Origin of the sequence: uncultured Winogradskyella sp., from assembly GCF_947496485.1 — a bacterium.
Taxonomy (GTDB): Bacteria; Bacteroidota; Bacteroidia; order Flavobacteriales; family Flavobacteriaceae; genus Winogradskyella.
The window spans coordinates 1-57,671 of the sequence record NZ_CANMCZ010000004.1; the positions used below are offsets into that span (position 1 = coordinate 1).

The window sequence follows — 57,671 nt, forward strand, 5'->3', positions numbered from 1 at the left end:
GTGAAACCGGATTAAGTGTTACCATAGATGCGAGTGCTGTAGATATGAGCACACCAGGCAGTTATAATGTGACCTATGATGTAACTGATACAGCAGGCAATCCAGCGACTCAAGTGATACGAACTGTAACGGTTCAAGATACGACTGGTCCAACTATACCTAATTTACCTGTAATTACAGGTCAATGTAGCGCAACAGTTCCTGTTCCAACAACAACCGATAGTTGTACAGGATTAATTACAGGAACTACATCAGATCCTTTAACTTATAATAGTCAAGGTTCTTTTGCAATAACATGGAATTTTGATGATGGAAATGGGAATTCCATAAACGTTGTTCAAAATGTAGTTATTGATGATACAATAGATCCAGTAGCAGTTTGTCAAGATATTACAATACCGCTAGATAATATAACTGGAACAGCGACTATAACTGGAGCTCAAATAGATAATGGATCAACTGATAATTGTGGTACAGTTAATTTTAACTTATCACAAAGCATGTTTGATTGTTCTAATATAGGTACTAATGTCATAGTTCTTACTGTTGATGATGGTAATGGAAATACAGATACATGTACAGCGACAGTTACAGTTACAAGTCCTACAATTACAGGTGGAACATTGGTTGGGTATTTAAATAATAATCAAACGCCTGCTGATGCTGATGATTTGGTTGAAGTCACTGCTTGCCCAGATGAACCTCAAAATGCAACTTTTACTTTGTCTGGGCATACAGGAAATGTTGCCTATTGGGAATCTTCAAATGACGGAGGTGTGACTTGGACAACTATTGCAAATACAACAACAACATATACCTATACTAATATTCTTGAAACAACTTTGATTAGAGCTGTAGTTCAGATTGGTTCTTGTCAGGCAAACTCATCAATAGTAGTTGTGGCAGTTATTCCACCAGATTTACCTCCTACAATTATTGGACCAGATACATTTACCTCTTGTTTAGGAGATGCTGTTACAGTACAAGTTGAAAGTTCTTTTGCTGTTAATCCAGAATTTAATAACGGAGGGCAATTTGATCAAGCTAACCTGCCTGGTTGGCTAGTAGATGGTCTTGATGGAGTGAGTGGTTGGAGTGCTTCAGGAAGCAATTCGGTTCCAACTGCATGGAGAGGTATAAGTAATGGTAATGCAAATAATTCGAGCAATATCACTGAAGGTGTTCGTTACAAAAACCAAGGATTTGGTAAGTTTGCAATAACTTATGGTAATTTTGGAACTCCAGCCATAACCACCTTAGAAACGGCCGTTTTTAATACTTTAGGATTATCCACTGCTAGTTTAGACTTTCAATCTGCCTATTATTTACAGGCAGGTGCTGTTGGTATGGTAGAGTTATCGGTTGATGGTGGAACAACATATCCAGTCACTTTAATGAGTTTTAGTGGACCTGGAGATTCTGGTGGGTTTGTAAATTTAGGAAATGGAGGCAACAATGTGCCAACCATTAATCTGGCGGATCCTAGTAATGGAGTTTCTCTTGATTTGACAGATTATATAGGCTTAACCAATTTAAGAATTAGATTTACATTTACATCTACAGTAGGAAGTTCATGGGCAATTGATGGAATAACACTTCCTCAAGCACCTGTAGATGAAGTAATCGAATGGACAGATGATAACGGCATAGTTGTTACTACTGGTTCAACAACAACAATAACACCTGTTACTCCTGGTGTACAAATTTATGGTGCTACGTCCTTAATAAACGGCTGTAGAGCTGATGGAGATGAAGGGACAGAATTTGTTACTATAAATTCTAGTCTAGCTTATGCAGGAGAGGATATTTCCCAAATTATTGGTGAATGTGGAGAGGATATTTCTCTCAATGCTTATGATAACAATTTAACTGCTGCTCAAAATATATTAAATGGTGTCAATAATGCGTCCATTTTTACAACAGGAACATATCCAGGTACAAGTGAAGCTGGTGTTTGGTCTGCTAATCAAATTTCAGCTTGTGGAGGTAATTATACGTTTTCTGATTTGGGTAGTCCAACTTCAAAGTTTACTGCAGATCCTGGAACTTATGAATTGACTTGGACCATACCTTCCATTAACTGTTCAGATACCATCTTAGTTACTATTGAAAGTTGTCCAACGATTGATTTTGACGGTAATAATGATTATATAACATTTAAAGATAATTATGATTTTTCTAGTGGATTTAGTTTAGAATTATGGGTAAAACCAGAATCTGTTACTGGAACTCAGACACTAATTTCAAAACGAGATGCTAATAATAGAAATAATGGATACGATTTAAGTTTAGTAGGTTCTACTGTTCAATTCAACTTTAATTCCACAGGAAGCATAACATCTTCTTATCCAATTTCAACTGACAGATGGTATCACATAGCAGTAACTTATGATAATGCTGGTAATAATTATAGGTTATATATTGATGGGATAGAGGTGAGTACTCCGGTTAATGCTATATATCCAGTTGGTAATTCAATGAGTTGTATTGTTGGTGCAATGGATCAAAGTAATAATCCTCCAAATAAACCTGTAAGCTACTTTAACGGTTGGATAGATGAACTTAGAATTTGGGATGTAGCTTTAACAGATGCTCAAATTCGTATGATGATGAATCAAGAAATTGAGAATAATACTGCTATAAGAGGCGCAGTAGTTCCTCTTGATGTTCCTGGTTTAAATTGGGCAGATTTAGATGGCTATTATCGCATGGATGTTAACTGTGGTAAATTATTAGCTAATAAAGGAATAGAAGGTTTAATGAGAAATATGAATTCTGTACAGCAGGAAACGGCACCAATACCATATACATCTCGAGTGGATGGCCAAGAATGGGCTACAGATAACACATGGACTAATTTTAGTGTTTGGGATGCACCTAATAGTAATGGAGTTGACGGTGTTACACCTATAGAATGGAATATCGTACAAGCTTCTCACAATATTGAATCTGGTGACAAAGACATTACTGTTTTAGGTCTTATTTCTGATGTTGCAAATAAAGAATTAACCATTATGGATCCGTTTACTACAAATGATGAATCTAATGATGGACAAATGTTAAGGGTAACTCATTATTTAGATTTAGATGGAGACATTGATTTAGTTGGGGAATCTCAATTACTACAGGATGAAAATAGTATTCTAGATAATGGTAGTGCTGGTAAAATAGAAAGAGACCAACAAGGAACAACCAATATCTATAATTATAATTATTGGAGTTCTCCAGCGACTACGCAAGGCAGTAATAATAACAGTCCATACACAATTAATAGTATATTAAGAGATGGTACGAATACAAACGCTGTGACTTTACCTAATATAAATTGGATAGGTGGTTATGATGCATCGCCTGTTCCATTAAGTATTCCAAGTTACTGGTTATTCTCATATGAAAATTTCCCTTTAGATTCCTACTCAGACTGGAATCCAATAGGACAAACAGGAAATTTAAACGCTGGTTTAGGATTTACAATGAAGGGTAGTGGAGCAGCTACACCTTATCAAAATTATGTGTTTGTTGGCAAGCCAAATAATGGAACTATTTCAAATACTGTGAGCATTGGTAATCAAGTTTTAGTAGGTAACCCTTATCCTTCAGCAATTGACGCAAATGAATTTATAAGAGACAATATACCTGTTGGCGGTAATCCTGGAAGCTCGGGCAGTATTGATGGTACTTTATATTTTTGGGAACATTATACTTCTAATATCACTCATATTTTAGAAGACTATGAAGGCGGTTATGCAACGTATACTTTAACAGGAGGAAACCCAGCAGTATCACCACCATTAATTAGTGGCTTAGGTACATCTGTATTGTTGCCAGAACAGTTTATACCAGTTTCACAAGGTTATTTTGTTACGGCAAGTAGTACTGGAGGTCTTATAACATTTAATAATGATCAACGTGTTTTTGTTAAAGAGACCTCTGGTGATTCACAATTTTTTAGAAGTCCAAATTCACAAACGACGCAGCCTAATGAACAAGATACCCAAATAAAACGTTTGCGTTTTGATTATGAAGGTGCTGATGGTTATCACAGATATCTTTTATTAGGATTTATTGATAATGAATTTGCTACTGATGGATTTGACTATGGCTATGATGCCGAAATTACAGATTTACTACCTAATGATTTAAGTTTTGTGATTGAAGGTAAAAACTGCTCTACTCAGGGAGTAGGTGCTTTTGATGATACAAAACAATATCCATTATCTCTATTTTCTAATATGACAGGTGAAGTAAACTTATCGTTAACCGATATTGAGAATTTTGAGGCAAGTCCATCTGTATATATATATGATTCCTTTTTAAATATCTATACATTATTAAATGAAAATGATTTTCAATTAATGCTTGAAGATGGTGAATATCTAGATCGTTTCTATATTGTATTCAATAATTCGGCTTTATCTTTGGATGATGAATTGAATACTGAGTTCTCTATCTTATATTTATTAGAGGATAATGAACTATTTATTTCTTCTCGAAATATTTCGAATCTTGAAAAAGTTGAGTTATTTAATATTAACGGACAGAAAGTAATATCATTTAAGGATTCAGATTTTATTTATAACGGTTCAGAATTAAATATTAGAATTAAAACACCAAATATCTCAGAAGGGGTTTATATCGTTAAATGCCATATTTCAGATTATTTTTATAATAAAAAAGTAGTAATTAAGCGCTAATATGTAGCTTTTTACGACATATATGTTAACAAAACACGTATTTTGTCGTAAAAATATGCTTTTTATGGATTTTTTTGTTTAGATACAATATATTCGAAAAAATATAGAAGTATCATAAACAACCCAAATCTAATGAGAACTATATCTACACTACTATGCGCTATACTGTTTGTAACATTTTCAAATAGTGTTGAAGCTCAATCAGAGATTCAACGTGTAAGGATTGATTTTGAAAACCCAGAAGGTTTTACAAGACATTTGTTACTTGGTTTTGTTCCTGATAATTCTGCTACTGATGGATTTGATTATGGTTATGATGCTCTAAACCCAGATGATTTACCAGATGATTTAAATTGGATTATAGAAGGTGATCGTTACGTCATTCAAGGTGTTGGTGAGTTTAGTGTAGCTAAGTATTATCCATTAGGAATGTTTTTGACTAATTCTGGTGATATTTCAATTTCCCTAAGGGAATTAGAAAATTTTGAAACTGAAGTCAATGTCTATTTGTACGACTTAGAATACGATAGTTATACATTATTAAATGAAACTGATATGACTCAAAATATATCTGCTGGAAATTATTTGGATAGATTTTTTGTAGCATTTTCTAACGATATTCATTTAGAGGTTAACAGCGATTATAATGTAGAAATAGATAAAGAGTATCAGAAAGATGTAAATATATGGTACTCTAAAGACAATGATGAATTACATATTAATGGTTTGTCATCTGATGAAAATTCAATATTAAATATTTATAGTCTTGAAGGAAAAAAGATATGGGAAGACAATTGTTCTGAAAAGGACTACATTGTAAATACTTCAGAAATTCTAAACGGAATTTATTTTCTTACGATAGAAACTTCTACTTTTTTGCATTCTACTAAAGTTTGTATAACTAATTAAAAAAGTTTAAACGAGTTTAAGAATCCTAGTGGCATTTTTAGTAATTTTATCATTTAAAATTACAGAAAATGTCAGGTCATAAATTAGGATTAAATACCATTTGTACACATATTGGAGAAATAAAAGATGAGCAATTTAAAGGTGCAGTATCACCAATATATCTAAGTTCATCATATGAATTTTTTGATGTAGATGTAAAACGTTATCCACGCTATTTTAATACACCAAATCAGGAATATTTAGCTAAAAAAATTGCGGCCTTGGAGCATACAGAAGCAGCGATGATATTTGGCTCTGGCATGGCAGCCATTAGCACCATGTTTTTAGCTTTTTTAAGGCAAGGGGATCATTTAGTGGTACAAAACACTTTGTATGGTGGAACTGTTAATTTTATAAAAGAAGAATTTCCGAAGTATGGTATAGAATTTACATTTACTAATGGTTATAAAGTTGAAGATTTTGACGCTGCCATTCAATCGAATACAAAACTGATTCATATAGAAACTCCTTCTAATCCGTTGTTAACGATAACCGATATTATGGCAGTTGCTGAACTGGGTAAATCTAAAAACATTCTCACTTCAATTGATAATACATTTGCTTCTCCTGTAAATCAGAATCCAATAGACCTAGGAATCGATATGGTTATGCACTCTGCTACGAAATATTTTGGTGGACACAGTGATATTTGTGCTGGTGCAGTGGCAAGCTCAAATGAGCATATAGAACGGATTTGGAATGTAGGTAAAAATCTTGGAGGAAGTCTAAGTGATATGACGGTTTGGATGCTAGAACGTAGTATGAAGACTTTAGGGCTTCGTGTTAAAGCACAAACTAAAAACGCTATGAAGATGGCAAGGTGGCTAGATAAACATCCTAAAATATCAAGAGTCTATTATCCTGGACTAAAATCGCATCCAGAGTATAAATTAGCGAAGTCTCAAATGAAAGGTTTTGGTGCAATGCTATCTTTTGAGTTGATAGGTGATTTGGACGCGGAACAATTTCAAAAAGAATTAAAACTGATAAAATCTTCCATGAGTTTGGCAGGCATTGAGAGTACATTACTTTCACCTCATTTAACTTCTCACGCATTGCTCACTCAAGAAGAACGAGATAAAATTGGTATTAGTGATCAATTGATTCGTTTTTCTGTTGGTATTGAAAATATTAAAGATTTAAAACACGACATCAGTCAGGCTATAACTGCGTTAAAGTAGTTTTGGGTTTTCTAGAATCGGTTTGAAAGCTTATGCCAATTTGAATTCTGTTGAGGTTGTTTTTTGTAATATGCTGTTTCAAATAACCGACTTGTATCTGTGAATTTTCTAAAATATTAATTCCAATTCCTGTATAAAATCGGTTTTCATGAAATGCTTGGTCTTGAAAGTTTACAAAGGGTTCATCTGACATTACAAAGTAAAACGTTCTATTAAGATTATATTTTAGGCTTAATTTGTATCTAAATCGGTGCTGTGTTTCATTACGAGTTTTAAAATCTAAGAAACGTTGTTCTAATCTTCCTCTATGTGACACTTTAATTTTTCCCCAATTATGTTTATAAACATATTGTTCAAATAATCTATTTTCATGAAGATTTGGTACTTTGTCAAATTCAAAAACAGTATCAATATCCAAATAAGCGTAGCCTATACCAATAGAAGATTTTGAGCTGAAATGATAATTTCCTGCTATAGAGCCAATCACTAAATTATAGTTAGATGATGGTTCATAAAACCTTAGTTCTCCATAAGGCGTTATACTAAAATTTTCACTAATACGATGACTGCTTCCATAAGTATACCATGAACCTAAAAAGTCTTCTGAAGGATTTTGTGAAAACAATAATGTTTGTAATGTGAGTAATATAGATAAGAAGATGATTTTTTTCATTTTAAGATTGAAATAATTAAAAAAGAGCCCATTTCTGGGCTCTTTTCAGTCATGGAATTATTAAACATGATCACCTAAATGATGGTGTTCATCAATTAATGGACCACCTTCTATAATCTGATCAGATGCCTCACTTGCAAATTTTTCAAAGTTTAGATGGAATGAGTGTGCTAATTGAATAGCTTTACTGATATAACCTCCTTTTTGTAACCAAGTATTCATTGGGTCTAATATTTCTGTTGGAACGTTAGGAATATACTTTGGCATATGTAATCCGAAGATTGGATGTTGCTCATAGTCAACTTTATCTAAATCTCCATTAAGGATAGCTGTAATCATTGCTCTTGTATATTTTAATTTAATACGAGAACCAACACCGTAAGGCCCGCCGCTCCAACCTGTGTTTAGTAGCCAAACATTAACACCAGCTTCTTGCATTTTTTTACTTAGCATTTCGGCATATTTTGTTGGATGTAATGGCATAAATGGTTCTCCGAAACAAGCTGAGAATGAAGGGACAGGTTCTGTAATACCAGCTTCTGTACCTGCTACCTTTGCAGTATAACCAGAGATAAAGTGGTATGCAGCTTGTCCTGGTGTCAACTTAGATACTGGAGGTAATACACCAAATGCATCACAGGTTAAGAAGAAAATATTCTTAGGATTATCCGCATAAGAAGGTTGTTGAATATTATCTATATGATAAATAGGGTAGCTTACTCGCGTATTTTGTGTAATGCTACTATCCATATAATCAACTTCACCATTATCTTTAAAAACTACGTTCTCTAAGATTGCGCCTGGTTTAATAGCTCTGTAAATGTCTGGTTCTTTTTCTTCAGTTAAGTCAATAACTTTTGCGTAGCAACCACCTTCAAAATTGAATATTCTGTTTTCAGCGGTCCAACCATGTTCGTCGTCACCAATTAGTTTACGGTTTGGATCCGCAGATAATGTTGTTTTACCAGTACCTGATAATCCAAAGAAAATTGCAGTATCACCATCCTCACCAACATTAGCAGAACAGTGCATAGGTAGTACATTTTTATCTACAGGTAATATCATATTTAGGGCAGAGAAAATACCTTTTTTCATTTCACCAGTATATGCAGATCCACCAACAAGTGCTATTTTTTTAGTAAAATTTAATATTGAAAAATTACCTTGTCTAATACCATATTTTTTTGGTTCAGCACATTCGTAACCTGGTGCACATAATACTAGCCATTCTTCCTCAAAGTTTTCAAGTTCAGATTCATCTGGTCTTAAGAACATATTGTAGATAAACATATTAGACCATGGGTATTCAGTAATGGTTCTAACATTCATTTTGTATTTAGGATCGGCACAAACATAGCCATCTCTGACAAAAATTTCTTTTCCACTTAAATAGTTTTCTATTTCTGATTGTAAATAGTCAAAATTCTCTGGTGAAATACCCTTGTTTGTTTTTCCCCACCAAACTTTATCTTTAGTATAATCATCTTTCACTAAAAATCTATCTTGAGGTGAGCGTCCTGTAAATTTTCCTGTATTAATGGCTAAAGTACCATTATTTGTTTCTTTCCCCATTCCCTTTTCTACGGTAATGGCTTGTAATTTTTCTGGTGATAAGTTCCAATGTGCATTGGTATCTTTTAATCCATACTTTGTAAGGTCTCTTGTTTTCATAATCGGTTGTTTTAATAAATTTTCCATGATTTAATATTTTTTGATTCGACTTTCAATTTAAAATGGCCATATTAATGGCACTAATAGTAATGTTGTGATTAGGAAGAGTAGAAGCAATGGTGCTCCGACTTTTAAATAATCCATAAACTTGTAACCACCTGCTGTCATTACCATGGCGTTTGTTGTAGTACCAACTGGCGTTAAAAATGCAGTTGAAGCACTTATAGCCACTGCAATCATAAATGGCGCTGCAGATAGTTTTAATGTATTTGCGGCAATAATTACAATTGGTGCCATTAAAACTGCTGTCGCAGAGTTATTGATGACTTGACTAAACGTCGTGGTGAGGAGAAATACACCTCCTAGCAAAACAATGGGATGTAGACTTCCTAAAGTATTAACTAGCCCATTGGCAATTAATTCTGCAGTGCCAGTTTTTTGAAGTGCTATTCCCATCGGTATCATCGCTGCAATCATTACAACGCTTATCCAGCTAATCCCTTTATATGCTTTTGCTATTGGAACACATTTTGTAATTAAAACTATTCCAGCACACATTAGTGCAGCAACTGCTCCAGGTACAATTTCAAAAACTAACAAAAAGATCATTAATATAAGCGCAAACAAAGCGATATATGATTTATATGTAATATCGGTTACGGTTTTTGCCATACCTTCTGGACTGCCACAGATAACTAAATTTTCATGGTGTTCTTTTAACTGATCTATATCACTCCATATACCCCTTACCAAAAAGGCATCACCAGCTTTTACTATAATTTCACGTTCTGTAAATGGCTTGTTGTTCCGTGATGCAGCCATTAATTGTACACCGAAACGCTTAAAGAATTTACCTAATCGTATTTTTCGACCTACAAGGACAGACTTGGGGGTTACCAATACTTCTGCCATACCAACTTCTTGATTGATTAAGTTGTTTTTTAATTCATCTTTTATAGGCTCTAACGGAAGTAATCCCAATCTAAACTTTATCATTAATGCATTAATGGCTTCGGTATCTCCTTTGACTGTAATAATATCGTGATATAAAAATTCTGTATCATTCGTTGGAAATTCAATAAATGGGTCATTTCCCTTTAGCACGCTTGGGTGTCTTCGTTTTATTCTTAGAATGGATATGTTATGTTCTTCTTCAAAATTCCAATCTCCGAGTTTTGTGTTTAATAAAGGTGATACAGATCTTACTCTTAGTCTATAATAATCATCATCTACTTTATAGGCTTCAATCCATTTGTGCAGTGTTGTGCTTATATCTACAGGTTTATTATTAGTTTTATTACTTGGTAACAAGCGGTAACCAATAAATCTAAAATAAAGTAGAGCTATTATAAGTAAAGGCAACCCAATTAAAGCAAATTCGAAGAAAGAGAAACCTTCTAATCCGCTTTCTAGCATTGTATTGTTTACAATAATGTTTGGAGGTGTGCCTGTTAAGGTTAACAAACCACCAGTGTTAGATCCAAATGCTACAGGCATTAATAATTTAGAAGGCAAAGTACCAATACTCCAAGCTGAAGAAATTGTAACTGGCATTAAAGTAGCAACTGTGCCAGTATTACTAACAACACCAGACAATAATCCTGAGCCTAATGTTGTAATTAGTAAAAGTTTAGTTGTGCTTTTACCAGCCATCTTAATAAATTTTTTACCTGCTAATGCTGTCCAACCCGTTTGAGATAAGCCTTCACCTATAATGAACAAAGCAGCAATCATAATTACCGTTGGATTGCTAAATCCGCTTAAGGTTTCCTTTAAATCTAATATTCCAAAAAGGAATAGGCTTAGCATTGAAAGTAGAGCAATTATATCTGGTGTATATTTTCCCCAAATGAATAAGGCGATTGTAATAATTAAAATGGTTAGCATTAAGCCCATTGATTCTACTTTTAACTTTACTGTAAAATTACTGGCATTAAGAAGCAATTATTATGACTAATGTCATACTTTCAAAGAATTATGAATTTTTCAAATTTGGTTAATAATTTTGCATTTTAATCGAGGATTTGTAAAGCGAAACCGTTTGCGAAATAAAAAGAAAGCGATAATCTACCTTCTTTTTAATATTTTTGGTATTCAAGAAAAGAGAATTATATATGAAATTAGACATATTAGCTATTGGAGCACATCCAGATGATGTTGAGTTAGGCTGTGGTGCAACCTTAGCAAAGGAAATTGCTAACGGAAAAAAAGTAGGTATTATTGATTTAACTCGTGGAGAATTGGGAACACGTGGTACAGCAGAAACTAGAGATTCTGAATCTTTTAATGCGGCTAAAATTCTTGGAGTCCATACCAGAATAAATATGCGATTTGCTGATGGTTTTTTTGTAAATGACAAAACACATCAAATAGAGATTATTAAAATGATTAGATTCTACAAACCGGAAATTGTGATATGTAATGCTATTGATGATAGACATATAGATCATGGTAAAGGCAGTAAATTAGTCAGTGATTCTTGTTTTTTAAGTGGCTTGCTAAAAATTGAAACTGTGCACAAAGATGAGACTAATATTCAAGAGCCATGGAGACCAAAAGCAGTTTATCACTATATGCAATGGAAAGATTTAGAGCCAAATGTTGTTGTGGATGTATCTGGATTTATGGATAAAAAAATGCAAGCTATCTTAGCTTATAAAACCCAGTTTTTTGATCCTAATAGCGATGAGCCTGAAACACCTATTTCTAGTAAGAATTTTACAGATAGTGTGAAGTACAGGGCTCGTAATTTAGGGCGACTTATTAGCGTAGAATATGCAGAAGGTTTTACAGTGGAGCGTTATCCTGCTGTAAATAGTTTATTTGATTTAAAATAGAAAAACAAAAAAGCCTTTCATTGCTGAAAGGCTTACTAATTTAGGGTGGAAGACCGGGCTCGAACCGGCGACTTTCGGTACCACAAACCGACGCTCTAACCAACTGAGCTACAACCACCATTTTAATTAGGACTGCAAATGTAAATTATTTCCAATTTTCTGCAAAGTCTTTTCTAAACTTATTTTAAAATAAAAAGCCCTTCAATTGATATTTGAAAGGCTTCGAATCTGTTATGATTTTGTCTGTTATTCCGTTGCTTTATCCACAACAACTCTTTCGTCTCTATTTGCCACTTCCCAGGCTGTATGAAATACTAAACGCGTTCTGTTTTCTAATAGATCGTATTCAATTTTATCTGGTGTATCGCTTGGTTGGTGGTAGTCATCATGCGTTCCATTAAAGTAGAATATAACGGGAACATTATTTTTCGCAAAATTATAATGATCCGATCTATAGTAAAAACGGTTAGGATCATTTTCATCATTATAAGTATAATCTAACTCAACATTCGTGTATTTTTTATTGACTTCTTCTGAAATGTTATGTAAATCTGTACTAAGTTTATCACTACCAATTAAATAAACGTAGTTTCTATCTCCTTCGGTACGTTTAGGATCTATTCTGCCAATCATATCTATGTTCAAATCAGCAACTGTATCTTCTAAAGGAAATATAGGATCATTATCAGTGTAATGCCTAGAACCTAAAAGTCCTTTTTCTTCACCTGTAACATGTAAAAAGAGTATAGATCGTTTTGGTCCATTACCATCTTTTTCAGCCATTTTAAAAGCTTCGGCAATTTCAATAATAGCAATAGTACCAGAACCGTCATCGTCTGCACCATTATAAACTTTACCATCTTTAATGCCTTCGTGGTCCAAGTGTGCAGAAATAACTACAATCTCATTAGGTTTTTCTGAACCTTTAATGTAAGCCACAACATTTTCAGAAGTTATTGATTCAGATTTATTTTCAATCGCTAAGTCTATTTTTGTTGGAATAGTTTGAGGTTTGCTATCTTCAGATATTGAAGCGTATATAGCTTTACCTAATTCCTCATTAATCATTAGCATCATCATTCCAGATTCATTACTTTTTAGAGATAAGCGTCCCGATGCACCAGATTCGGCTTGTCTTTGAAAATATGGAGCATATCTTGAAAACAAATCATTATCTACAAAAAGTAAACCTTTAGCTCCATTGTCCTTTGCAGCATCTCTTTTGCTAGATAGTGATTGACGACCATTAGTCCATTTAGTATCTTCTGAAGTACCAGAAGTAATATAGTTACCTTCAACATCTTTCGGTTCACCAGCTTTAGCTAACACTATTTTTCCTTTGACATCTATATCCTTATAGTCAGAATAATTATCTGAATCAATCCCATAACCAACATATACAATTTCATCGATTGACATATTCATACTTTCTGTTGCAGTAATTACAATATGGTTTTTGAAGGCACTAAATTCTTTACCATTAACACTTAGCTTAGCCTCTGTAACTTTTTGTTTTTCTAAAGGAACTTCTTGAAAATAGTCATCTCCACCTAAAGGTGTCGGAATTTCCATGGCTTTGTAATGCTCTTTTAAGTATTCAACTGCTAATTTTTGTCCTTTTTTACCGGTTTCTCTACCTTCAAATTCATCTGAAGCATATTGATAGAGCATTGTTTTTAATTCTTCTGATGTAATGCTTGAAGCATATTCTACAGGGTCTGCTGGAGCCTTTGTTGTTAAAGATGGAGTATTACTTTTTGAAGATGTACCACAGCTTAATATTAAGCTAGAGATACAAAGAGTTAATAACAATTTTTTCATTTAAATATAAGTTGAGTTAATAGGAAAAGTTATATGTTAAAAGTTGACTTTTTAAGCCAACGGATAAAGTTACGAAAATTGAATAGCCTTTAATAGATGTCTAAATTTCTTTTAACAATTTTTAACACTAAATAATTTCAGGAGTTAATCGCTCTGGGGAATTTGCTAAATACCAAGCTGAAGCAAAAATCAATTTTGCACGTTTTTCTAAAAGTGGATAGTTAATTTTATCAGCCGTATCTGTTGGTTTGGTGTAATCTTCATGTTCTCCATTAAAGAAAAACACAACAGGAATACCTTTTAATGCAAAATTGTAATGATCAGACCTATTATAATAGCGATTAGGATCGTTTTCAGAATTATATTTATAGTCTAGATTTAGATTCACAAATTCTGAGTTTGCTTCTTCTACAACATAATGTAATTCTGTACTCAAACGATCTGCTCCAATAACATAAACATAATTTTCGTTGTCTTTATGTCGTTCGTCAACACGACCAATCATGTCTATATTTAAAGTTGCAATTGTGTTTTCTAATGGAAAGATTGGATTTTCGGTATAATATCTAGAACCATGTAATCCGACTTCTTCTGCAGTTACATGTAAAAAAACTATACTTCGTTTTGGTCTGTGCCCATCTTTAACTGCAATGGTAAAGGCTTCGGCCATTTCTAATACAGCTGCGGTACCAGATCCATTGTCGTCAGCTCCGTTATAAATCTCGCCCTTAATGATACCCTCGTGATCTGAGTGGGCAGATATATAGATATATTCGTTTGGATATTCTGAACCTTCAATGTAGGCAATAACATTTTGAGAATCATTTAAACTGTCAGGTAAAATCTCTTTCGGAACTTTTTGATAGTAATTTGAATGGGACTCTGGCGCTTTAATATTTTTAGATTTGTAATAGGTTCTTATGTAGTCACAAACTTGGTTATGTCCTTCTTCTCCTGTCTTCCTTCCGTTGTATTTATCAGAAGACACTTCTTCTAGATGTGCTTTTAATTCTTCAGTTGTAATAGTGTTCAAATATTTCTTAACAACCTTTTCATCTTTATAGGTAATACCATTTTTTAGATTGTCAATTTTTTCACTATGTCTAAGTGTGGCGCAAGAACCAACCAGAATGAGTGCAGAAGCAACTAATATTTTCATTTATAAGTCTGTTGTATTTTATGGTTACATGCTATCGTTATTCATAATCCCCTTAAATTATAAAATGTTGAATCCGCAAGTTTTACCTAATTAATTGATTTTAGCAAAAATAAGACAAATAGGTGATAATTTTTCGTAGGATTGACATGAAAATTTTCAGTTATTGTTGAGTGTAATTATTTGATTATAATACTTTAACGTTTATTCTAATAATATACAAATGCGTATCTATAGACTCTAATTTCTATATTATGAATAAACGAACAGAATTTTAATAAAAAAACCTTTGGCAACACCGAAAAGGATTTTATATTTGCAACCGCTAAAGGAGAAATGGCAGAGTGGTCGAATGCGGCAGTCTTGAAAACTGTTGAGGGTCACACCTCCGGGGGTTCGAATCCCTCTTTCTCCGCTTAAAAACCCATAACACAATGTTATGGGTTTTTTGTTGCTATGTCTTTACTTGCTCAAATATTTCAACATGAGCAATATCATTTCACAGCTATCGCTTTATATATAGATTTATACTATCAAATTTTCAGAGATTAATCATGAAAGTACTAGTATACAGTTCAAAAGATTTTGAAATTCCTTATTTAGAAAAAGCTAATAACAAAAAGCACGAACTCACTTTTATAAAGGATGCTTTGTCTTCTCAAACCGCTATGAAGGCCATTGGTTATGAAGCCATTTCAATTTTTTCTGCAGACGAGGCTTGTTTTATAACTATTGAAAAGCTTAAAGATTTTGGGGTAAAATATATAACATTGCGATCAGCTGGCTATGATAATGTTAATTTAAGAGCTGCATCAAGATTAAATGTAAGTGTAGCTAATGTCCCAGCTTACTCGCCTTATGCCATTGCTGAGCATACTGTGGCTCTACTTTTAGCATTAAATAGAAAATTAGTTGAATCTAATCTAAGAGTAAGTCATTATAATTTTAATTTGAATAATCTCGTTGGTTATGACCTAAATGAAAAGACTGTTGGAATTATTGGTACCGGAAAAATTGGTTCAGTAATGTGTAAGATAATGAATGGTTTTGGCTGTAAATTATTAGGTTATGACATTGAAGAGAATAAGGATTTAGTTAAGTCATATGATTTACATTACAGCTCGCTGCAAGAACTATGCTCTCAATCAGATATTATTTTACTTCATGTACCATTAAATAAAGATACGCATCAACTCATAAATGAGGATATTATTTCTGAAATGAAAGATGGTGTAATTATTATTAATACTGCCAGAGGATCTGTTATTAATACAGAACACATAATTGAAGGTCTTAGAAATGGAAAAATCGGAGCTTTGGGAATTGATGTTTTCGAAAATGAAAAAGGTGTATTCTTTAAAGATAATTCTCAAGAGATACCAAATGATGATTTTTTGATTCAGCTAAATGCGTTTCCTAATGTTTTAATTACTGGTCATCATGCTTTTTTAACCCAAGAAGCATTAACTAATATTGCAGAAACTACAATCTATAATTTAGACTGTTGGAGTAGTGGAAGGGAAACTGAAAATGAACTAATTTTAAAGCATGCCACTTTATAACCTATCTGTTTTTAGTGTCATAGATATCTTTTATAAAAGATGTATTTCCTTTTTTATCAATAATTTTTAAATCATATCTTATACTAATTCTCGTGTTAATTGGAGCATAGTAATATATAACCCAAGCATCTGCCTCCTTGCTTCCTATGCATCCATTAGAATGGGCTTTTTCCAAAGTTTCTGGATTTGTAGTAGGATGAATTAACTGACCATAACGTAACCCATTAATTTCAGTTTCTATAAACGGAATTTGTGGTAACTTAGTTACTTTTCCATCATCTCTTTTAGTCTCATGATATTCATGATTGTTAACTGGGTTGATGTATCTAGGGTTTCTAAAATGATTAACAATTTGACCTTCACCCGTTTTCGTTTTTAAATCCTGAATTCTTCCTGACATTTCAAGATATTTTCTTTCATTTTTACCAACTCTAATCGGAAACTGATAGAGTAGAACTGAATCTTCATAAATCCGAAGTTTAAATTCTGGAATATTGATATCTATTATAGTATTTTGAAATTTATGTAATAGTTTTTTTGCTTGAATTGAATCTGGTATTTGTATTAAATTCCCTCTTGGCAAAGCAATCATTTTTTTTTGATTATACACAAAAGAATCCTTGGCTTTCATTCTGTAATAGTCAGTGTTTTGGAATGTGTCTATTATCCATAAATTACTCCGCACTAGTAAATGTTCGGTTAATTTATATGGAGTTAACGAGTCGTGTTTTTTTACTAATGAGTCCATAAATTGAAAATAATTCTCAATAGTTATGGATTTATTAATAGAAACCAAGTTTACCATCGAGTCTTGATGGTAAACTTGGTTTACAGCTTTTATTTTTTTAGTAACTGATAATACGTTTTTATTATTAATCCATGATTTTACAGGTACTAAACATAGTACTAATATGAACATATGTATTTGTAGCACTAGTCTTTTCAATTAGTAAGTAGTTTTGTCTTTTTCAGAATTTTGTCTAAGACTTCTTCTTTATCCAAATTTTTGGTACAGAAAAACCAATCTTCACATTTTAGTTCATCTACAGAAGCCATTCTTTCTTCTGCCACACCACAAGATCCTGCTGGTGAGACAATAACATCATCTCCTGGATTCCAATCCGCAGGAGTCGCAACAGAGAATTTATCTGATGTTTGCATAGCGATTAAAGCGCGGTAGATTTCATCAAAATTTCTTCCTAAACTTAATGGATAGTAAATAATAGCTCTAATCAAACCTTTTGGATCTATAAAAAATACAGCTCTAACAGCTTGTGTTTTGCTTTCACCAGGTTGAATCATACCATATTTTTTAGCGACTTCCATAGTAATATCTTCAATCAAAGGAAACTTCACTTCAATGTTTTTCATGCCATTGAACTTAATTTTTTCTTTAATAGTTCTTAACCAAGCAATATGACTATATAAACCGTCAATCGATAATCCAACTAGTTTACAATTTGCTTTAGCAAACTTATCTTCAAGATTTGCAAAAGTCATAAACTCACTTGTACATACTGGAGTAAAATCAGCTGGGTGACTAAATAGTATGACCCATTCTCCAGAAAAATCTGCAGGGAAATTAATGTCTCCTTGTGTAGTTACTGCTTTAAACTCTGGTGCTTTGTCACCAATTCTTGGCATTGCAATAATTTGCTCTTGATCTTGTATTGTTTCCATTATATTATTTTTTAATTCTACCAATAGCACAACTTAAGTAGGATTGTGCTTTTGTTGTTAATTTATTTTCTTTTCCAACTATTGGATAACCTATTCTAGATAGTAAATGCTTAGCCGCTTCGAAATCATTATTAGTATGATAGTCAAAAGCAACTGTGCAATCTTTACTATTAACTTCTACATCGCTAATATTTTTAACATTAGATAATCTGTTAACAATAGTCTTTTCGCAGCCACTACATTTTAGATTTTGTATATGAACTGTAATTCTCATAATATGATTTTTAAGTCTTAAAGGTATTTTTAACAACACTAGTATGAAATGATATTCATCAGTGTTTTGATATGATGATTATCATTTTAATTCATTCATTAAACATCTAAATTTGAAATGCTGGAATGTTAAAAATGTTAGTTTATACAAACATAAAAACTAGGTTGAGATCTTTTTTTATAGAAATTGGTGAGCTATCATATTTCACCCTTAGATTTCTTAAAGAAGTTTTTAAAGCACCTATTGAATTTAAGGAGATTATTCGTCAGTGTTTTTATATGGGTAATCGTTCATTACTTCTAGTTGGTATTACAGGTTTTATAATAGGTTTGGTACTAACCTTGCAGACCAGACCAACTTTAATGGAATTCGGAGCCGTTTCCTGGATGCCATCTATGGTTGGTATTTCAATAGTTAGAGAAATCGGTCCAATTATTACTGCTCTGGTTTGTGCTGGTAGAATTGGTTCTGGTATTGGAGCCGAATTAGGATCTATGAGAGTGACCGAGCAAATTGATGCCATGGAAGTTTCTGGTACAAATCCCTTTAAATATTTGGTTGTTACTCGTGTATTAGCGGTAACGTTAATGCTACCATTATTAGTCATCATAGGTGATGCAGTTGCACTATTTGGATCGTTTTTGGTTGAAAGCGTAAAGGGTAATGTTTCTTTCACACTCTTTTTTAATCAGGTATTTAGTTCTTTGGAATTTGGTGATATCATTCCTGCTACTATCAAGTCGTTCTTTTTTGGGTTTGCAATAGGGATTGTAGGTTGTTTTAAAGGGTATTATTGTAGTAAAGGAACTGTTGGTGTAGGTATTGCAGCCAACTCTGCAGTTGTATTTACATCTTTATTATTATTTATTATTGACTTTATTGCTGTTTTCGTAACTGATATTTTTTATGATTTATGACAATTAATAAAAACATATCGACTAAAGAAGTGGTTCTCGAAATCAAAGATTTGTATAAAAGCTTTGGGGACAATCACGTACTTAACGGATTTAGTTTAAAACTGCACCAAGGAGAAAACCTCGTAATAATGGGGAAGTCTGGGTCTGGGAAATCGGTAATGATAAAATGCTTGGTGGGTTTAATGGAAGCAGACAGTGGAACTATCTCAATAATGGATAAAGATATTACCAAATTAACTCAAGAAGCTTTAGATATTTTGAGAGCGGATATTGGTTTTTTATTTCAAGGAAGTGCATTGTATGATTCTATGACAGTACGAGAAAATTTAGAATTTCCTTTAAGAAGACATTCTAAAAAGATGGGTGACCATATAAATACCACAGAATTAGTAGTTGAGGCGTTAGAAAATGTTGGACTAGCAGACGCTATAGATTTAATGCCATCAGAACTTTCTGGTGGGATGAAACGGCGTGTCGCATTAGCAAGAACTCTAATTCTTAAACCGAAAGTGATATTGTACGATGAACCAACAAGCGGATTAGACCCTATAACTTCAAAAGAAATCATAATCCTAATGCAAGAAATTCAGAAAAAATATAGAACAGCGTCGCTTATCATTACACACGATGTTGATTGTGCGCGAGTCATTTCAGACAAAATGATTCTACTTATAGATGGAACAGATTATGCAATAGGAACTTTTAAAGAATTATCTGCATCAAATGATCCCAAAATAAAAGCATTTTTTAAACAAGACTTATGAAAAATACAAGCTCACAAAAATTTAGATTAGGACTCTTTGTCATCATTGGCACTGCGCTTTTTATTACTGGAGTTTATCTTATTGGACAGCGAAAAGAAATGTTTAAAAAAACATTTACCATTAGTGCTTATTTTCAGAATATAAATGGATTGCAAAGAGGAAATAATGTGCGATATGCTGGTATTGATATTGGCACAGTCAAAAATATTTCTATGATTAACGATTCTACCATTAGAATAGATATGAATATTGATGAAAAAATTTCAAACCACATTAAAAAGAACGCCATTGCAACAATTGGTTCGGACGGTTTGGTTGGTAACATGATTGTGAATATTGTTCCTGGTAAAAGTGTTTCTGAAGTTATAGAAAATGATGATATTATAGAATCCTACAGTAAAATTGGAACTGATGATATTTTGAATACACTCAACACAAGTACTGAAAATGCAGCAATATTGACATCAGATTTATTGAAAATTACCAATAGTATAACAAAAGGTAAAGGGACTATTGGTGTATTACTAAACGATACAATTATGGCACAAGATTTAAAGCAATCCGTTACTAATCTTAAAATAGCAAGTCGCGGTGCTTCCAATACTATTAATGAACTAAATGCTATAGTTTCTTCAATAAAAACAAATGATAATACTGTTTTGGGCATGATACTAAATGATTCTATTTCTGGTGAAAAACTAAAGCACATCGTAACAAATCTTGAAACTTCGAGCTTAGAGATCGATACTTTATTAAACAATATAAATAGAATTGTAGATGACTTTAGTTCTGGAGAAGGTGCTTATAAATATGTGGTTAATGATACGGCTTTAGTTAATAGCTTAAAATCTACTCTCAAAAATATTGATGAAGGCACAGATAAGTTTAATCAAAATATGGAAGCCTTAAAACATAATTTTTTAACCAGAAGATATTTTAAAAAATTAGAGCGACAAGAGAAAAAGGAAGCCAAGAAAGGAAGTAATTGATTCTTTATTGAAATATAAATCTCAATTGGGTTTTCACGTTGAATTGTGCTTTTGGATATATAAAATCAACTAATAAAAATATCCCAATTGATATATATCATTGATTTCTGAAGAAATAGTCAAGATATTTATGTATAAAATAAAAACATACATTATGGAAACTGCACAAAACACACATTTTATAGACAAGATAGTAGATGCCTTAAAAAAGGCAGCTGTTGAACTAGAGGAATTTCAAGTAAAAGCAGCACTCGGAAAAGCCGAAGCACAAGATAAGTATGAAGAACTCAAGAAAAAATTCAACCTCTTTATCCACGAAAGCAAAACGAAAGTGAACACTGGTAAAGAAAGAGTTGATGACATCCATAGCAAGTTTGACGAGTTAAGAGTACAATTGGCATTAGGAAAGGCAGAGACTTTAGAAAAGTTTGAAGCTCAAAAAAAGCAATTGTTACTAACATTGCACGAACTTGAGGTAAAGATTAAAACTAATGAAAAATTTAAGCGTATGTACGCTATGGTTTTAATAGAAATTGAAAAGTTTAAGGTTAGCCTAGATATTTTAGAGGAAAAATTTAAGCAAGGTAAGACTGATGTAAAAGTATCCTTTGAAAAGGGGAAAGAGGAATTTAAAAGATTTGTCGATGACTTTAAAGAAAAATATTCTAAAAAGGAAGAGACGAAATGGGAACATTTTCAAAATGAAATTTCTGAAGCTTTTACTCATTTTAAACGAGCATTTGTTACCAAGGCTTAGTTAAGAAGAAAAAGACTGGAATATTATAGAGTCAATAATTGTAATAAGCTGTCAGTCTGAGCGCAGTCAAAATATTGGTATAATAAACTATATGTTTTTTGATTGCGCTCAAAATAACACATGTTTTGCAATCTTTAATACTGATTTATATACATAAGCACGATTAATTATCGTAATCTCCTTTTCTAATATTTAGTAGCATCCCAGAAATAATTATTGCTGCTATTATAATCCCAATAATACCAAACACTGAAGTTCCTTTCCATAAAGGCGTTACACTATTAACAATCAACAAAGTGGAACCCACTACCAAGGCAACAGAAATAAAAGTGCTAACCAGTTGCTTTGTGATGCGCTGTAAGGTATGTACCATTGGGTCAATACCTTTGTGCGTTAAATCTACTTTTACTTGCCCACTATTTATTTTACGAATGGCGTTTTTCAAATCTCCTGGAAAGTCTTCCATATAATTACTCAGCTCATACATAGAATGTAAAACTTTTTCACCCATTTTTAGCGGATTGTAATTTTTGGACACACTTTTTACAAGATATGGTTTAACCATTTTAAACTGCTTTAAATCAGGGTTAAGCTTATCTATTACGCCCTCTATGGTAACCAAAGACCTAGCGAAGAGGTAAAAATAGGTTGGTACTTTTAGACCGTGAGCTACAATTATATCTTTTAGTTCCATTAATATGGTGCTCATTTCATTTTTATGAACGGTTCTCACATAATGTTTCTCTACGAATTCATTAATATCAAATTCTAAGTCCCTCATATTGGGTATAGAAGCATTGGTTGATAATTTTTGTAGCACTTTTATAATCCTATTAACGTCTTTTTTAAGTATGGACATAAACAATTGTCCAAAAATTTCGATATCCCTTGGTAATATGCTGCCCATCATTCCAAAATCTAGATAACAAATTTTGTTATTTGGCATTACTAATAAATTACCTGGATGCGGATCTGCATGGAAAAAACCATATTCAAAAATTTGCTTAAAATAAGTAATGGCCAATCGTTTTCCAATATTCTTGACATCCACACCAGATTCCTCGAGTTTTGTAAGTTCGTTTATTTTAATACCAGACATAAATTCTAATGCCAGTATTTTATCGGTTGTATAATTTTGGTACACTTTGGGTGCACTTGCAAACTGGTCTTTACTCGTATCGTTATGTATATTATTGTAAAACCGTTGTACATTTAGAGACTCATTAATAAAATCAAGTTCCTTTAAAATGGATTCTTCAAAATTTTTAACCAACCCAACCGGATCAAAACTCTTTAATGACGGAATTCTTTTTTCTAATATTGCAGCGATGTGATACATTACTTTTATATCTTCAAAAATAATATCGCGAATACCTGGTCGCTGAATTTTTAAAACAATACGCTCACCGTTGAGCAACGTAACCTTGTGCACTTGTGCCATTGAGGCGGACGCAAAAGGTGTTGGCTCAAACCAGGCGAATAAATTCTCAACCTTATCCTTTAGTTCTGTTTCTACAATCTCCTTTGCCTGTTCTTTAGGAATTGGTGGCACATTATTTTGTAGTTTTTCTAACTCAAAAACCAAATCGAATGGGATTAAATCTGGTCTGTTACTTATAATTTGACCAAATTTTACAAATGTTGGTCCTAGTTCTTCACAAACCAAACGCATTTTTTCCCATTTTGTATGTTGTAAGGCACGTTTTGTAGATGCCTTTGGTATAAATTTCTGAAAGAATCGATAGCGTTTCTCCTTACGCATGTAAAATACCAAGTCATCAAAACCATATTTAACCAATACTTTGATGATTTGATTATATCTAGCAACGGCATTATATCCACTCCCTATTTTACCAAAAACTCCCATATTATTACTTTGCTTCTAACTTGTTTAAACGTGCCTCTAACAATGCAATTTCCCTATCGGCATTTTTTAATTTTTCATTAAGCGCTTTAATTTCATCTAAATGGGCAATGTTCATTTTTTTATAAATCTTAACCGCTTGTTCCTCTATTTTTTGTTCAAGTTCATCCTTTACTTGGTTGGCTTTCAAGATTATTTTATCAATAAATTCAAGTTCATTTCCATCTTCATCAATATGAGATTCCGAAGCTACTTTGTTGATTTCATTTTTCCCTTTATCGGACAGTTCGTTAATTCTACCCATAAGTTGCGCCTCTTTCGCAAAATGGTATATACTCGATGATAAGGTGAGTAGCTCTAATATAGTCCTGGTTTTCATAAGCTATATATTATATATTCCAGATTAAATTTATGATTTCTTTCTACGATTCTAAATGATATAAATCATTTCAGTTTAACTTATTTATAGCTTCTTTTATACTATAAATAGTTAATCGAAGTATAATTAAAGAAAGACCACTTTTGTGGAACATACGCATGAAAATAGAACACTTAGAAGCGCATGTAAATGACTACAAGCAATCTATTAAAACCGTAGTCGACAAAAAAACAGTTTGGCATACCAAAACTAAGACGCTCATCAGTAATACGCTTAAAGCGATTTGTAAGCAATACGATATTGGTTGGAAAGTACAGGAGCTCAATTGGATTGGTACCAATGAGGCTGTCAACATCACTTTTGATTCTTTCCCAAAAGAGCTTATAGATTGTACCAACCAGATACCAGCGTATCAATTTATTCAAGGTGGCGCATTGGTATTTTCTCAATCTTACAGTGGCGATATCTATGTGTTTGTTTTGTATCCTATTGTTACCGAAATTCCAACTGAAAATAGTTCTAAAGAATTAGACGTTTACAGTCCAAAAGATATTAACGCAAAATTGATAGTTGAAAAAGTAGATGATTTTTTAAAGGAAATGATTAAATGGGAATTACCAACCTTTAGAACGAAGTTGGGTTATCAAGAGTAATAGCATTTTTTTCTTCAACGTGATTAATATCATTTATTATTCTGTCTTTAGGATTTACCTTAAAGACTTATTAATCATAAATCTATATATTATGTCAGTATTAAAAGTTGTCGAGATTTTAGGGAATTCTACTGTTAGTTTTGAAGATGCCGTTAGCAACGTGATAAAAGAAGCTTCAAAAACTATTAAAAACATTAAGTCTGTGTATGTACAAGATATGCAAGTAACTGTGAATAACAATGCCATTGCAGAATACCGAGTTACTACTAAAGTGTGCTTTGGCATTATGGAAGGTTAATTCTTTATTTGGAATTGAATAGCTAAAAATCCTGATGATATAGTTCATTAGGATTTTTTTAAGCAATAAAAAGTTTCATAATGAAATTCTGCGCTTAATTGGTAGTTTGATTTTAACTGCTACATCTGGCCAGAGTTTAGAGATGCCATCAGGCCCTATATGCAAGTCATAACATTCTTTGTTTAAAGTATCCAAAGCTATTTTACCATCCCATTTAGTTAGGTCTAAATGTGTTGAAATAGTCAAAGTGTCGTTTTTATAATTATAGCTGTAACTTGTTAGGTTATTAATGCTATTCATTTGCAATGCCAAAAGCCCTTTTTCATCTTCAACTTCTATTATTTTACCTCTAATCGTATCTGTATTAAAACTTTTAAAAAATGTTTGTTTTAATTTAGGATCTCTTATGGCGTTGTATGAGTTCACAGAATTTGTACAGATACTGATTTCAGAACTTTTTAATAAGGCTTGGATAGAAGGTGCGCTCTTATCATAAAAGTATATGATACTATCAAACTTACCACTAATACCAACTTTCTCTGTAAACTTATAGGCTGTCCATAATACTTTTATACCTGAGGTATCTAGTGTATAATTATATGTCTTTTGAGTTGTTTTGTCTACAGAAAATTTTTTTTCTGAAGTATTGCAAGAAAAAACAAATAGGGTCAATAATAAATAAACAAGATATTTAACTAGTGAAAACATGGTCAGAATTTTTATAGTTAGCAAAATTAAAGTGGTTATTAGAATCATGAAATGACCTCAGTCAGTTTGCTGGTTTAATTGGTCTCGATTAATTAAACTCTATATCAGTAATCTCTAATTTTAACCAGTTGAAATCTCCTCCAGATAATTTCCATGTGACTTTACATTTATTTGGAATTTTTACACCATTAAACTCTTTGTGAGATAAAGCTTCGACATGCCAAGTTTCGAGTGTAGAATTTGTACTGCCACCATAATAGCGATCCGCTGTAAATGAGATAAAATCCCCTTTTGTACTAAATGAAAACACACCTGAAACAGATTGATTTTTGTAAATAAAAGTTGCTTTTGCTGAGGTTTCATCTATACTTTGCCAAGTCATGTATTTATTTAAAGCTGAGCTTGGAAACCAGCAGATTTCAGCCAAATATCTAATCATAGCTCCAGAATTTATTTTATCATTCTGAGATTCATTAACTACGGGAATAATTGCACCTAATTTAATGAGCATTTCACCATTACCATCTGTTAATTTATCGCGACCAATCATCTTTATTAGTAAAGCATCAACTGTAGTACTCCATACAAAGGAAGAACTCTTTGTGTTAAAATATTGCGTTGCGACAAAAGGCATCCATTTACTGCTTGGCTTTGTGCGCATTTTACCTTTTTGTTTTAAGCGAACTGTAACTATTTCTTCCTTTCCGATGATACCAGAGTGTTTTAACCATTTTTGGATGACATTTGGAAGATGATTTAAATCCTCTTCTTTTATGACTTTTATATTATTTTGAGTTATGTTACTAAACAGTTCCCTCGATTCTAATTCTACCATTTTTTGGAATCGATATTTACCATATGCATGTATACCAACTAGCAGAATTATTAGATTAAGAATTGTACCTAATTTAGTATCATTCCATGCTATTATAATGAGCGTCTGAGATACAATTGCACTTGTGATTCCTAAGTAGAACCAATGTTTATTGCTTAAAAATTGAAATGCTGAAACCGTAAATAGAATAAAAGTGATTAACCAAAGTGCACCTATAGGTTTTGAAATGCCCAATACTTGTTTTTCAATTGATGTTGAAAGGAAGGCACTGACAAGACCCATTAAATGAATAAGTCCATGAATCCCCATTAGTATGGCAAATGCATATTTCATAATGCCAATTAAAAGGATTTAGATATACCAAGACCAAAGGATAAATAGTTTAAATCCACTTCAGTGGTTTGATTTTGAATAAACTCTAAATCTCTTGAAAGTGAACGGTATCTAATACTTGGACGCAAGCTCCAGTTATTACCAAGTTTGTAGTCTAAGCCAGCTTCTAATTGCCAACCAAAGCCATGATTAGAATCATCTATGAGGTCTCCATTACCATCCTCAAGTTCTAAATGATTATAAATAGCTCCAGCTCTCAACAAATATGATAAATCTTCAGAGTTTCCTAAGGGATGAATAAATTGCAATCCAAAGGTGTAGCCTGTTTCGTCAAAATCTGCTTCGGCATCTTCAATAGCAAAAGTATTGTAACCCCAACCTGCGTAAGCGTGAAGATGTTCTAAAAAGCGATACCCAATTGTAGCTTCAAAACCAAAGCCTGTTTTTATGTTTGAGTTGCCCAAATCTTCAGTTGGGAAGTTAATATTTGGTCTAAATTCTGCTGACCATTTATTTTGTGCAAAAGTGATACTTGTAATTAGTAAAAAAAATACAGCACAGTATAAGTTTAATTTTGAATTTTTCATCACGAAATATTTTAATTTAGATTTTTTGCTTTATTACCGCCAAAGGTATAGTCAGAGCTAAGACTGTACAATGATATTGGTCATTGCAAGTTGTTTGTATTCAGGTGTTTAAAACTTATTTAGTTCTTTGTTACAAAAGAAAAACAGTAGTTGATATAAGGATAAGTATTGTAATCACTAGTCTAATAAAGGTTCTCATAATAGCATATTTGGTTCTATAAGACTAATTTAACAGGTGAATATATTTCTTAAAATGACCATAGTCATTTTAGGAAATATTTTAGTACATATAGCAAAACTATTTTCAGTAAAAAAAACTGGGCAAGCTTATTTCTATGCTTACCCAGATTAAAATTCAGTCCAAGAAAATATAATGAGAACTAAGCCTCAACAGGCTCTTTACTTCTCTTTTCGACTATCTTTTCTATTAAATCAGGTACTTTTTCAAAAGCAGCTGCAAGTCCATGCGTTTTACCAGCTTCAATAAAAGATATCTCATCATCTTTAGTTGCTAAAAAGCCTATAGGTTCAATTCCCATTCCAGCTCCAGCTCCCATGCCTTCACCTTTTTTACCTTTACTTTCTATACCTTCTCCGCCTCCAGAACCAAATCCCATACCCACTTTAATAACAGGTACACATTTAAATTCTCCTAATTGAAACTCCTTACCAACAACTGTTTCTGTATTGGCCTCAGTTTTCATAAAATCTGTAATCTTTCCCAATAATTCTTCTAAATGTAGTTCCATAATATTATGTTTTAATTATTAATAAATGATTTAATTAAACGTATTGGTCTATTTTCAATAGATAATAGTACGTTGTTTCTTCCTTCAAAATTTGCACTTAATTGGGTGTTGTTGTAAAAATTAAATAGCGCAAAAACAGGATAGAGTTTCGAATTAAAAATGCAGTCACCAGAATCTATCTCTGCCTGAAATTGTTTAACTCTAAAAGTTCCTAATACGTTTATTATTTTTCTTAAAGAAATAGTTTTTGAACTTCTCTTTTTTGTGGTTTTCTTATTGTTCTTGGTCTTGCTAGAAAAATTAATCTTCTTCAATGGATAAAAATCAAAATTTAAGAACATTACTTTTAAATGTACTTTTATAACTTCTAACTCATCTGCTTCAATATTTGCTTTCGCTAATCCTTTGATTTGTATAAAATACTCATTGGTTCTAGTGTTTATGTATAAAATTATAGGAACGAACAATAAATAGATGATTATTAATAATATCACTATTGAAAGTATAAGTAATAACATCCTTATTTTTGTGGTAAAGTAATATCAAAAATGTCCTTTTAACAATGATATTGGTCAGTTATAACTTATTGTAATTCTTCAAAACTCTTAAAGCTCTGAGTGTATTCCAACGACTTGGTTTTCCTGCTTTTTCCATGTCAAAATGAGTTTGCCCAGGATGTTTTGCTTGTACATTCCAAGTACCATTTTTATTTCGCTTTTTTATTAGAATGTTTATAGCTGGTTGCATACGATTATCCCATTTTGTTTTAGAATATTGAAAATAATCTAAGGCACTCAAAATATCATAACGCCAGCGCCTTGGGTAAGATAGTTTCAAAAAATCCTTGTTGATTATTTTTCCGGTTCTATCCGAAATATAGAGTTGATGCATAAGGATAAATTCTTTTGAGGATGCCATAGCTTCTTTTACCTCTTCAATTCGATAGGTGTAGCCATTAATATCATATTCTGTAAGGCCTTCCAATATAGACAACGTTGTATGCAAGGAGCTATGTACTGGTCTTCCTCTATTGGATCTACAATTAAAACCTCCATCAGGCATTATCTGATCTAGAATACAATCCACAACAGATTTTAAGTCTTCTTTATTTGTTTTGAAGTAGGATGCATAGTTTAAGAACATTCCATTAATACATTGGTCACTTATTTTATTTTTCCCAATTGGTAAAATACCGCCATCATTTGCTTTTTTATGTTCTAGGATAATATCAATGGATTCTTTTATTAGCTTATTATTAGTTGCTATATAAAGGTTTCTTAAATCCATAAGCGTATAGTTTGATGATGTCCATTTGGGTTGGTAGAATGCTTTTCCCCAATGTCCTTTTTTATGACGTTTAGATAAGAATTGAGCACCAAAGCCTTCGGTTGCAATTCTGTTTCTTAAGTCTGGTCGTTTTTCATCTAACAAATCACGATGCACTTGATATTGGACGGATACATCACCTTCTAAAAGCCAGTTTATAATTTGTTGTTTATTCATCTTTATGATTTAAGAATAAATTTTTGTTTTATCGTATACTTTAATAAGTATATAAATGTTGCTAATGCACCTAACCATAGTAACATATAAAAAGGTAAAAGAGTATCCAATATCCCAGTTCTTTTAAAGGCGAAAATACTACCCACCAAAAGTACCAAGGGATATATTACGCACTTTGTCATTACAATGATTGAAATGACATATCCCCAGATTTTCTTATTCCATAACAGGATTGCACCAACTACTAATGTGGATACTAACAACGATAGATCGGTCGCAAAGACTACACTTGTTGGATGATCAGTTTGCGAAATACCAATTGGTAATTCATTTGTAAAAGCAAAACTCAATGATTGTGCAACCCATAATCCTCCAATACATAAAGCAAAAAAAATCATAAAGCCACTAATCCATTTTACAGGAGTTTTATATATGATATACTTTTTTAGGGTTGCAAAATCTGTGTACATTAAAGCAAGGATCAGCGCATAGGCAGAAAGTGTAAAAATAGATACATAAATTAGGAATAGTTCATTAAATGCCGCACCATACATATAAAAAATATAATTGTACAGCATATACCAGAATGTACCCATTAATATGAGTTGTGCTTTTACCGAATGGTGATTTGCAAAAAATAAAGCCATGATCATTGTTGGGATTATAATGCATATTGTGATAAGATCATTTCCAATCCAAACCGCTTTTACAAACTCATTATCGCGATAAATACTGCCTGCAAATAATCCTGAAAACGAAGCAATAATCGCAAGTATTATAATGAGTATAGATAGTCTAATTAAAACTTTAGATAGAGGTGTTTTCATTTGATTTTAGCTTTTCCATACATAATTAAGATCCTTTTTCTTTAATACCATGAATGCAGCAATAGAAACTGTAATCGAAAATGGAAACGCGGAACCGACCATTAACGGAGCAATAGCCAATAAGAATAAAATAATACCAATACAGGCAATCTTCACTATGAACCCTTTTAACAATATTCCTATTGCTATTAAAAGCTGACCTGTAGCAATTATTGGAATTAATATACTTACATACTTACTAAACCACCCATAAATAAAATCTCTGTAAAGCGGTATTGCTAATTCTCCATAATCCAAATAGTCATTGGGTTTTACCAATCCTAAATACATGTTAGCACAGAAAGCGCTAAAAAATAAAAGAGCAAATAAAATTCGTGTTGCTTTGGTGCGTTTCATAGCAACAATTAGTATAATGACACTAACTATTTGTGAGATTACGTAAGGAATTAAATATTCATTTAGTCCTTCCATATCTATTTATTTTTCTATCTATTTAACACTATTATTCTGCAAGTTCCTTTTTCAAAATATTCTTAAATCGAGTTGCACTTAGATAATGGTCTTCTATTAGTTTACCATCATGTAAAAGGTTAAATACACCAAAGCCTGAAGGAGCGTTCTTAGCTTCTTTCACTGTGTTTAATTTGGTGACCTTTAAATCAATACCATAATCCATAGCAGTATTTATAAGATCGAAAACAGACTTGTCATGCCAAGGACATTGGTCTGCATACACTAAATGCCACCCTTTATAGTTTTGTTGTTGCTTTTTCCAGTCATAAAATTCAGGTTTTTTAGCTGTGTCATCCCATTGTTTTGAAAGCAACTCGAATCTATCTTTTTTATCTAATTGTATAAATCCGTTTTTCTCAAACAATGATTTATCTGCTAACCATGAACCTTTACTTGTCATCACACACAAGCCTGACATATTTTGAGCTTTTGCGACTTTTTCGGCTTCGTTAATAAGTAGAGAGCCATAACCTTGGTTTCTATCTTTTTTAGAATAAACAGCGATACAGTGCACAAACATAAAGTCATCGGCATTGACTGGTCTCCAGGCTTGTATTGCAGGTGTAAATTCAATAAAGCCAATCATTGTATCATTATCATCTTTTAAAATTCGTATTTGTAAGCCTTCTTTATAACGTTTTTCAAACCATTTACGCTTTGCCTCAAATCCTGGCTTTTTAATATCCTTAATGCAGAAAAGTGTTTCTTCATGGACATTTTTTGGTGTAACTTCTACTAGTTTCATAATTCCTCTTTTACAATTCTTATCATTTTTGCTGTCTGAGCAATAGGTATATCCCAGGCTTCTTTGATCTCACCTTCCATAATACACCATACCACAACAGCATCGATCTCGATTGGTTTACCTTCCAATGACATGCTGTCTTTAACAAGTGCGATGACTATATTATCTCCTATAGCAGTTGCAGATATAGGGTTTACTTTAAAAGAACCACTAGTGCGACCTGCTAGTTTTTGAAAGAAATCCTTCAAACCAGAAAGACCGAAATAGTCTCCTTCTAACTCAGTAAGCTTAGGGTTAATATAATGCCAAACGAAATCTTCGGCTAAAATTTCAGCAGCAGTATTAGGATCTGCAGGATTAAACCTCTTTAAAATCGTGATATTAGGATGTTCTTTATTCATTCCTTTAATTTTTAACCAGTTGGTTATTAGGATGAAGTAAGTTTAAGGTCAATGCTCCATAAGTAATGGATATTATCACAACAGAAAGTAATATTCCTGCATAAGGAATCATAGTGATTACACGCAAAACGATTGTACATAATAATGCCAGAAATGTGATACTCCAAAAACCCCAATTCTTTTGTTTTTTATACTTCAAATAATACATGAGCAACAATGACGCTACCAAATGACCAAACAACAAACTAAATATGAAAACTGCGGCAGCAAAAAGCCCGAGAGGGATGCCTATTGCGATAACAAACGAAATAAGTATCATTAATGGAATTCCGATTAGATAAATTAATCCGAAACCAAAGCTTTTTAAAACGCTATTTTCTAAATCGTCAACAGCATTTGAAAATGCATTTTTGAAAAGTGCATGTAAAACTAGAATAGCTAAAAATGAAGACAATATATAGGTGATCCATAATTTTAATGAATTTGTACCCAAAGTGGTTAATGATAATTGCGACGTATCTTCACCAAGATCTTCATTAAATTGGGCTTCAGTGCTAACCAGTGAATTGTTAAAATCTATTTCACCATCGCTATTCCAATACTCTACATTCTTATGAAATTTAGCATTTGCTCCGATGATGAGATTTTCTCCTATTATTTTTGAGGATTCTTTTACAGTTCCATTAATTTGAACATCACCTCCTTTAATTTCAAGTTTGCCTGCGACCTCGCCATTAAAGTCAATATTACCAGCATAACACTTTAGATTACCATGTATAATAGCATTTTTAGTAATGATAACCTCTCCACCAAAAACAACTAGATCATCACCAATTTCTGAATCAATGGTTGCCTTTCCTACTGCTATGCGAACATCATCTGCTACATAACTGTTAAGAAATAATTCACCACCAGCTGCCGTTAAATCTCCATTAATACTATCATTAATACTTAGTTTTCCTCCTGCTATGACCAAGTCTCCTTGTACTACGGCATCTACTTTTACCGATTCACCAGCACTGTAAGTATCATCCTGCTGTGTTTTATCAATGACGATTTCACCTTCATTTTCTGTTTGACCAAATGATACTATTGAACAGAGAATAAGGAATAAAGCTGTTATTTTTTTCATTAGTACAAATTTTTGATTAGGCATCAAAACTACTAGCTTTCAGTGATTTAAAAAATGATATTGGTCATTAGTATACCCAAAAACTAACATTGAAAATAGAGTTTCAAAATGATATATATCATTGATTAAAAGGTGAGTAGATGTTTATTTTGTAACATAAATAATTTGAAGCTTATGAAAAATTTATTATTAACAGGAATCTTTGTTATTACAACAATCTTTAGCCTGTCAGCGCAAAATGAATTAAATGCGACGCAGCTAGATACTGTACAGCCAAAATTTGAAATTAAAGTAATTACAAGTGTGGAGTCTATTGTACCACTTGGTCTTGGTCGCTCACGCTTAATTTCTGCAAATACAGATCGCGATTATAAAGAATTTACATCTGAGCAAACTGAAGATGACAACACACGTAACAAATCCAAACGAAAAAATATTCGTGTTAAGGACTTTGAAGAAACAAAATTGTTAAACTTCTATAATATTGGAGGTATACGTTTTCAAAATATTGCGTCTAACGATGCTGTAATATCTTCAAAGTTAACAGCAATGTTAGCTGAGGGTTGGGATCTCATATTTGTGACCAGTGCAGTAGAAAGCGATGCTGGTGAAACGGATGAGCAAGGTATTTTTATTACACGCTATATTTTTAAAAGAAAGTTATGAGTACACATATTTATATGTTGCGCTTTATGCTACGAAAATAATAAACTCATGAAATACAATACAATCATTATCGGAGGAGGCTTAGCCGGATTAACTGCCGGAGCTACACTATCAAAATTTGGCAAGAAAGTTCTTTTATTAGAGCAGCACCATAAGCCTGGTGGCTGTGCAACCACTTTTAAGCGAGGAGATTTTATTGTTGAAGTTGGCTTGCACGAAATGAGTGGTCTCACTGAAAATGGGACGATTACTAGTATTTTCAAAATGCTTGAAGTAGACAAAAACGTTCAATTTGAAAAAGTACCTGAGTTCTACGGTGTGGTTTCCGATAAAGAAGATTTTGTGATGCCACATGGATTTGATGCAGCTACCAAGGCATTGATAGATAAGTATCCCGAAGATGAAAAAGGGATCAAACGCTTTTTTAAGTTGATTGTTGGAACACGAAAGGAAGCTATCAATCAACCGAGCTCACCTCTAAAGCAAAAATTGATTTACCCATTGATGCCATTGCTTTATCCTAATCTTGTTGAGGCCACCAAGCATACCGTTGGGTCTTGGTTAGATAAGTACATTACCAATGAAAAAGCAAAATTAGATCTTATAGCACATATTGTGTATTGGGGTGATGATCCATATACGCTATCAATGTTTTATTTTGCTCTACCATTTTCAGGCTTTATTGAGAATGGTGGTCACTTTATAAAAGGTGGATCACAGCAGCTTTCCAATTACCTTGCCTCATACATAGAAAAAAATGGTGGCAGTGTTGTTTTAGGCAAAAGAGCTGAGAAAATCATTACCAATAATGGTAAAGTGACTGGAGTTACATTCCGTGATAGTTTTAATAAGAATTCTAAATCTAAGACTATTACATGTGATAATGTTATCGCCAATTGTGCCATTCCTGCGGTGACTTCCCTGTTGGACGCGACTTATTCTGCTCAACTTCAACAAAAAATCAGTTCAAAAACCAATTCATGTTCATTATTATGTATTTATCTAGGTTTTAATACCGATGTAGAAAAGTTTGGTGTAAAATACTACTCAAATGTTTTTCAAGGCGATGATGTAACTGCCTTAAAGGATATTAAAACTAACCATCATGGCGATTGGTCTAAACGCAGATTCATTTTTGTAGACTATAACAAGGTAGATGCTGGACTTGCACCACCTCATAAGTCTGAAGGTGTAATTTGTGCCACTGATTATATTGAAGATTGGGAGAATTTAAACAAGGAAGATTACGACGCAAAAAAAGAAGAAGTAGCACAAATATTATTACAACGATTGGAAAAGCAGTATCCAGGAATTCTGAATAGCATCGAATACTACGAAGTATCTACTTCTAAGACTATTAAACGTTATACATCTAACCCAACTGGTTCAGTTTATGGTTATGCCCAAACTAAAGACCAGATAGCAGGCAAGCGATTTAGAAATAATTTCTTGATTCCTAACCTATATTTTGCATCTGCATGGACATTCCCAGGAGGTGGTTTTGAAGGTTCAATTCAAGGAGGCTTTTTAGCTGCTTTACAAATGAATAAAGACAAAATCTGGTCCGATTGTGATGATGCAAAATATGAGGACCAGAGAATCGTTTCACTCTTGGAGCGTAAAAAAATTGATGATAAATCATTGGAATTAAGATTTGAAAAACCAGCTGATTTTCTGCCACATAACGGAGCGTATGCTTGTCTCAATCTCTTGAAGCCCAAAGTAACCGAGTTAGATCTACCTTATCGCTGGCTTCCCATTAATTCTTCTTCAGAGGAGCATGGTATAGGGTTTAAGATAGAGTTGGATGGCAGTAGCTTTTCTAAAAGTTGTGAACTTATAGACATAGGTGAAGAATCTATTGTTTTTGGACCTTAAGATTAATTCGCAAAACAGAATTAATATGAAAAGAATAAAGATACCTGATACTATGACAGTGGTCGTTTTGAATTCTTATTCTGGTGCTGATGCCCTAAGTATTGAGCAACGACCAGTACCAACACTAGGAAGGAACGAAGTTTTGGTCAAAGTTGCCTTCGCACCAATAAATCCATCGGATTTGGCAACCTTGACAGGCTATTATGGCTTTAAAAATCCAACACCTATTGTACCAGGTGGTGAAGGTTCTGGAGAAGTTATTGCCGCCGGACCAGGAGTTATGGCAAGCTATTTCCTTGGTAAACGAGTTGCCTGCACTGGTTGGGGAATAGGAGGAGGTGTTTGGTCGGAGTATGTAGTTAAAAGTGTTAAAGGAGGTGTGCTGCCTTTGAATAAATCATTGAGTTTAGAGCAAGGAGCATTGTCCATAATAAACCCTCTTACAGCCAGTGCTTTTATAGATATTTCGAAAAAAGGTGGACATAAATCAATTTTATTGACTGCTGCAGCAAGTTCACTTGGAAAAATGGTGAACAGGTTGGGGCAAAGTGAAGGAATTCAAATCGTAAATGTTGTTCGCAGGGATGCACAAGTTGATATTCTCAAGGCTGAAGGGGCTAGTATTGTTCTGAACAGTAATGATGAAGGATTTGAACAACAACTAAATGACGTTTGCCATGAAACGAATACACGTCTTGCGTTTGATGCAGTGGCAGGTTCATTAACCAATCAGCTATTAAAAGCGATACCAAATAACAGCAAGGTTATTGTGTTCAGTGCACTGTCTCGTGAAGCTGTTAAGGCGAGTCCTAAACTTTTGATATTCGAAAATAAGAGGATTGACAGTTTCTGGTTAGGTCCGTGGATCAGCAAACAAGGTATATTGAAAACAATGTTATTGTGGAAACGTGCACAGAAGCTGATACCAAGCCATCTCAAAAGCGACATCAGAAAAATCTACCCTATACAAGAAGTAAAAGAAGCCATCAGTGATTATAAGAATAAAATGACTGGAGGAAAAATTTTGTTAAGAATGACTTGATAAACATCTGACAAACGAAAAAAAAACGACATGAGAAATTTCATCACTAATTTATCGATCAGCAAAGCGGCAATGTTAGTAGGAATTGCGTTTATAAGCTCGGTTTTCATCGTAACTCTAGTTGATGATTTTCTTTTAGCCAATTTTGTGGTACCCGGTGATACAGAAGTTTTAGCCAAAGATATTGAGGCTAATAGGAAACGATTTGGTTTTGCTGTAGTTGGTTATTTACTCGTGCTGGTCCTTGATGCAATTATTGGTCTTGCACTTTATGTGGTTCTTAAAACAGCAAACAAAAGTCTTGCATTGTTAACTTCAGTTCTCAGGTTGCTATATGCTTTTACTTTGATAATTGGATTGCTTTGTTTAGTAATAGAGATTATCGATGTATACGACTATGCATCCATAAAACTCTTAGGATATGTATTTTTTACATTGCACATCTTCGTACTTGGTTATGCGGTATTCAATTCAGGATATATACCGAAAAGCCTTGGTATTTTGCTAATGGTTGCATCTTTTACATACATCGCATTCTTCATAGATTTTCATCTATCCGAAATATTTGGGGTAATTATAATGTTGACCATGGCTCTTGCAGAACTTTTATTAAGTATCTGGCTTATAGCGAAAAGAAATAGACTACCTGAAAATGAACTTTAGTGGGATTCTATTTAGTGAATCATGTAATCATTAATCGAAATAATAAAGAAAATAAAGAATAAAAAGTCTAACGAAAAAAAATAAAGAGTAATGATAGATAAAAAAGAAAACAAAAAAGATTGGGCCGAAGATAAAAGTACTTGGGCCATTGGTGGTATGACTATGATTGGTGTTGGTGTCGGTTTGATTTTTGTACAAACTGCACCAATTCTATTGGTAGCTTCAATACTTGTGGGTATTGGCTTAGGTATTGTGATTACATCGATTATTTCCAGCAGAAAGAAAACATAATCTATAAACCATGACTATTTCTATTAAAGATAATAACGATGCTAAAGACGTATTTAAACAATGCGGTACTTGTTCCAGAACCTTTGCGCATATTCTTAATCGAGAATTTGGTCACATTAAGGAAAACGAAGAGCGTGCTTTAAACCCTTTGGCAGGTGGTATCTTGAATGAAGGTCATCAATGTGGAATGCTTTGGGGCGCTGCATTGGCTGTAGGAGCAGAATCGTATCGCAAACATAATAATCAGGACAAGGCTATAACTATTGCGGTAACAGCAACACAAAAAATAATGGACTCTTTTGTGAAACAGTCTGGAGCCACAGATTGCAAAGATATCATAGGTTATGACCTTACGAGTATTATCGGAATGTCAAAATTTATGCTGAAAGTAACACTTCAAGGTATGAAAAACAGTCACTGTTTTAATCTGGCAGAACAATGGGCACCAGAAGCTGTTGAAGTAGCTACTCAAAGTTTATCGGAATACACAAATATTTCACAAAAGCCTTTAAGTTGTGCTTCGGAAGTAGTTAAGCAAATGGGAGGTAGTATTGAAGAAGTAGTTATGGTTGCAGGTTATGCAGGAGGCCTTGGGTTAAGCGGTAATGCTTGTGGTGCATTAAGTGCTGCTATTTGGAAAAGAATGCTAGACTGGTGTAGAGAACATCCAGACAAGAATCCACCATTTTTCAATAACAAGACTGCTAAAAAACTACTTAAAGCGTTTAATAAGTCAACCGATGATAAAATGCTTTGTAGTGACATTTGTGGGCAAGAATTTCAGAGTTTGGAAGATCATACTGCTTATTTGAAAAATGGTGGTTGTCAAACACTTATTGCCGTATTGGCTAATTCGTAATTATTCTGTCGAAATAATAAGGTATAGCTCTTAAAATGAGTTATTAATACCATATATAATATTATGAGCTCAAAAACAGGTTTTTCAAAACCTTATGTACCGCTTTTACCAATAGCAGGAATGGGTTTGTTTGTGCTTCTATATACTTGGTCTGCAATAAAATATCCTGGTGGTTCTTGGAATATATAAATCATTCAGGCTTTAGTTTCTGGCATAATTATTTATGTGATCTGCTCGATGATTATGCCATAAACGGCGAGGTAAATAGTGCTCGCTTTATTGCAAGAACTGCACTTGGTATTTTATGTGCCAGTCTTATTTTACTATGGTTTTACCTGCCTAAATTATTTATGACAAAAAGTAATAACCCTAAAATTATGAGGTTGTCAGGTATATTATCTCTTATAATTACGCTATTCCTTGCATCTGGGACGCATGATCTGATTATTCGTATTGCAGGAATTATTGGAGTCATTGCAATTATAACTTGTCTTGTGGAGCTCTATAAAATAAGAAGCTATAAACTCTTAAGTTTTGGTCTATTTTGTATGTTGGTCTTTTTTGCAAACTATTTCATCTATGAAACAGGTTATTTAAGAAACATACTTCCTGTACTTCAAAAATTTACATTTATTAGTTTTATTGTGTGGTTCGCAATTTTAGATATTCGTTTATATAAAAAGCAGAAATTATATAATGAAAAGAAAACTTCTTTATGATATCTTCTGTTTTCTGCTTTTTTATTGTTTCCATGATTTTATCGTTTTCGTTTTTCATAGACATCGATTAAGGCACCAATCAAAAGTCCTAATAGAAGCCCTAATATGCCTCCTACTGTCATTCCTAAATTGACGTCTTTATTTAAAAATAAGCTAACAACAATACCAATTATACTGCCTGTTAAAATACCTATAGCTATGGTAAGTGGCATTTTACTTTGTCTATATTTTCCGATTTTAAAGTAGTCTTTAAACTTCATCTTAGTTATTCTGAATTATAGCCTTTAAGCTGCAGTTTCAAATTAATTTTATGCCAAATAAACATTGATACAGACCTTGTAATTCATTCGACATAACTAATATTTTCGTTCTCTTCCGGTGAGCTCTTCAATATGAATCTTAAAGACAATTGGTTGTCCTTCTTTATATATTTTATTTGAAAACTCACTGATGTACTTCAAATCTTTTCCTTCAACATTTCTTATGATTTCTTTTACACCCTCTGCAAATTTATATAGGTTCATCATAGCTGCACTTCCTTCAAATTCGCGATATATGCCTTGTACTAAAACAGATTTCCAATTGTTTACAGAAGCAACATCAGAAACTTCCATGGACACATCTCTATTAATACGCAATGCTCTTATTTTATGACCTTTACCAGAATATCCAATAATGGAATTGGTAATGTCATCATAATAATATGTAATAGGAACTACATAAGGTTTATTGCTAAAGATGTAAGACAAATGGCCAATGTAATTTTGACTTAACAATAATCTACATTTAGTTTTATCGAGTTTTTGAATCATAATTACATAGAATTAAGATTTAAAATTGGCTCTAGACGCTTAGTAATATGATTAACATACGTACTTGTATCTTCTAATATTGATTCGCCTGTAATGGCATCAATACCTTCCATCTTAAAATTACCATTACCTGATGTTGTTAGAACTATGATTTTATTCTCTATGTCCTTAGTTCTATTAATAAATAATTCTACATTTTCGGGAGGCTGCCAATTTTCCCAAGTATGCATTACTACAATTGCAGAATAGGCTGTTGGGTTAACACTTGCTAATGACGTAATATCTATGACTTTTATAAAAACAGAATCGTTTTTATAAAAATTCACAATGCCTTCTGTAACTTCATTCTTAAATTCGCTTCCTTGAGTGGCAATAAGCAGTTTGTGGTTTAAATCTGGCGAATTCACTTCAAACTCTTGCGCAACATTCATGGAAAACTCATACTTGTACCAAATAGCGAAGATTAGAAACATAGCTCCTAGCGCTATAAAGAATATTGTAATCCTGCGTTTTGTAGTCATGATAATAGAATTTTATTTGAGAAACTAATTTATTGTATAGTCTTAATAAAATCTATGATTTTGGTCAGTTGGAATTTAAGACTTCCACCGTTCTAATCTCGGAATACCTCTTGTAAACAGCCAAGCTAGGAATTTAGAAGATCCTTGTTCCACCATTTTACCTTTACAGAAATCTTGCATTTCTTTTACAGTGCCCTTAAAGGTGAATTCTCCATTTTGATAGCAGTAACTACAATACAGGTCGTTTTTAGAACCATCTGAATTTGTGCCACCCAACTTTGGATCTTTTTTTATAGGCATGCCACAACTTTGGCAAAATTTATTTGTTTTAGTTTTCATTATATTTTTATTTTTTTCTTAGCAGAATTAATTAAAAAACTAAAGGATTTAAATCATACTTTCTTAAAACAGACAGTAAATCTGTTAATGGAAGTTCAATAGAATAAGTTCCTGTGTAAGAAGGACATATAACACAGTCATCAAAATAAAACTCTACAAGGTCGTCATTGAACACAAAGTTGTTTTTACTTGCTATAAAGTCATCTAAAAATATTTCCCAACAGTCATAATACAATTCACCTTTGCCTATTTGCTCGTTTATACTTTCGTTTATAATTCCTACTAACTCTTCCTCTGATCCTTGAATGAAAAAATCCTCATAAGTCATAAAGACTCCTCTTTCTAAATCAAAATTGAAACAGTCAAACGAATAACTAGGGTGCATAGCACCAGAATAATAATTTTCTTTGTAAAACAGGAGACTTACAAGCTGATCATTGACCTTATAGATTTTGTAATCTATAAATCGTTCTTCTCGAAACGTTTTAGCTTCAATACTATCGCACAACAGTTTGCTTTCTAAAATGTCTGATTCGGTTTTAGTGATATTGACATAATCATTAATAAAATTATTGAAATTGATGTTTGTTGGTTTAAAGGACTCATTAAGTAATGGGTACTTAAAATTTATGGTATAGTCCTCTTTTTCTACAAGGTATTCTTTAGCAATTATTAATGCTTCAAGATCTTGGCGTTCATCTTTTTTTTCAATCAGTTTTTTCTGTTTTAACTCAATAGAAATAGTCTTTTTTACATCCTCAATGTCTTTATCAGTTATTTGTATTGAATCATTAGTTATAGAATTATCACTAATTGAATCTGTAGTTTTGGTTTCGTCAATATCAACAGTAATATTTTGATTATTGTCATTTTTACAACTTAGAAATACTGTGATAAATAGTGTGAGATATAGTAGTTTCATAACTATTCTTTAAATTATTTGCGTCTAATTTTACCCGTAATTTCATCAATTTTAATAATGAAAATTATTGGTAGATCATCATTGTATATTTTACTTGAAAATTCACTTATAAAATCTAATTCTCTATGTTCCTTAGTCATTATTAGATCTTTTACACCTAGAGAAAAAGCATGAAGTTGAGCCTTTGCCTCACTTCCGGATAGTTCTTCATATTCTCCTTGGACCAAAACAGACATCCAAGAATTTACAGAAGCAATGTCAGAAATATTTAGGCAGACGTTGGGATTTTTTCGCATCGATCTTACTTTATGACCCTCAGCAGAATATCCTATAATGATATTTTGTTTTTCATCAAAATAATAGGTGATAGGTGCTATAAAAGGTCTATTTCTATAGATATATGATAAATAACCGATATAGTTGTTTTTCAGAAGTCTTAACTTTTCCGTATTGCTCAATGCTCTTATCATTATCCTAGGTGTAATGGGTTTCATCTAAATTATTCATTAAATAAGGAAGAAACTATGATTTAAGTCAGTTAGTAGTAATTCAATCAACCTTTAAAGCAGTAAAAACAGTTGCTTCATTTTTCTACCTCTTTTTTAAGCCGTCTTTTATCTTTATATGCCCAGTAAATCCCTTTAACATCTGAGGTCCAATTATCGTACATAAAGATTAATGTTATTTCTTCGAATGTTTCTAGTAAGCCAATACCTATCATTATATAGAACAAGGTATATTCAGGATAAAAGAAAAGTGAAAACAGGATAAATGCGCTTTGTATTATTGCGGACAGCTTTGCCAAATAGGTGTGAAATGCACTTGCTTTTCCATATTTAAAATAGGCAATAAACATTTGAAGAATGTAAGGTATAAATGCAATAAGTATTAAAGTGAGATTGGTTTTTATAAAATTTGTTTCAAAAAAATATAAACCTACAAGACCAACAATTAAGGTAATTTGGTCGCCAAAAGAATCTAATTGAGACCCTCGTGGACTTGTTATTTTAAATTTGCGTGCCAAGTATCCATCAATAGCGTCTGTGGAATAACTAATGAGCAACAACCAACTAAAAATTAAGCGTTCATCATAGTAAACAAGAGCTAGTAATACAGGTGCTGCTGCTATTCTATAAAATGAGAACCAGTCTGCAATATTATAATTCTTGAATGTAAGCATTCTACTAATTTTTATAAAAATAAATTTAGAATTCAATATTATCAATGAGAGATATCAGTTTAGCTTAGAAATTAAGGGCATAAGCTATTTTATAAGGAGAGTTTTTGATTTTAGGCGGCTTTGTAGCGCAGTAATCTTAGAGCATTTAAAACAACAACAATAGTAGAACCTTCGTGAAAAGCAACTGCTAAACCAATATTTGTAAGTCCTAAAATAGTTACAGGAACTAACATTACTACAACACCAAGACTAATAAAAATGTTTTGCTTTATAGTACGCTTAGATTTTCTGCTTAATCCTATCAGAAATGGTAAGTTTTCAATTTTATCCGACATCAAAGCTACATCTGCGGTTTCCAAAGCAACGTCGCTACCTGCTGCTCCCATAGCAACGCTAACTGTACTTAATGCCATTGCAGGAGCATCATTTACACCATCTCCAACCATTGCTATTTTTTTATAGCGTTTAATAAGCGCTTTTATTTCTGTGACTTTATCTTCTGGTAATAAATTGCCTTTTGCTTCAGTAAGACCAATTTGGTTGGCAATAGCATCTCCTACATTTTGATGATCTCCAGTAAGCATTACCATATGTTTTATGCCAATTTTTTTTAATTCTTTTAATGTATTTGCCGCAGTTTTTCGTGGTAAATCCATAACACTGATTAAACCAATAATTTCACTTTTATAAGCTACAAGCATTACGGTTTGTCCTAGGTTTAAAAGATTTTGCATTTTACTACTGATTGTTTCATCTATTGAAATGCCTTTGTCTCTCATCAACTTTACGTTACCTATAAAAACCGCATCATTGTTGTATTGCGCTTGTATGCCTTTGCCTTGAATAGCATTGACATCAGTGGCCTTATTTTGAGATTCAATGTTGTATTTTACTCTTATATCTTTGGCTATGGCTTTTGCCAATGGATGATTACTTAAACTTTCTACTTCTAAGACTATTCTAATAAACTCTTCTTTATCAAAATTATCAACAGGAATGATATGAGTTAGTTTTGGTTTACCTTCGGTCAGTGTGCCAGTCTTATCAAAGGCAATGGTTGTTATTTCACCCAAGTCTTCTAGTGCTTTTCCACCTTTAATTAGTACGCCTTTTTGCGCGGCTCTAGCGATACCACTTAATACAGCGCTTGGCGTAGAAATAGCCAAAGCACAGGGACTGGCAGCCACTAACACTGTTATTGCTCTATATAAGCTCGTATTAAAACTTTCGTCAATGATTAAATAAGCAAAACATAATGAAAAGACCACAATGATGACTAATGGTACATACCATTTTTCGAACTTTTTGGTCAATCGTTGTGTTGGAGATTTTTGAGTTTCTACTTCACTCACCATTTTTATTAATCGCGATACTGTTGAGTCTTTACTTAGTTTTAATACTAAAACTTCGAGGCTATTATCTCCGTTAATAGTTCCGGTATAGACCACATGCTTTTTATCAATTTCCGTAAACTGTGGTAAACTAGAGGTGCTTTTAATATAAGTTTTATCCACTGGGATGCTTTCTCCGGTTATTGGAGCTTGATTAATACTACTACTCCCAGTAATAATAACACCATCAGCGGCAATTTTTGTGTTAGGTTTTACAACAACAACATCACCTATTTTTAAATCATTTATAGTAATTTCTTCGAGTTTACCATCTTTTTTAATGAGAGCAGTTTTAGGTGAAAGTTTATTGAGAGCTTCAATAGATTTTTTAGCTTTATTCATGGCATAGTGCTCTAAAGCATGCCCTAAACTAAAGAGAAAGAGTAGAAGCGCTCCTTCTGCCCAACTATTAATATATGCAGCACCTGCAGCTGCAGCAATCATTAAAAAATCAATATCAAAGCCACCTTTAATGATTTTTTTAGAGGCTTCAATAGTAATAAAATAGCCTCCAAAAAAATAAGCAATTATGTAGCTTACTAATGCAGTCCAATTGGGTAAGGCGCTTAATTTTTCTATTGAAAAGCCAATAACTAGAAAAATACCACAGAGAATAGCAAAATAGAGTTCGGTTTTATTTCCAAAAACGTTGCTGTGCTGGTGGCTTACTTCTTTATGTTTCATTAAAAACTAGAATTCAAAATTCAAAATTAACCATCTTTATAATAATGCTAACTGACCGTTATCATTGTGATACCAATGTTAATCAAATATTTTTATAAGATAAAAAATTAAAAATTATGAAAGTATATTTTTATATTTTAATCGTAGTGTTTATGATGAGTTGTTCTTCATCGAGAATGACAGATAGTTGGTTAAATGAAAACTATAAAAATTACGAACCTCAAAAAGTATTGATTATTGGTTTAACTGATAATCTCAGTGGACGGACTTTATTTGAAGATCAATTAAAAATAGCACTCGAAAGAAGAGGTATAGAAGCTGTTCAAAGTTATAATGTTTTTAAACCCACTTTTACTAATTTAAAACAGAATGAAGAAGACATTGAAAAGGAAATAGAAAGATTGTCTGAGGCTGGGTTCGATACCGTTTTAATTTCAGCTGTAAAAGGTGTTGACGAAAAAGTATCATACAGCGGAGATGATTTGAGGAGACGTTATTTTTGGAGACGCTTTGGACGTTACTATTATTTAACTCAAGATATTTATTTCCAAGAAGGCTATTATACAAAATATAATGTCTATCATTTAGAAGCTTCAATGTATAATTTAATAGAAAATACTGATAAATCTTTAGTTTGGGTTGCTTCCTATGATTTGGTCAACCCAAAACAAGTCAGTTCTACAGTTAAGGATTATGTAGATGCTATTGTCAAGTCTTTAGAACAAAAACAAATTATAGACAAAACCTAGATATGGGTTTATTAGTGTTACGACAAAAATTTAAGATGATTTTGTCTGATCGACATTAACTTTCAAATCTGGTATTTTAACTAGTTCTATTGTTGTGGATGCTAGAAGGATTTTGCCCTTTGTATTTTTAATTTCCAGTCTTATTTTTTCATTTAAAATATGCTTAACATAGCGGCGTTTTTTAAAGTCCACTATATATCTTAAATTAAACTGAACCCAATTATCTGTAAGTGATATGGCCAAGGTTGGATCTATTTGCGCGTCTTCTACGTAATACTTATTCACTACACTTTTCCATTCTGATTTAGAATTTGTAGTATATTCTGAAAGCGTTTCAGAAGCTATTTTTATAATGATTGATTTTGCTAAGTCGATATCAGATCCATATCTGATAGGTAAATTAAATTCATCCCATATAAATGGAAAGTCTTTCGAGTAATTATAAACTGGCCCTTTGAAAACAAAGGCATTACTCAATTTTACAATCCGACCACTATAATTATCACTGCTTACCCATTGACCAATTTCCATCATGGTAGTATATATGCTATCTACATCAATCACATCACCTTTAATTCCATTAATTTCAATACGATCTCCAGGCTTATACACCTTTACCAGAAAAATATACATTGAGCCAGCTATACTTAATATGAGTTCTTGAAGTGTAAATGCTAATCCTGCGGTGAATAAGCCAATTATTATAGTGAAGTCTTTTATGCTACCAGAAAAATATGTTATTGCTAAAATGATTAATAAAACGTAGCCTATAATTTCTATTCCTTTTTGTGCTTTGTAACGAATTATTGTATTGGAAATCTTCGTTTTTAAATAACTTCTTATTAATTGAATTGTCATTAAAACGATGACTAATAATATTATGAACTTTATAATGCTCCAAATGAACGGATTATCTTTAATCCATTCGTTTATAAGTTCTATAGTAGTCATTGACCATTAATTTATAATGTAAAATTAGTTGATGGTTTTAATATTAAAAATGAGCAATATCATTTCAATTATTCTTACTTATTAGTTCTTTTACCTTCTAAGTCAAAATACTATGAAAGTATCAAAGTTTATTCTAGTAGTAATCCCAATGTTCACGTTTATGGGTTTAGAAAGTTGTGGGCCAGTAATTATATCCTCTAGGCCATCACTACCAACACCTGCTTGGTTTTATCCTAATCGTGTTGTTAACGTGCGTTATATTTATTTTCCAGAATATTATGTGTATTATGACCTCACGCTTAGAAATTATACATATCTCAATAATGGTGCTTGGCTTACCGTAAACGTATTACCACAACGGTTTAATACTGTTAATTTAAGACGTGTAAAACAAGTACGAGTTAAAGATTATTATGGTGATAACATTAGAGAATACCATTCTACAAGAAGAAACAATGATAGCAGTACAAGAAGGCGATCTAATACCAATAGAAGACATAGTTAATTAAATGTCATCATAAAAGTTTAAACGGTTTTGAAGTCTTGTGATTTCATTTTGTAATTCTTCGTTCTTTTTGAGAAGATTATAAATAGCATCAATACCTTCTAAATTTATTTCTAGATCGTAATGTAAACGTATCATTTTTTCAACATCATTGAGCTGATTTGTTTTTAAGTAAGTTACATTATCTGTTATTGTAATCTCTATTAATTCATAATCTTGTAAGGCATCTATAAAGCTAGCAGGAACATTATAATGTGTACAAAATTGTGATATCGATATTAGACGTGTCGTTTCCATATTATCTTAATTTTGATAATTCTGTAAAGAGTTCTTTTTCCTTAATTGATAGTTTTGTTGGTGTCTTTATATTAAAAGTAACATACAAATCACCAAACTGACCTTCTTTTTTATATCTAGGAAAACCTTTGCCTTTTAGTTTTACCTTTGTACCGTTTTGGGTTTCTGGTTTTACCTTCAATTTCGCTTTACCATCGAAAGTATTTACCATTATTTCACCACCTAAAACTGCTTTATATAAATCTAAATCGATCGAAACATTAAGGTTATCACCATCTCTTCTAAATTGTGTTTTATTTATTATTGAAAACTCAATAAACAAGTCGCCATTTGGTCCTCCATTAACACCTTTACCGCCATGGCCTTTTATTTTTATAATTTGCCCATTTTCAACACCTGCAGGAATTGTAATTCGTATATTTTTATTGTTTACCGTTAATGTTCGCTTATGTGTGGTATAAACATCTTTGAGATTCAGTTGCAATTGCGCATTAAAATCTTGACCTTTAAATTTCACCTTTTGACCACGAAATTGCGATGAGCCTCCACCAAACATAGAGCCAAAAAAGTCTGAAAAATCTTCTTCAGAATAGCCTCCATATGGATCTCTTGTGCTTCGCTGATATTGTTCTTGGTGTTTGGCTTTTTCGTATTCCTCGGCATGTTGCCAATGTTCCCCATATTCATCGTATTTTTTACGATTTTCTGCATTGCTTAATACCTCATTAGCTTCATTGATATCTTTAAATTTTTGCTCAGCGTCCTTATCATTTGGATTAAGATCTGGATGGTATTTACGAGCCAGCTTACGATATGCCTTTTTTATATCGTTCTCAGATGCGGTTTTAGAGACTCCTAATATTTTATAATAATCAATGAATGCCATTATTTCTTATTATGAGTTTTTGTGTATTGCTTTAAAATTTGTTTGAGACTTTCCAGATAATCTTCCATGATCTTAATATTCATCTCTGGATGATCTTGAGATGGTATTGTTATTGGATTTTCGTCTAGAGTCGCATAGAGTTCTGGATAATTAACTTCAATACTAAGCGTAAGTCTTATAATTTGATCCTCTATGTCTTGTAGTGTTTTCATAGTATCAATTTTAAATTACAGACTAAAATTAGCTTTTAATAGAGTAATTAGAAATGATTAATATCATTAGAGGAAATCTTACTGAAGTATTTTTCCATCTCCCATTTGTATGATTCTATCAGTTTTATCCGCAAAATCTTTATCGTGAGTAACCACTAAAAGCGATAAACCTTCCTCTTCACTCAATCGTTTAAAAATATTAAATACATTTTCGGCATTATGGCTATCTAGATTCCCAGTTGGCTCGTCTCCCATAATAATGGATGGATTATTAATTAATGCTCGTGCTATAGCAATTCGTTGTTTCTCGCCACCAGAAACCTGTGATGCACGTTTTTTTGCTAAATGTTCAATATTGAGCATTTTTAATTTTTCTATGGCATCATGTTCAATTTCTTGATATGACTTTTCTGCTAATTTTTTCGCGGGAAGCATCACATTCTCTAAAACTGAAAATTCTGATAACAGATAATGAAACTGAAATACAAAACCAATATGTTTGTTACGCAAATAGGATAGATGTTCTCTGTCTTGTCCTGTAATAAGAGCATCGTTTAAAAATAATTCACCTTCATAATCCGTATCCATTGTGGAAAGTATGTAGAGTAGTGTAGATTTACCACAGCCAGATTTCCCCATGATTGAAGCAAACTCACCTTCCTTAACCTGAAAGTTGATGTCTTTTAAGACATGAAAAAGAACAGGCTTTTTAAAGTATTTGTTTATATGTTTAGCTTCTAATACAATACTCATTTTACTGTCCTCTTATGATTTTTACTGGATCAATTTTTTTAGCTTTTTTAGATGGCAAATAACCTGCAAGAAAAGTTGAAAGCATGGCAAATGAAAAACCAATTACGAAAAATAACGGATTCATATTTATTGGATAAGTTTCAACTGTTGGCAGCGCTTCAGTTTGAAATGGAATAGTAGCGATTAAACTTGCCAGTCCTAAACCAATAAGTAATCCTAAAACACCACCAACAAAACCGATAATCATGGCTTGACTCATAAAAATATGCTGTACATCTTTACCAGAAAAACCTGTTGCTTTTAGAATAGCTATATCATTCATCTTTTCGTAAATCAGCATATTTAAAATGTTATAAATACCAAAGCCAGCAACAATAAGTAAGGTTATAGAAACTGCATATGTAATTAGGTTTCTTATGGTTGTTCCGGTTTCAAATTGAGCATTAGCGGTTTTTATATCTATTGCTGTAAGGTTGAATTGCTTCTCTATTTTTTCTGAAAGTGGAATCGCCTGTTCAATATCATACAGTTTTACATTAATGTCTGTGATATAATTATTAGCCTTGCCCAATATGCGCTGCACGGTTTTTATATTGGCGAAGCTCTGTATAGCATCTAAATCTGCAATACCACTTTGATAAAACCCAACTATTTTTAATGGAAATATGCCGCCATTTATTGGACTTACCTGAACACGATCACCTACCTTAAGCGCCATTTTATTTGCTATACCAATACCTAAGAGAATACTGTTATCTGTATTTTGTAATGCTTCAGCAGAACCTTCCACGATATAATCTTCCATATTAAAGAGTTTAGCTTCGTCAATTGGATTGATGCCAGTTAGATTTCCGCCTAATTCTATCGATCCTGCGATATAGAAGATTTGCGTTTTTATTTGTGGTAGAGCACCACGAACATCCTTATTAGCTTCTAAGTAATCTATGATTGGTAATGCATTGTGAATTTTTTTCTGACTCAATTTAGGCTTCACAGAATGCACGATGTTAATGCTTTCCTTTAACTCATTATATAAAGAAATAGGTTGCTTTTTTGACGGCTCAATTTCGTTGTACACATGAATATGAGGTGTTTGATTCAATATTAAATCATCTAGCATTCCATTTAAACCTGTCATAAAGCACACTAAAGTAATGTAAGAACCTATGCCAAATGTTACACCAAGAGCAGCAATAGACGTTTGCTTTATTTTAGTTAGCAAATGTGTTTTTGCAATACCTAATATCACTTTCCAATTCACCATTAGTTTTGTTTGTAGATGAAAGTGTCTTTACTAATTCCAGATAAGATTTCTATGTAGTCCATATTCTGCAATCCTGTTTTTACAGCTACAAAGCCATCATCTGTTTCTACCTCATTATTATCGTTTAAATATGCTTTTGGGATTGTTAATACCTTTTCTTTTTTGGCAATAATGATGTTAGCTTCACCAGAAAGGCCAGGATATAAAACCTTTGGTTGTTCATTAAAATTTGCTTCTACAACAAAGGTTTGGTTTCGTTCGTCTTTTTTAGGATATATCTTGGAGATTTTACCTTTAAAAATAATATCGTTGTATGCGTCTAAATTGATAAGCACTTCTTGATTAAGCGTAATACGAACAATATCTACTTCATCGACTAATAGCTCTATTATAAATCTTTTTGCACTACCAATACTTGCTAATGGCTCCATAGAATTCACAATCTCTCCAGGTTCTTTATATAAGGCATATACCTTACCGTTTATCTTACTGTTAACTGTAAAATCCTTCGTGGTAATTGCGGCAGATTGGTACTTGTTTTGCGCTTGTTTTAGTGCTGTTTGTAATTCGTTTTTTGTTCGGTTTAATTTATTCTGAAGAACTTTTAATTGATTGGATGCTAATTCGTAATTAAGTTTTTTATTGTCGTACTGTGCTTTGGAACCTATATTTTGATTCCATAGATTTTTTTGTCTAAAATAATTAATAGAATCATTTTTAAGTTTCAATTTCGCAGCCTCAATCTCACTTTCAATACTATTTAATATTGTGGCACTTCCTCTATAGTTCTCTTGTGCTAAGTTTAATGCAAATTGTGCATTTTGGGTATTGAGTTTTGGTGTATTATTAATGATTTGAAACAAATGCTGATCTTTAGACACTAAATCACCTTCTTCTATTAAATTTGTATCAATAAGTCCTGAAACAATTGCATATACTTGGTATAAACTGTCTGGTTGCACAGTTGCGGAAGCATATACAGATTCAGTTAGTGCACGTTCTTTAGGTAATGTTTTTTCTTGTTTATTAGAACAAGCAAATAGAAACAGAATAAGATATAAATAAGACCAATTTTTCATAACTAATATGCCAGTTTAGACTGTAAGGCTATGTATTCATTTAAGTTAATTGCATCTATTGCACCAAGTATTTTGCCCTGGTTAACAACAGGCAAGTATATTTGTTTTTTGCTGTATATAAGTTGATGAATTTTCTTGAGATTATCAGTTTCTTTTACGGTTTCAAAGTTTGTGTCCATAACTGCTTCTACAAGAATATTCTTATTAGAATTTTCTATTATTTTTTCATGTCTTAAAACGCCTTTTATTATGCCATTTTCTACCACAGCAAAATTAATTTCGGTTCCAGATATTAATTTATTCACTACAAGATCGATAGAGTCTTTAGGTTTAAAGGTTGTAATATCTAGCAACATGGCTTCTTCAACAGTGTGATTTTTCAGAAGTTCTAAATGTTGCACAGTTTGGTTCTCTGCATAAGCACCTAAAAAAATGAATAATGCTATAAATATGAGAATTGGATTATAAAGCAATCCTATGAGTAAAAATATAATAGCAATAAACTGACCAAGACTTGCGGCAATTTGAGTTGCTTTTGCACGATTCATTTTTAGAGCTAACAATGCTCTTAATAATCGGCCACCATCCATAGGAAATGCAGGTATCATATTAAATAACGCTAAAGCAACATTGACTATAAATAAGAAGAACAAGAAATTTTGAAATGAAAAACTTGCAAAAATGCCGTAAGCATCTGTAAAACTTTGATTGAAAAGTTCCTTAACCGGAATAACAAAATAAAGCAAAATTGCTATAGCAAGATTAACCAAAGGTCCGGCAATGACAATAAGAAACTCTTGTTTTGGTGATTCTGGCATTTTATCAAAACTCGCCATACCACCAATAGGCAGTAAAGTTATTTTTTCGGTTTTAACACCAATTTTTTTTGCTGTTAAAGCATGTCCCAATTCATGCAACACAACACATAAAAAAACTGCAAACACAAAAGCTATATTGAATAAAATACTTTCTGTACTTCCACCATGTTTCAATTCATCAACAATAATCCAGACTATTAGAAGAAAAAACGTCCAATGCACTTTTATTTTAATTCCTGAAACACGACCTAAGCTTAAGTTTGCTTTCATTTTTAATCATTTTTTAAACTTGGTCTTTAATTTTAACGATAGCCCACGTTTTGTTTTTGCGCTTAACGGCATAAATATTGTCTGCTAAGTACCTTGAAGTAATTTGAGGGATTCCACCAAAAAAATCCTTATCCAATACGACATTAACACCATCTTGAGTGAGGTAGTATGTAATTTCTCCATCGGTATTAACAAGCACTTCAAAATATCTGTAATTCACTATATTTTTGTCTAAGGCAGTATTTTTACCAATAACTTGTTTATCTAATTTAAGAGCGATAGCTACTTCGTTATAAAAATTTGTCGAATTCAGAAATTCTGGTTTTATTACTGTTTTTCCTGATTTATCGATAAAACCAAAATAGGAGATGCCTTCTCTAATCTCAACGATTTGGCATCTGTCATTATTGAAAATAGGATAATGGCCATCGTCATTCTCTGTAAGGACTAAATCTGTTCTATAGTCTATGATCAGTTGAGCTTCTTTATTTATAAAAGCCCATTTGCCATCTTTTTTAATTGCAGCCACATCATCGTGAAATGGAGAAATAAAATCTAGATTCTCAATAGATTGTGCAAATCCAAAAATTGGAATTATAACTAATGCTAAACATAAAATTGCTAACTTTTTCATGATGTTTTATTTTACTAGTGAATACATCAAAATTAGGACTAGTATAATTATTAAGAAATGATATTTATCAGACTAAAAATAGTCATAATGGCATATTATAATACCCTTTTGTTATTTACCTTTTTTTAATTCAATATTAAGTTTCGCAAGTAATATGACTTCTGATTTATTTTGGCCAGAAAAACTAGCTGAGATTTCTCCTGCTGTTTTTAGAATCAATGAATTTATATTATCTGTAAAAATAGATTCGTTTTGTTTTTTGAAGTTTATAAAACTGTTATAACAGGCTTCAGCATCATACTCACGGTCATCTCTAAGCCATTTAAAAGTCTCTATTATATTAGCTTTCAGGTTGTTCGCAGAACTATCTTCAATAATACTTTTACTTAGCCAATACTTTTTAACCAATTTTTCTAAGACTTCAAATTCTTCATCTCTAACAGAATTATCTATTGCTGCTATGGCATAAAATAGTTTACCAAGGTTTTGGTAAAACTGGAATAGTGTATTGTGATTTAAATCCAAAATTAAACAAGATTGTGAGTGAAATTAAAGTAACTAATCGTCAATTTCAATGATATAAATCAGTTTTAAGTAATCACTAAACTTATACCTTTGTATTAGGCTAACACATAGAATTTGCTTAAATTTAAGGGTAATTGTGATGCTATAAATAACCTGTTATGCTTCAACAAGATCAAGAAATATTTAACATACTTCTAGAGGCCGTTTCTGAAGGCGTCATTATTGTTGACAATCAGCAGCATATAATGGAAGTAAATGCAACTGCCGAAGTTATGTTTGGCTATAAAAAAAGTGAATTATTTCAAAAAGATTTAAATCTACTTATTCCTTCAAATTATCACGCAAGTCACGCTAATCATTTCGAAAAATTCATAGAACAAGGCAAGAAAAGACCCATGGGTAAAGCCTCTGATATTTATGGCTTGAAAAAGACAGGTGATATTTTTGATATTGAGGTAGAATTAAGCCCTTTTACAATTTACAACAAGACCTACGTTATGGCTTTGGTCAGAGATATTTCAGGGCTAAAAGAGACTGAGAAAAACTTAATGCTTAAGAGTATAGCTCTTCAATCTGCTAGTAACGGCATTATTATCACAGATGCCTTAAAAAAAGACAACCCTGTTATTTATTTTAATTCAGCTTTTCAGAGGTTAACAGGCTATTCTAGCAAAGAAATACTTAATCATAATTGTAGATTTTTACAAGGTAAGGACAGAGATCAGAAACCGCTAAAAAAATTAAGAAAAGCTATTGATAAGGGTGAAAGTTGCCAAGTTATATTGCGTAATTATAAAAAGGATGGTTCTTTATTCTGGAATGATTTATACATAATGCCAATTATTGATAAACATGGTGTAGTAACCAATTTTATTGGGATTCAAAATGATGTTACCTTAAGAAAAAAAGCTGAGGCAGAGCGAAATCACTTAGCCACAATTTTTGATGAATCTTTAAATGAAATATATGTTTTTGATAGTAAAACATTGCAGTTTATAAATGTTAATTATGGTGCCCTAAAAAACATAGGTTACACTATTGAAGAATTAAAAACAATGACACCTCTAGATTTAAAAATTCAGGAGGATGAAGTTAATTTTAAAAATAATATAGAGACCTTACGAAAAAAGAATGTTGAAAAATTAGAGTTTGAAACCATTCATCAACGAAAAGATGGTACAACTTATCCTGTAGAAGTCCATTTACAGTTGAGTAACTTAGGAGAAGTAGAGGTTTTTGTAGCTATAATTTTAGATATCACCGAAAGAAAAAATTATACAGAAAAACTCGAAAATAAAGTAGAGGAACGCACAAAGCAGCTCAATGAAGCTTTATCTAAAGAAAAAGAACTTAATGAGCTTAAAACAAAATTTTTGTCTCTGGTATCGCACGAGTTTAAAACCCCTTTAAGTGGTATTTTAACATCATCAGTTTTACTTAGCAAGTACACTTTAAGCAGTCAACAGCAAAAACGCGATAAGCATGTTAAAATCATTGCAGATAAGGTTCAGTACTTAACTTCTATTCTTAACGATTTTCTGTCGCTAGAACAGTTAGAAACAGGTAAACTAAATTATAATTTCACTAATTTTAAACTGAGTAAAGTTATCGATGAAGTTATTTATAATGCCAATATGTTACTAAAGAAAGGACAGTCCATAAAGTATCCAGACAATATAGATGATCTATCACTCTATCAAGATGAAAAGAGTATTACTTTAATACTATCTAATTTAGTGAATAATGCCATAATATATTCTCATGAACATAAAGCTATTAGCATCTTTGTTAACCAAAATGAAACAGAAACCACAATAAAAATTGAAGATGAAGGTATTGGTATTCCTTTAAAAGATCAAAATAACATTTTTGATCGCTATTATAGAGCAGAAAATGTTAGTAATACCCAAGGCACAGGTATTGGTCTTAATATTGTTAAAAACCATTTAGAAAATTTAGGTGGTACTATTACTTTTGAAAGTAAAGAAAATACAGGTACAACATTTACTATTACTATTCCTAATACAGCTACAAAATGACTACAATTTTAATCATCGAAGATGACGCAGTGTTAAGAGACAATACTGCCGAATTATTAGAACTTTCTAACTACAACGTCATTACAGCACCAAATGGAAAAGTAGGTGTTGATATGGCAAGAAAGCAACTACCAGATATTATTATATGCGATATTATGATGCCAGAGCTTGATGGTTATGAAACACTTAAGACCTTGTCTCTTAATGAAACTACAAAGTACATTCCATTTATTTTTCTTTCAGCAAAAACCGAACATAAAGATATTAGAAAAGGAATGGATTTGGGAGCAGATGATTATATAACTAAACCTTTTAGTGAAGATGAGCTTATTAGCGCCATTGAAAGTCGTCTTGCCAAAGCTGCTATACTAAAAGACTATAGACAAAAGGAGCAAAACTCAATTGCAAAATCAGATACTGAAGAAATTAAATCCTTAAATGACTTAAAAAATTATTTTGATGATTACGGAACTGTTTTTACTGTAGAAAAGGATACTATTATTTATAGAGAAGGGGATCATTCTAATTATATCTATCTTTTATCAAAAGGTAGTGTTAAGTGTCACATAATTGATGAGCAAGGAAAGGAATTAATTACTGCATTATACAAAGAAGATGATTTGTTTGGTTTTTCTTCATTCATTAATAATAATCTACCCTATAAAGAAACAGCAACAGCCATAGATGATGTAGAAATGCTAGGCATTTCCGCAATGAAGTTTAATGAGATATTAAATGAAAATCATAAAGTAACTATGGAACTTATACAGTTATTGTCTGACGATCTTGCAACCATGAAAAATCAACTTTTAGAAATGGCCTATGGATCTGTTAATCGAAAAACAGCTGCAACTATTATAAAGTTTGCAGAAAAAATTAATCGAAAACCCGAAGATGCCATTAAAATTTCTAGAAGTGATTTAGCAAGTGTAGCTGGTATAGCTACTGAAACCTTAATCAGAGCTTTAACTAGTTTTAAAAAGCAGGGACTCATTAAAATTGATGGTAGAAATATAAAAGTTTTAGACATCTCTAAGTTAAAGCATATAGCTTAATATTCGTAAATATGACTTATATCATTTTCATTGACATATCTTACTAATAAATTTGTAGGAAAGTTGATGTGTGATGAAAAATATTCTCTTACCCACAGATTTTTCTGAAAATTCATGGAATGCTATAAAATATGCGATTCATTTTTTCGGAAAAATAGAATGTAATTTTTACTTATTGCATGTATGCAGATTTGATAATTTGGCAGTTGCTGATTC

At 32.3% G+C, this 57,671-nt stretch carries 63 protein-coding genes and 2 tRNA genes (1 of these 65 running past the window's edge); 25 read left to right on the forward strand and 40 right to left on the reverse strand.

From position 1 onward, the window contains the following. The 3 genes from Q0822_RS12630 to Q0822_RS12640 all read left to right on the forward strand — a co-directional run. Positions 1–4,694 (forward strand): LamG-like jellyroll fold domain-containing protein (locus Q0822_RS12630; RefSeq protein WP_299124200.1); only part of this gene is annotated, 4,694 nt, incomplete at its 5' end. A 132-nt stretch (positions 4,695–4,826) separates the two neighbouring features. Then, complete coding sequence (locus Q0822_RS12635) at positions 4,827–5,603, forward strand: T9SS type A sorting domain-containing protein (RefSeq protein WP_299124203.1); 777 nt, start codon at positions 4,827–4,829, stop codon at positions 5,601–5,603. A gap of 68 nt (positions 5,604–5,671) precedes the next feature. Further along, positions 5,672–6,823: an aminotransferase class I/II-fold pyridoxal phosphate-dependent enzyme gene (locus tag Q0822_RS12640; RefSeq protein WP_299124206.1), complete on the forward strand. Its 1,152-nt coding sequence runs from the start codon at positions 5,672–5,674 to the stop codon at positions 6,821–6,823. Here Q0822_RS12640 and Q0822_RS12645 read toward each other — a convergent pair. The 3 genes from Q0822_RS12645 to Q0822_RS12655 are packed head-to-tail and all read right to left on the reverse strand — an operon-like array spanning position 6,804 to position 11,063. After that, on the reverse strand, positions 6,804–7,496 hold the full coding sequence (locus tag Q0822_RS12645) for a DUF2490 domain-containing protein (RefSeq protein ID WP_299124210.1): 693 nt from the start codon (positions 7,494–7,496) through the stop codon (positions 6,804–6,806). The genes Q0822_RS12640 and Q0822_RS12645 overlap by 20 nt on opposite strands. Positions 7,497–7,556: 60 nt before the next feature. Then, a complete protein-coding gene (gene pckA, locus Q0822_RS12650) occupies positions 7,557–9,167 on the reverse strand; it encodes a phosphoenolpyruvate carboxykinase (ATP) (RefSeq protein WP_299124212.1) in 1,611 nt (536 codons plus the stop codon). A 57-nt stretch (positions 9,168–9,224) separates the two neighbouring features. Next, entirely contained in the window at positions 9,225–11,063 is a 1,839-nt protein-coding gene (locus Q0822_RS12655) for an SLC13 family permease (protein WP_299124215.1), read from the reverse strand. Between the two features lie 218 nt (positions 11,064–11,281). Here Q0822_RS12655 and bshB1 point away from each other — a divergent pair, with 218 nt between their 5' ends. Further along, the gene (bshB1, locus tag Q0822_RS12660; protein WP_299124218.1) at positions 11,282–12,004 is read left to right on the forward strand and encodes a bacillithiol biosynthesis deacetylase BshB1; all 723 of its coding nucleotides are present in this window, start codon (positions 11,282–11,284) and stop codon (positions 12,002–12,004) included. Between the two features lie 43 nt (positions 12,005–12,047). Here bshB1 and Q0822_RS12665 read toward each other — a convergent pair. The 3 genes from Q0822_RS12665 to Q0822_RS12675 form a co-directional block, all read right to left on the reverse strand. After that, positions 12,048–12,123 (reverse strand) — tRNA-His (locus tag Q0822_RS12665). A 127-nt stretch (positions 12,124–12,250) separates the two neighbouring features. Beyond that, positions 12,251–13,825, reverse strand: a complete 1,575-nt coding sequence (locus tag Q0822_RS12670) for a M28 family metallopeptidase (protein ID WP_299124220.1) — start codon at positions 13,823–13,825, stop codon at positions 12,251–12,253. A gap of 127 nt (positions 13,826–13,952) precedes the next feature. Further along, positions 13,953–14,984, reverse strand: a complete 1,032-nt coding sequence (locus Q0822_RS12675; protein WP_299124222.1) for a M28 family metallopeptidase — start codon at positions 14,982–14,984, stop codon at positions 13,953–13,955. Positions 14,985–15,311: 327 nt separating this feature from the next. On the opposite strand from Q0822_RS12675, the gene Q0822_RS12680 reads away from it, so the two are divergent. Together Q0822_RS12680 and Q0822_RS12685 are read left to right on the forward strand one after the other, a co-directional pair. After that, positions 15,312–15,396, forward strand: a tRNA-Ser gene (locus Q0822_RS12680). Between the two features lie 139 nt (positions 15,397–15,535). Next, positions 15,536–16,543 carry a 2-hydroxyacid dehydrogenase gene (locus tag Q0822_RS12685; RefSeq protein ID WP_299124224.1) on the forward strand — a complete coding sequence of 336 codons (1,008 nt, stop codon included), beginning with the start codon at positions 15,536–15,538 and terminating at the stop codon, positions 16,541–16,543. Position 16,544: 1 nt separating this feature from the next. Here the strand turns inward: Q0822_RS12685 and Q0822_RS12690 are convergent, their stop codons facing one another. The 3 genes from Q0822_RS12690 to Q0822_RS12700 are packed head-to-tail and all read right to left on the reverse strand — an operon-like array spanning position 16,545 to position 18,497. Further along, on the reverse strand, positions 16,545–17,489 hold the full coding sequence (locus Q0822_RS12690) for a L,D-transpeptidase (protein WP_299124226.1): 945 nt from the start codon (positions 17,487–17,489) through the stop codon (positions 16,545–16,547). After that, positions 17,486–18,223 (reverse strand): peroxiredoxin, encoded by a 738-nt coding sequence (locus tag Q0822_RS12695; protein ID WP_299124229.1) that lies wholly within the window; start codon positions 18,221–18,223, stop codon positions 17,486–17,488. The genes Q0822_RS12690 and Q0822_RS12695 overlap by 4 nt, the downstream gene beginning before the upstream one ends. A 4-nt stretch (positions 18,224–18,227) precedes the next feature. Next, complete coding sequence (locus Q0822_RS12700; protein ID WP_299124231.1) at positions 18,228–18,497, reverse strand: heavy-metal-associated domain-containing protein; 270 nt, start codon at positions 18,495–18,497, stop codon at positions 18,228–18,230. A gap of 134 nt (positions 18,498–18,631) precedes the next feature. Between Q0822_RS12700 and Q0822_RS12705 the strand changes: the two genes are divergently transcribed. The 4 genes from Q0822_RS12705 (at position 18,632) to Q0822_RS12720 (ending at position 21,924) form a co-directional block, all read left to right on the forward strand. Next, a complete protein-coding gene (locus Q0822_RS12705) occupies positions 18,632–19,414 on the forward strand; it encodes an ABC transporter permease (protein WP_299124232.1) in 783 nt (260 codons plus the stop codon). After that, on the forward strand, positions 19,411–20,178 hold the full coding sequence (locus Q0822_RS12710) for an ATP-binding cassette domain-containing protein (RefSeq protein ID WP_299124234.1): 768 nt from the start codon (positions 19,411–19,413) through the stop codon (positions 20,176–20,178). Before Q0822_RS12705 ends, Q0822_RS12710 begins: the two co-directional genes overlap by 4 nt. Further along, on the forward strand, positions 20,175–21,167 hold the full coding sequence (locus tag Q0822_RS12715) for an MlaD family protein (protein ID WP_299124237.1): 993 nt from the start codon (positions 20,175–20,177) through the stop codon (positions 21,165–21,167). The genes Q0822_RS12710 and Q0822_RS12715 overlap by 4 nt, the downstream gene beginning before the upstream one ends. 154 nt (positions 21,168–21,321) lie before the next feature. Next, positions 21,322–21,924 (forward strand): hypothetical protein, encoded by a 603-nt coding sequence (locus Q0822_RS12720; RefSeq protein ID WP_299124239.1) that lies wholly within the window; start codon positions 21,322–21,324, stop codon positions 21,922–21,924. Positions 21,925–22,087: 163 nt separating this feature from the next. Here the strand turns inward: Q0822_RS12720 and Q0822_RS12725 are convergent, their stop codons facing one another. Together Q0822_RS12725 and Q0822_RS12730 are read right to left on the reverse strand one after the other, a co-directional pair. Further along, positions 22,088–23,791, reverse strand: a complete 1,704-nt coding sequence (locus Q0822_RS12725; protein ID WP_299124241.1) for an AarF/UbiB family protein — start codon at positions 23,789–23,791, stop codon at positions 22,088–22,090. A 4-nt stretch (positions 23,792–23,795) separates the two neighbouring features. Continuing rightward, positions 23,796–24,167, reverse strand: coding sequence for a hypothetical protein (locus Q0822_RS12730; protein WP_299124243.1), 372 nt, complete (start codon positions 24,165–24,167; stop codon positions 23,796–23,798). A gap of 158 nt (positions 24,168–24,325) precedes the next feature. Between Q0822_RS12730 and Q0822_RS12735 the strand changes: the two genes are divergently transcribed. Together Q0822_RS12735 and Q0822_RS12740 are read left to right on the forward strand one after the other, a co-directional pair. After that, on the forward strand, positions 24,326–24,820 hold the full coding sequence (locus tag Q0822_RS12735) for a hypothetical protein (protein WP_299124245.1): 495 nt from the start codon (positions 24,326–24,328) through the stop codon (positions 24,818–24,820). 91 nt (positions 24,821–24,911) lie between these two features. Continuing rightward, on the forward strand, positions 24,912–25,118 hold the full coding sequence (locus Q0822_RS12740; protein ID WP_299124247.1) for a dodecin family protein: 207 nt from the start codon (positions 24,912–24,914) through the stop codon (positions 25,116–25,118). Between the two features lie 75 nt (positions 25,119–25,193). Here the strand turns inward: Q0822_RS12740 and Q0822_RS12745 are convergent, their stop codons facing one another. The 11 genes from Q0822_RS12745 to Q0822_RS12795 form a co-directional block, all read right to left on the reverse strand. After that, entirely contained in the window at positions 25,194–25,826 is a 633-nt protein-coding gene (locus Q0822_RS12745) for a YceI family protein (protein ID WP_299124250.1), read from the reverse strand. A gap of 88 nt (positions 25,827–25,914) precedes the next feature. Continuing rightward, positions 25,915–26,994, reverse strand: coding sequence for a DUF6544 family protein (locus Q0822_RS12750; protein WP_299124252.1), 1,080 nt, complete (start codon positions 26,992–26,994; stop codon positions 25,915–25,917). 8 nt (positions 26,995–27,002) lie between these two features. Beyond that, complete coding sequence (locus tag Q0822_RS12755; protein WP_299124254.1) at positions 27,003–27,581, reverse strand: outer membrane beta-barrel protein; 579 nt, start codon at positions 27,579–27,581, stop codon at positions 27,003–27,005. Between the two features lie 380 nt (positions 27,582–27,961). Next, on the reverse strand, positions 27,962–28,330 hold the full coding sequence (locus Q0822_RS12760) for a spore germination protein GerW family protein (RefSeq protein ID WP_299124256.1): 369 nt from the start codon (positions 28,328–28,330) through the stop codon (positions 27,962–27,964). Positions 28,331–28,341: 11 nt separating this feature from the next. Beyond that, on the reverse strand, positions 28,342–28,797 hold the full coding sequence (locus tag Q0822_RS12765; protein WP_299124258.1) for a hypothetical protein: 456 nt from the start codon (positions 28,795–28,797) through the stop codon (positions 28,342–28,344). A gap of 109 nt (positions 28,798–28,906) precedes the next feature. After that, positions 28,907–29,833, reverse strand: coding sequence for a hypothetical protein (locus Q0822_RS12770; protein WP_299124260.1), 927 nt, complete (start codon positions 29,831–29,833; stop codon positions 28,907–28,909). Between the two features lie 2 nt (positions 29,834–29,835). Continuing rightward, entirely contained in the window at positions 29,836–30,660 is an 825-nt protein-coding gene (locus tag Q0822_RS12775) for a hypothetical protein (protein WP_299124263.1), read from the reverse strand. Between the two features lie 6 nt (positions 30,661–30,666). After that, positions 30,667–31,131 (reverse strand): hypothetical protein, encoded by a 465-nt coding sequence (locus Q0822_RS12780; protein ID WP_299124265.1) that lies wholly within the window; start codon positions 31,129–31,131, stop codon positions 30,667–30,669. Positions 31,132–31,162: 31 nt separating this feature from the next. After that, positions 31,163–31,918 carry a GNAT family N-acetyltransferase gene (locus Q0822_RS12785; protein WP_299124267.1) on the reverse strand — a complete coding sequence of 252 codons (756 nt, stop codon included), beginning with the start codon at positions 31,916–31,918 and terminating at the stop codon, positions 31,163–31,165. Beyond that, complete coding sequence (locus Q0822_RS12790; protein WP_299124270.1) at positions 31,915–32,319, reverse strand: nuclear transport factor 2 family protein; 405 nt, start codon at positions 32,317–32,319, stop codon at positions 31,915–31,917. Before Q0822_RS12790 ends, Q0822_RS12785 begins: the two co-directional genes overlap by 4 nt. Positions 32,320–32,323: 4 nt before the next feature. Further along, on the reverse strand, positions 32,324–33,451 hold the full coding sequence (locus Q0822_RS12795; RefSeq protein ID WP_299124273.1) for a hypothetical protein: 1,128 nt from the start codon (positions 33,449–33,451) through the stop codon (positions 32,324–32,326). Positions 33,452–33,625: 174 nt separating this feature from the next. Here Q0822_RS12795 and Q0822_RS12800 point away from each other — a divergent pair, with 174 nt between their 5' ends. The 8 genes from Q0822_RS12800 (at position 33,626) to Q0822_RS12835 (ending at position 39,569) form a co-directional block, all read left to right on the forward strand. Next, the gene (locus Q0822_RS12800) at positions 33,626–34,117 is read left to right on the forward strand and encodes a hypothetical protein (protein WP_299124276.1); all 492 of its coding nucleotides are present in this window, start codon (positions 33,626–33,628) and stop codon (positions 34,115–34,117) included. A gap of 48 nt (positions 34,118–34,165) precedes the next feature. Next, on the forward strand, positions 34,166–35,995 hold the full coding sequence (locus tag Q0822_RS12805; protein WP_299124279.1) for an NAD(P)/FAD-dependent oxidoreductase: 1,830 nt from the start codon (positions 34,166–34,168) through the stop codon (positions 35,993–35,995). Positions 35,996–36,047: 52 nt separating this feature from the next. Continuing rightward, entirely contained in the window at positions 36,048–37,037 is a 990-nt protein-coding gene (locus Q0822_RS12810) for a zinc-binding dehydrogenase (RefSeq protein ID WP_299124282.1), read from the forward strand. A 30-nt stretch (positions 37,038–37,067) separates the two neighbouring features. Continuing rightward, positions 37,068–37,700, forward strand: a complete 633-nt coding sequence (locus tag Q0822_RS12815) for a DUF4386 domain-containing protein (RefSeq protein ID WP_299124285.1) — start codon at positions 37,068–37,070, stop codon at positions 37,698–37,700. Between the two features lie 90 nt (positions 37,701–37,790). Next, complete coding sequence (locus Q0822_RS12820) at positions 37,791–37,991, forward strand: hypothetical protein (protein ID WP_299124287.1); 201 nt, start codon at positions 37,791–37,793, stop codon at positions 37,989–37,991. A 10-nt stretch (positions 37,992–38,001) separates the two neighbouring features. Then, complete coding sequence (locus Q0822_RS12825; protein WP_299124289.1) at positions 38,002–38,850, forward strand: C-GCAxxG-C-C family protein; 849 nt, start codon at positions 38,002–38,004, stop codon at positions 38,848–38,850. Between the two features lie 63 nt (positions 38,851–38,913). Continuing rightward, positions 38,914–39,039, forward strand: a complete 126-nt coding sequence (locus tag Q0822_RS12830; protein WP_299124290.1) for a hypothetical protein — start codon at positions 38,914–38,916, stop codon at positions 39,037–39,039. Next, positions 39,027–39,569: a hypothetical protein gene (locus tag Q0822_RS12835; protein ID WP_299124294.1), complete on the forward strand. Its 543-nt coding sequence runs from the start codon at positions 39,027–39,029 to the stop codon at positions 39,567–39,569. Before Q0822_RS12830 ends, Q0822_RS12835 begins: the two co-directional genes overlap by 13 nt. 38 nt (positions 39,570–39,607) lie before the next feature. On the opposite strand, the gene Q0822_RS12840 is transcribed toward Q0822_RS12835, so the two are convergent. From Q0822_RS12840 to Q0822_RS12875, 8 genes are all read right to left on the reverse strand, one after another. Next, complete coding sequence (locus Q0822_RS12840) at positions 39,608–39,829, reverse strand: hypothetical protein (protein ID WP_299124296.1); 222 nt, start codon at positions 39,827–39,829, stop codon at positions 39,608–39,610. Between the two features lie 96 nt (positions 39,830–39,925). Beyond that, positions 39,926–40,381 carry a pyridoxamine 5'-phosphate oxidase family protein gene (locus tag Q0822_RS12845; RefSeq protein WP_299124299.1) on the reverse strand — a complete coding sequence of 152 codons (456 nt, stop codon included), beginning with the start codon at positions 40,379–40,381 and terminating at the stop codon, positions 39,926–39,928. A 2-nt stretch (positions 40,382–40,383) separates the two neighbouring features. Continuing rightward, complete coding sequence (locus Q0822_RS12850) at positions 40,384–40,902, reverse strand: hypothetical protein (RefSeq protein ID WP_299124301.1); 519 nt, start codon at positions 40,900–40,902, stop codon at positions 40,384–40,386. Between the two features lie 75 nt (positions 40,903–40,977). Further along, positions 40,978–41,241 (reverse strand): zinc ribbon domain-containing protein, encoded by a 264-nt coding sequence (locus Q0822_RS12855; protein WP_299124303.1) that lies wholly within the window; start codon positions 41,239–41,241, stop codon positions 40,978–40,980. 31 nt (positions 41,242–41,272) lie between these two features. Further along, positions 41,273–42,163 (reverse strand): RsiV family protein, encoded by an 891-nt coding sequence (locus Q0822_RS12860; protein WP_299124305.1) that lies wholly within the window; start codon positions 42,161–42,163, stop codon positions 41,273–41,275. Positions 42,164–42,177: 14 nt separating this feature from the next. Continuing rightward, the gene (locus Q0822_RS12865; protein ID WP_299124307.1) at positions 42,178–42,657 is read right to left on the reverse strand and encodes a pyridoxamine 5'-phosphate oxidase family protein; all 480 of its coding nucleotides are present in this window, start codon (positions 42,655–42,657) and stop codon (positions 42,178–42,180) included. Between the two features lie 89 nt (positions 42,658–42,746). After that, entirely contained in the window at positions 42,747–43,343 is a 597-nt protein-coding gene (locus Q0822_RS12870) for a CDP-alcohol phosphatidyltransferase family protein (RefSeq protein ID WP_299124310.1), read from the reverse strand. Positions 43,344–43,453: 110 nt separating this feature from the next. After that, positions 43,454–45,418, reverse strand: coding sequence for a heavy metal translocating P-type ATPase (locus tag Q0822_RS12875; RefSeq protein ID WP_299124312.1), 1,965 nt, complete (start codon positions 45,416–45,418; stop codon positions 43,454–43,456). A gap of 116 nt (positions 45,419–45,534) precedes the next feature. Between Q0822_RS12875 and Q0822_RS12880 the strand changes: the two genes are divergently transcribed. Beyond that, positions 45,535–46,167 carry a hypothetical protein gene (locus tag Q0822_RS12880; protein ID WP_299124314.1) on the forward strand — a complete coding sequence of 211 codons (633 nt, stop codon included), beginning with the start codon at positions 45,535–45,537 and terminating at the stop codon, positions 46,165–46,167. A gap of 30 nt (positions 46,168–46,197) precedes the next feature. On the opposite strand, the gene Q0822_RS12885 is transcribed toward Q0822_RS12880, so the two are convergent. Further along, complete coding sequence (locus tag Q0822_RS12885; RefSeq protein WP_299124316.1) at positions 46,198–47,118, reverse strand: mechanosensitive ion channel family protein; 921 nt, start codon at positions 47,116–47,118, stop codon at positions 46,198–46,200. Positions 47,119–47,230: 112 nt separating this feature from the next. Here Q0822_RS12885 and Q0822_RS12890 point away from each other — a divergent pair, with 112 nt between their 5' ends. After that, entirely contained in the window at positions 47,231–47,623 is a 393-nt protein-coding gene (locus Q0822_RS12890) for a hypothetical protein (protein WP_299124318.1), read from the forward strand. On the opposite strand, the gene Q0822_RS12895 is transcribed toward Q0822_RS12890, so the two are convergent. The 9 genes from Q0822_RS12895 to Q0822_RS12935 form a co-directional block, all read right to left on the reverse strand. Next, a complete protein-coding gene (locus Q0822_RS12895) occupies positions 47,624–47,920 on the reverse strand; it encodes a chaperone modulator CbpM (RefSeq protein ID WP_299124320.1) in 297 nt (98 codons plus the stop codon). Between the two features lies 1 nt (position 47,921). Next, positions 47,922–48,806 (reverse strand): J domain-containing protein, encoded by an 885-nt coding sequence (locus tag Q0822_RS12900; RefSeq protein ID WP_299124322.1) that lies wholly within the window; start codon positions 48,804–48,806, stop codon positions 47,922–47,924. Next, positions 48,806–49,018, reverse strand: coding sequence for a hypothetical protein (locus tag Q0822_RS12905; RefSeq protein WP_299124325.1), 213 nt, complete (start codon positions 49,016–49,018; stop codon positions 48,806–48,808). The genes Q0822_RS12900 and Q0822_RS12905 overlap by 1 nt, the downstream gene beginning before the upstream one ends. 78 nt (positions 49,019–49,096) lie before the next feature. Continuing rightward, on the reverse strand, positions 49,097–49,771 hold the full coding sequence (locus Q0822_RS12910; RefSeq protein WP_299124326.1) for an ABC transporter ATP-binding protein: 675 nt from the start codon (positions 49,769–49,771) through the stop codon (positions 49,097–49,099). A gap of 1 nt (position 49,772) precedes the next feature. Continuing rightward, positions 49,773–51,035 carry an FtsX-like permease family protein gene (locus Q0822_RS12915; protein WP_299124328.1) on the reverse strand — a complete coding sequence of 421 codons (1,263 nt, stop codon included), beginning with the start codon at positions 51,033–51,035 and terminating at the stop codon, positions 49,773–49,775. Next, positions 51,035–52,114 carry an HlyD family efflux transporter periplasmic adaptor subunit gene (locus Q0822_RS12920; RefSeq protein WP_299124330.1) on the reverse strand — a complete coding sequence of 360 codons (1,080 nt, stop codon included), beginning with the start codon at positions 52,112–52,114 and terminating at the stop codon, positions 51,035–51,037. Before Q0822_RS12920 ends, Q0822_RS12915 begins: the two co-directional genes overlap by 1 nt. Before the next feature lie 2 nt (positions 52,115–52,116). Then, complete coding sequence (locus tag Q0822_RS12925; protein ID WP_299124332.1) at positions 52,117–53,202, reverse strand: site-2 protease family protein; 1,086 nt, start codon at positions 53,200–53,202, stop codon at positions 52,117–52,119. Between the two features lie 13 nt (positions 53,203–53,215). Then, on the reverse strand, positions 53,216–53,836 hold the full coding sequence (locus tag Q0822_RS12930; protein WP_299124334.1) for a WG repeat-containing protein: 621 nt from the start codon (positions 53,834–53,836) through the stop codon (positions 53,216–53,218). Between the two features lie 111 nt (positions 53,837–53,947). Further along, positions 53,948–54,361 (reverse strand): hypothetical protein, encoded by a 414-nt coding sequence (locus tag Q0822_RS12935; RefSeq protein WP_299124336.1) that lies wholly within the window; start codon positions 54,359–54,361, stop codon positions 53,948–53,950. 158 nt (positions 54,362–54,519) lie between these two features. On the opposite strand from Q0822_RS12935, the gene Q0822_RS12940 reads away from it, so the two are divergent. The 3 genes from Q0822_RS12940 to Q0822_RS12950 form a co-directional block, all read left to right on the forward strand. Then, the gene (locus Q0822_RS12940; protein WP_299124339.1) at positions 54,520–56,400 is read left to right on the forward strand and encodes a PAS domain S-box protein; all 1,881 of its coding nucleotides are present in this window, start codon (positions 54,520–54,522) and stop codon (positions 56,398–56,400) included. Continuing rightward, on the forward strand, positions 56,397–57,455 hold the full coding sequence (locus Q0822_RS12945; RefSeq protein ID WP_299124341.1) for a response regulator: 1,059 nt from the start codon (positions 56,397–56,399) through the stop codon (positions 57,453–57,455). Before Q0822_RS12940 ends, Q0822_RS12945 begins: the two co-directional genes overlap by 4 nt. A 73-nt stretch (positions 57,456–57,528) precedes the next feature. Next, a protein-coding gene (locus Q0822_RS12950) for a universal stress protein (protein ID WP_299124343.1) crosses the window boundary here: on the forward strand, positions 57,529–57,671 show its beginning. It continues 706 nt past the right edge of the window; 143 of the gene's 849 nt are visible here — the first part of the coding sequence; it begins with the start codon at positions 57,529–57,531; its stop codon lies beyond the right edge, outside the window.

Coding starts and splice junctions, on each gene's coding strand:
- Q0822_RS12635 (WP_299124203.1), top strand. CDS start 4,827: ATGAGAACTATATCTACACTACTATGCGCTATACTGTTTGTAACATTT.
- Q0822_RS12640 (WP_299124206.1), top strand. CDS start 5,672: ATGTCAGGTCATAAATTAGGATTAAATACCATTTGTACACATATTGGA.
- Q0822_RS12645 (WP_299124210.1), bottom strand. CDS start 7,496: ATGAAAAAAATCATCTTCTTATCTATATTACTCACATTACAAACATTA.
- pckA (WP_299124212.1), bottom strand. CDS start 9,167: ATGAAAACAAGAGACCTTACAAAGTATGGATTAAAAGATACCAATGCA.
- Q0822_RS12655 (WP_299124215.1), bottom strand. CDS start 11,063: ATGGGCTTAATGCTAACCATTTTAATTATTACAATCGCCTTATTCATT.
- bshB1 (WP_299124218.1), top strand. CDS start 11,282: ATGAAATTAGACATATTAGCTATTGGAGCACATCCAGATGATGTTGAG.
- Q0822_RS12670 (WP_299124220.1), bottom strand. CDS start 13,825: ATGAAAAAATTGTTATTAACTCTTTGTATCTCTAGCTTAATATTAAGC.
- Q0822_RS12675 (WP_299124222.1), bottom strand. CDS start 14,984: ATGAAAATATTAGTTGCTTCTGCACTCATTCTGGTTGGTTCTTGCGCC.
- Q0822_RS12685 (WP_299124224.1), top strand. CDS start 15,536: ATGAAAGTACTAGTATACAGTTCAAAAGATTTTGAAATTCCTTATTTA.
- Q0822_RS12695 (WP_299124229.1), bottom strand. CDS start 18,223: ATGGAAACAATACAAGATCAAGAGCAAATTATTGCAATGCCAAGAATT.
- Q0822_RS12700 (WP_299124231.1), bottom strand. CDS start 18,497: ATGAGAATTACAGTTCATATACAAAATCTAAAATGTAGTGGCTGCGAA.
- Q0822_RS12705 (WP_299124232.1), top strand. CDS start 18,632: ATGTTAGTTTATACAAACATAAAAACTAGGTTGAGATCTTTTTTTATA.
- Q0822_RS12710 (WP_299124234.1), top strand. CDS start 19,411: ATGACAATTAATAAAAACATATCGACTAAAGAAGTGGTTCTCGAAATC.
- Q0822_RS12715 (WP_299124237.1), top strand. CDS start 20,175: ATGAAAAATACAAGCTCACAAAAATTTAGATTAGGACTCTTTGTCATC.
- Q0822_RS12720 (WP_299124239.1), top strand. CDS start 21,322: ATGGAAACTGCACAAAACACACATTTTATAGACAAGATAGTAGATGCC.
- Q0822_RS12725 (WP_299124241.1), bottom strand. CDS start 23,791: ATGGGAGTTTTTGGTAAAATAGGGAGTGGATATAATGCCGTTGCTAGA.
- Q0822_RS12730 (WP_299124243.1), bottom strand. CDS start 24,167: ATGAAAACCAGGACTATATTAGAGCTACTCACCTTATCATCGAGTATA.
- Q0822_RS12735 (WP_299124245.1), top strand. CDS start 24,326: ATGAAAATAGAACACTTAGAAGCGCATGTAAATGACTACAAGCAATCT.
- Q0822_RS12740 (WP_299124247.1), top strand. CDS start 24,912: ATGTCAGTATTAAAAGTTGTCGAGATTTTAGGGAATTCTACTGTTAGT.
- Q0822_RS12745 (WP_299124250.1), bottom strand. CDS start 25,826: ATGTTTTCACTAGTTAAATATCTTGTTTATTTATTATTGACCCTATTT.
- Q0822_RS12750 (WP_299124252.1), bottom strand. CDS start 26,994: ATGAAATATGCATTTGCCATACTAATGGGGATTCATGGACTTATTCAT.
- Q0822_RS12755 (WP_299124254.1), bottom strand. CDS start 27,581: ATGAAAAATTCAAAATTAAACTTATACTGTGCTGTATTTTTTTTACTA.
- Q0822_RS12760 (WP_299124256.1), bottom strand. CDS start 28,330: ATGGAACTACATTTAGAAGAATTATTGGGAAAGATTACAGATTTTATG.
- Q0822_RS12770 (WP_299124260.1), bottom strand. CDS start 29,833: ATGAATAAACAACAAATTATAAACTGGCTTTTAGAAGGTGATGTATCC.
- Q0822_RS12775 (WP_299124263.1), bottom strand. CDS start 30,660: ATGAAAACACCTCTATCTAAAGTTTTAATTAGACTATCTATACTCATT.
- Q0822_RS12780 (WP_299124265.1), bottom strand. CDS start 31,131: ATGGAAGGACTAAATGAATATTTAATTCCTTACGTAATCTCACAAATA.
- Q0822_RS12785 (WP_299124267.1), bottom strand. CDS start 31,918: ATGAAACTAGTAGAAGTTACACCAAAAAATGTCCATGAAGAAACACTT.
- Q0822_RS12790 (WP_299124270.1), bottom strand. CDS start 32,319: ATGAATAAAGAACATCCTAATATCACGATTTTAAAGAGGTTTAATCCT.
- Q0822_RS12795 (WP_299124273.1), bottom strand. CDS start 33,451: ATGAAAAAAATAACAGCTTTATTCCTTATTCTCTGTTCAATAGTATCA.
- Q0822_RS12800 (WP_299124276.1), top strand. CDS start 33,626: ATGAAAAATTTATTATTAACAGGAATCTTTGTTATTACAACAATCTTT.
- Q0822_RS12805 (WP_299124279.1), top strand. CDS start 34,166: ATGAAATACAATACAATCATTATCGGAGGAGGCTTAGCCGGATTAACT.
- Q0822_RS12810 (WP_299124282.1), top strand. CDS start 36,048: ATGACAGTGGTCGTTTTGAATTCTTATTCTGGTGCTGATGCCCTAAGT.
- Q0822_RS12815 (WP_299124285.1), top strand. CDS start 37,068: ATGAGAAATTTCATCACTAATTTATCGATCAGCAAAGCGGCAATGTTA.
- Q0822_RS12820 (WP_299124287.1), top strand. CDS start 37,791: ATGATAGATAAAAAAGAAAACAAAAAAGATTGGGCCGAAGATAAAAGT.
- Q0822_RS12825 (WP_299124289.1), top strand. CDS start 38,002: ATGACTATTTCTATTAAAGATAATAACGATGCTAAAGACGTATTTAAA.
- Q0822_RS12830 (WP_299124290.1), top strand. CDS start 38,914: ATGAGCTCAAAAACAGGTTTTTCAAAACCTTATGTACCGCTTTTACCA.
- Q0822_RS12840 (WP_299124296.1), bottom strand. CDS start 39,829: ATGAAGTTTAAAGACTACTTTAAAATCGGAAAATATAGACAAAGTAAA.
- Q0822_RS12845 (WP_299124299.1), bottom strand. CDS start 40,381: ATGATTCAAAAACTCGATAAAACTAAATGTAGATTATTGTTAAGTCAA.
- Q0822_RS12850 (WP_299124301.1), bottom strand. CDS start 40,902: ATGACTACAAAACGCAGGATTACAATATTCTTTATAGCGCTAGGAGCT.
- Q0822_RS12855 (WP_299124303.1), bottom strand. CDS start 41,241: ATGAAAACTAAAACAAATAAATTTTGCCAAAGTTGTGGCATGCCTATA.
- Q0822_RS12860 (WP_299124305.1), bottom strand. CDS start 42,163: ATGAAACTACTATATCTCACACTATTTATCACAGTATTTCTAAGTTGT.
- Q0822_RS12865 (WP_299124307.1), bottom strand. CDS start 42,657: ATGAAACCCATTACACCTAGGATAATGATAAGAGCATTGAGCAATACG.
- Q0822_RS12870 (WP_299124310.1), bottom strand. CDS start 43,343: ATGCTTACATTCAAGAATTATAATATTGCAGACTGGTTCTCATTTTAT.
- Q0822_RS12875 (WP_299124312.1), bottom strand. CDS start 45,418: ATGAAACATAAAGAAGTAAGCCACCAGCACAGCAACGTTTTTGGAAAT.
- Q0822_RS12880 (WP_299124314.1), top strand. CDS start 45,535: ATGAAAGTATATTTTTATATTTTAATCGTAGTGTTTATGATGAGTTGT.
- Q0822_RS12885 (WP_299124316.1), bottom strand. CDS start 47,118: ATGACTACTATAGAACTTATAAACGAATGGATTAAAGATAATCCGTTC.
- Q0822_RS12890 (WP_299124318.1), top strand. CDS start 47,231: ATGAAAGTATCAAAGTTTATTCTAGTAGTAATCCCAATGTTCACGTTT.
- Q0822_RS12895 (WP_299124320.1), bottom strand. CDS start 47,920: ATGGAAACGACACGTCTAATATCGATATCACAATTTTGTACACATTAT.
- Q0822_RS12900 (WP_299124322.1), bottom strand. CDS start 48,806: ATGGCATTCATTGATTATTATAAAATATTAGGAGTCTCTAAAACCGCA.
- Q0822_RS12905 (WP_299124325.1), bottom strand. CDS start 49,018: ATGAAAACACTACAAGACATAGAGGATCAAATTATAAGACTTACGCTT.
- Q0822_RS12910 (WP_299124326.1), bottom strand. CDS start 49,771: ATGAGTATTGTATTAGAAGCTAAACATATAAACAAATACTTTAAAAAG.
- Q0822_RS12915 (WP_299124328.1), bottom strand. CDS start 51,035: ATGGTGAATTGGAAAGTGATATTAGGTATTGCAAAAACACATTTGCTA.
- Q0822_RS12920 (WP_299124330.1), bottom strand. CDS start 52,114: ATGAAAAATTGGTCTTATTTATATCTTATTCTGTTTCTATTTGCTTGT.
- Q0822_RS12925 (WP_299124332.1), bottom strand. CDS start 53,202: ATGAAAGCAAACTTAAGCTTAGGTCGTGTTTCAGGAATTAAAATAAAA.
- Q0822_RS12930 (WP_299124334.1), bottom strand. CDS start 53,836: ATGAAAAAGTTAGCAATTTTATGTTTAGCATTAGTTATAATTCCAATT.
- Q0822_RS12940 (WP_299124339.1), top strand. CDS start 54,520: ATGCTTCAACAAGATCAAGAAATATTTAACATACTTCTAGAGGCCGTT.
- Q0822_RS12945 (WP_299124341.1), top strand. CDS start 56,397: ATGACTACAATTTTAATCATCGAAGATGACGCAGTGTTAAGAGACAAT.